The organism is Mesomycoplasma sp. (assembly GCF_056854695.1).
The window spans coordinates 1-55548 of sequence record NZ_JBXGGF010000008.1 but is presented as its reverse complement, the minus strand read 5'-3'; the positions used below and the strand labels follow the sequence as shown (position 1 = coordinate 55548).

Sequence of the window (55548 nt, the reverse complement as noted above, 5' to 3'; positions counted from 1 at the left end):
CAAAAAGAAGAATCAAACAAGGAAAAAGATTCAACTATTTCTGATTCAAAAGAAAAAGTAGAATTAACTCAAGAAAAACCAAATAAAAATCCACAAATTGAACAACAAGAACCTATTAAAAAAGAAGAGACTTTGGAAGAAAAATTGGGGAGAATTGAAACACTTTCTGAAAAAGAAATATTGGAACTCTATGACAATAAGAGTTTAAGTGATGAACAATCCAATAAACTAGATGAAGAATTATTGAAAAGAAAATCAGAATACACAGAAGAAGACAAACAAATGGTTGATGAAAAATTAAAAGTTTTAAACACACTTTGAAACAAACCTTCATCTGAGTTTCTTGAAGATTTGGATAAAAACTTAATAACAACTTCGCAACAAATGGCTTACTTTTTCAAAAATTTACCAGATACTCTAGATCCAAATATTGGTGCTAATTTAGCAACCTTTTACATTCATTCTCAAGAAAAAATTAATCCTCAGTTAACCTCTACTCCAGAAACACGACAAAAATTACTTCAAGAATTACAAGAGCAATTGAAGAAAAAATATCCACAAAATACTCACATTAATGATTATGTAAAAATTATATCTACTGGAGAAAGTGGAACATTAAACTCGCAATAATCTAATAAATTAATTGTTTTAAAAGCCTAAATTTTTTAGGCTTTTTTACATTTTATCTTTATTTTTATAGATTTTTTCAAAACTGATTAATACAAAATTGTTTAAAAAATATAAAAAACATCATTAAATTAAATAATGATGTTTTTGTTAAAAGATATTTGTAAAAATTATTTGATAGTTGCTGTTAAGATTAAAAGACGTACATATTGAGATACAAATGAGAATTCATTGTCATATCAACTAAATACTTTGTATAGTCTTTGTCCTTCAGGGCTAGTAATAATTTTAGTTAAAGTTGCATCAAAAATTGAACCATGACGGTCTCCAACAATATCGGATGATACTAATGGGAAAGTATTATATAGGAATGATTCATTTTCGTATTTTTTCATTGCAGCATTAATTTCTTCAACAGTTGGTTGTTTTTTTAGAACAATGCTTAAGTCAACAAATGAACCAGTTATTACAGGAACACGAAGTGCAAATCCATCCATTTTACCTGAAAGTGAAGGTATAACTAAACCAATAGCTTTTGCAGCTCCAGTTGAAGAAGGAACAATGTTTGCAGCAGCAGCTCTTGCACGACGTAAGTCTGAGTGAGGAGCATCTTGAATTCTTTGATCAGCTGTGTAAGCGTGCACAGTTGTCATATAACCATGGCTAATTCCAAATTCTTTTTCTAGAACATTAACAACAGGTGCAAGCGCATTGGTTGTACATGAAGCCCCTGAAATAATAGTATCTTGAGCAGTTAAAGTATTGTGGTTAACATTGTAAACAATAGTTTTGATGTCATTTCCAGCAGGTGCTGAAATAACAACTTTTTTAGCTCCAGCATCAATGTGTTGTTGAGCAGCTTCTTTTGAAGTAAATCTTCCTGTTGATTCTGCTACAACATCAATTTCTAACTGTTTCCATGGTAATTTTTTAGGGTCTGACTCAGCAAGTGCTAAAATTTTATGTCCGTTAATTACTAAGAAGTTTTTGTTTCCTTCAACTAAGGTTTCAACGCTTCCTTGGAATTGACCATGCGCTGAGTCGAATTTGAATAAGTGAGCTAGAATACTAACATCAGTTAAATCGTTAATAGCAACAATTTGAACATCATTGTTTTTCACTTCTAAAAAACGACGAAGAACTAGTCGACCAATACGACCAAAACCATTTATTGCAATTTTTTTCATCTTTTTCCTTTTTTTCTATAATAATTAAATAATCAAACAAATTTTACCACTTTCCTAAATTTGTTTAAAATAAATAAGTAAAATATTAAACTTAAATTGATAAGGCAGTTTGTTATGGAATATTCAGCAGAAAAATTAAAAGTTTTAAAAGGCCTAGAAGCCGTTAGAAAACGTCCGGGAATGTACATCGGTTCTACAGACTCGCAAGGTTTCCACCATTTGGTTTGAGAAATTTTTGACAACAGTGTTGACGAAGCGCTTGCAGGATTTGCTAATAAAATTTGATTAACCATTAAATTAGATGGTTCAATCGAAGTAGCAGATAATGGTCGGGGAATACCTGTTGACAAACACCAAAGTGGTAAAACTGGAGTTGAATTAGTTTTTAGTGACTTACACGCTGGTGGAAAATTTTCTAGTGATGTTTATAAAAGTGCTGCAGGACTTCACGGAGTCGGTTCTTCAGTTGTAAATGCTCTTAGTTCAAAAGTTGAAGTTTGAGTTTTTCGAGGTCGAAAAAGTTATTTTACAGCTTTTGAAAATGGTGGATATTTAAGTCAACCCACTAAAGAAGTTGACAAAACTCAAAAGCAAGGAACTACTGTTCGTTTTTGGCCTGATTTAAAAATTTTTGGAAAACAGGAATTTGACGCCAATTTAATCGCCCAACGTTTGCGAGAAACTTCTTTTTTGATTTCTAATCTTGAAATTCACTTCAGTGATGAAAGAAGTGGGTTATCTCAAGTTTTTCTAAATAAAAAAGGACTAATTGATTTTATAGAATATTTGGCTCAAGGAAAAAATAAAATTCATGAAAAACCTATATTTTTCAAAGGAAAACAACAAGAAATTGAACTTGAATTTGCATTTTTATATGTTGATGATTCTGATGAAAAAACTTTTAGTTTTGCCAACAATGTTAAGACCAATCAAGGCGGAACTCACATTAATGGTTTAAAAAATGCTTTAATTAGAGCTTTTAATGATTATTCAAGACAAAAAAACTTAGTAAAAAACAAAGTGGAATTTGAATATACTGATATTAAAAATGGGCTTTGCGGAGTTGTGTCATTGCGAATTCCAGAACCAATTTTGGAATTCGTTGGTCAAACTAAAGATAAGCTTAGTACATCAGCGGCCAAAGTTGTTACTGAAGAAGTTATTTATAGTTCATTAATGTTCTACTTGCAACAAAATAAAGAGATTTCAAACAAAATTATTTCACATATAAACCAATCTTATCAAAATAGAATGGAGGAAAAGCAAGCTAAAATTGAAAGCAAAACTAGCAAGTCTGTTTCTAAAGAACAAAAAATTTTATCAGGAAAATTAACACCAGCACAAAGTAAAAAACCTTTTGAAAGAGAATTGTTTTTAGTCGAGGGTGAATCAGCGGGTGGAAGTGCCAAATTAGGTCGCAATCGACTTTATCAAGCTATTTTGCCTTTAAAAGGTAAAATAGTTAATGCTGAAAAAACTAAATTAGTTGATTTGCTTAAAAACGAAGAAATTGTGGCAATCATTAGTGCACTTGGTGCTGGAATTGGAACCAGTTTTAACATTAAAAATTTAAATTATCATAAAATAATCATTATGACGGATGCTGATACAGATGGTGCGCATATTCAAATTCTAATTTTAACTTTCTTTTTCCGTTATTTCAAACCTTTGATTCAAAACGGACATGTCTATATTGCTCAACCTCCTTTATACAAATTAACCTATAAAAATAAAGAAGAAATATACATTTGAGATGAGCAAAAACTTGCTGAATTTTTAAGTCAAAAACCAGGGGCTCAAATTCAAAGATATAAAGGACTTGGGGAAATGAATGCTGCTCAATTATGAGAAACAACTATGGATCCACAAAATCGTTCCTTGATTCGAGTTACAATGGCGGATGAAAATATTATCAAAGATAGAATTTATACTTTAATGGGTGATAGAGCCGACATACGTAAGGAATGAATTGAACAAAATGTAGACTTTTCACTTGAAGATTCTTTTATTAAACAGTTAGGAGAAGAAAAACCAAATTATGAAAAATAATTGACAAGCTGTTATTGATGCATCATTAGAACAGATAGTTGCTGAAAAATTTATTCGATATTCTAAGTATGTTATTCAAAATCGGGCAATTCCAGATGTTCGAGATGGTCTCAAACCTGTGCAACGACGGATTTTATATTCGATGTGAAATTTAGGACTAAAAAAAGACAAACCCTATAAAAAATCTGCTAGAGTTGTTGGGGATGTTATTGGTAAATATCACCCACATGGTGATAGTTCAATTTATGATGCCTTAGTGCGTATGTCTCAAGAGTGAAAAATGAATGTTCCTCTTGTAGACATGCATGGAAATAAAGGTTCAATTGATGATGATCCAGCTGCAGCAATGCGTTATACAGAAACTCGTTTAGAAGAAATTAGTAATGATTTATTAGAACTTATTAGCAAAAATGTTGTTAGTTGGACGCCAAATTTTGATGATAGTGAAAAAGAACCAACTGTTTTACCCACAATTTTTCCTAATTTATTAGTTAATGGTGCTATTGGAATTGCTTCGGGATTTGCAACCGATATTCCGCCACACAACTTAGGCGAAGTTATAGATGGTTGTATAGCAATGCTAAACAATCGTGATATTTCAATTGCAGAACTTGGTTCAATTATTCAAGGACCTGATTTTCCAACAGGTGGAATTATATATGGAAAAGAAGGTATAAAAGATGCTTTTGCAACTGGTAAAGGTCGTCTAACTTTAACAGCAAAATATGAAATTATTGAAGATAAAAATCAAAGAATTATTCAAATTAGTCAAATTCCTTTTGGAATTGCTAAGGCAAATTTAATTCGTCAAATTGATGATATCAAATTTGAACAAAAAGTCTATGGAATCAAGGAAGTTGTTGACCAATCAGATAGAAATGGTATTTTAATTAATGTAGAATTAGAAACTGATGCTAACATTGATTTAATTATTAATTATCTTTTACAAAAAACTGATTTGCAAATTTATTATTCATACAATAGCATCGCAATTTGTGATAATTCACCAAAGTTGCTTTCAATCAAGCAACTAGTTGGTTATTATTTAGACCATCTTGAAAAAATCAAATTCTCAGAATTGGAATTTGATTTTGCTAAAAATGAGAAAAAATTAGAAATTACTAAAGGTTTTTTAAGAGTTGCTGATATTACAGATGAGGTTATTAAAGTTATTCGAGCATCAGATAATTCTAAAGCTGGAGTTATTGCTGATCTTATTAAGTATTTTCAATTTAGTCCTCTTCAAGCTGAAGCAATTGCTCAAATGCGTTTGTATAGATTATCAAAAATTGATCAACAAATGTTTTTAAAAGATAAAGAAGAACTTGAAAACACTCTTAAAAAACTTCAACTTTTAATCAATGATAAAGAAGAATTTAAAAAATATTTAATTGAACTTTTATTGTCTGTTAAAAGTAAACATCAAAGACCACGTTTAACTCAAATTGTTGACAAAAATTTGAATGTTAAAATTAATTATGATGAACTTGTTAAAGAAGAATTTTTCTTTTTTGGTATTTCAAAAAATGGTTTTTATAAAAAAATGTCTATAAAAACTAACATAATTGAAGAAATCAGTAAGTTTCCAGTTGCAGAAAAAGATTTTTTAATTTCGCTTGATGCTGTTAGTTCAAAAGATAAAATTTTTCTCATCACTAACCTAGGAAACCTAATCACACTTTTGCCACATGCACTAGAGGAGAGTCAACTTAAGCAATCAAGTATTGATCTAAAAACTAAATTAGCTTTTGGACATAATGAACACATTATTGCAGCTATTCCTATTTCTAATATTGATAATCAATCATTAATTTTAGTAAGTTTAGCTGGTTTGGCTAAACGTGTTTCATTAGATAATTTTGCAAGTTACAAACATAACAAAATTACAAATATTTTCAAACTAAAAGACAACGATGAATTAATCAGCTGTCATTTAGGTAAAAATAATGCTAATATTGCAATTTTTACTTCTTTAAATCGTGGTTTGAAGGTTAGTGAGATAGATGTGCCAATTTATGGCAAAAACTCAACTGGTGTGCGCTTAATTAATTTGCGAACAAATGAAAGTATTTCTGGAACTACTTTGATTTTTGAAGATGAAAAGATTCTAATTTTTGATCATTGATCAAGATTTGAACAACTTTTACCAGGAAACATTCTTTTTGGTCAACGTGGAAGTGCGCCTAAAAAAATAGAGACTAATCTGGATTTTTCCAAACCAATAATGAGTGTCTCTACTTTTAATTCTAATTTTGGAATTTTTGATTTTAGTAACATAATTAAGATTTATAATATAAATGAAGTCACAAGTCTAAAGGCAAGTTCTAAAAAATGTTATAAAATTTTAAGGTTACCTGCAAAAATTGAATTAAAAAATGAAGTAAAATCTGAACTAAAGGTTGATACAAAAACTAAAACAAATAATAAAACAAAAGAAAAAATAGAACAAAAAGTTCAAAAAGCAACCAAAGGTGATGATGAGCAAAATAAAGTTTTTAATTTTGATGAAGCTCTGCAAAGAGCTAAAACCAAATTGCAACAGGTTAATGAATTAGACATCGATGCATTACTTAAAAAATTTGAAGAGGATGAATAATATGGATAAAAATTTTTATAAAAATTCATTAAATATTTTCACAACCGATTTTTCAATGAAGGCGGAACTAACTAAAAAACAAGAGTTATTTCGTCAATTTTGAAATGAAGAAAAAATTTACAAAAAAGCTTTAGAAAAGAACAAAAAAAACACAAGTTTTATTTTGCATGATGGGCCTCCTTATGCAAATGGTGATATTCATATTGGTCATGCTTTAAACAAAATTTTAAAAGACATTATTGTTCGTTATAAAACTTTGTCAGGATTTTATACACCTTTTGTGCCAGGTTGAGATACTCATGGTTTGCCTATTGAAAACAAAGTAACTAGTGAATTTGGTAAATTATCTGCAATTGAATTGCGTAAGCAAGCAAATGATTTTGCAAACAGTCAAATCCAAAATCAAATGAAGCAATTTAAAGAGTTAGATTTATTTTGTGATTTTGAACATTTTTATCAAACAAATGATAAAAAATACGAAGCTAAACAACTTAAATTATTTAAAAATATGGTTGAAAAAGGCTTGATTTATCGAGGTTTGAAACCTGTTTTTTGGTCCCCAAGTAGTCAAAGTGCGCTTGCTGAAGCTGAAATTGAATATTTCGAACACAAGTCACCTTCAATTTTTGTTGCTTTCGAAGTTAGTCAAAGTAATAATTTTGTTTCTAAGGGTGACAAACTTATTATTTGGACTACAACTCCTTGGACATTGGTGGCAAATTCTGGAGTTGCAGTTGGTGCGGATTTTCAATATCTTCGTTTTGAATATGAAGGTAATTTTTACATAGTAGCTTCTGAACTTTTTGACAAACTAGTTGATTTATTTAAATGAAATAGTGCTAAAATAGTTCAACAATTTATAGGAAAAGATTTGGTTGGCCTTAATTATTTCCAACCAATTTCTAAAGTCGTTTGTCCTGTTGTTTTAGGACATCATGTTACTTTGGAATCAGGGAGCGGACTTGTACATATGGCCCCTCTTTTTGGTGAAGATGATTTTTGAATTGGAAAAGATAACAATTTAGAAATGATTATGCATGTTAACAATGATGGAACTTTCAATGAAATTGCAGGCGAATTTGCTGGTTTGTTTTATGAAAAAGCCAGTGAAAAAATTTGTGAATTTTTAACTAACCAAAATTCACTAATCAAACAAAGTTGAATCACTCACTCTGTGGCTCATGATTGAAGAACTAACAAACCTGTCATTTATCGTGGAACTCCACAATGATTTGTATCAGTAGAAAAACTTAAAAGTGGAATTTTAGAAGCTGTTGAGCAAGTTGAATTCCCTGAAGAATGACTGAAAAAACGTTTGTTTAAAATGATTTCAGGAAGAAAAGATTGAATTATTTCTCGCCAACGTTCTTGAGGTGTCCCAATCATTATTTTTTATGATGAGCAAGGAAATCCTATTTTAGATAAACCAGAAATTTTTGATTATGTAATCAATTTAGTGGCTGAACACGGAAGTAATATTTGATTTAAAAAAGAAGTAGACGAACTATTGCCAACTGAATTTAGAGGTTTGAATTGAACTAAAGAGAACAATATTTTAGATGTTTGGTTTGACTCAGGTTCTAGTTTTATGGCTGCTGATCTACAAGGCCAAAAAGTTCCTTATGACCTTTATTTAGAAGGTTCTGACCAATATAGAGGTTGGTTTAATTCTTCATTAATTAATTCTTATATTTACTATGGAAGTGCCCCTTATAAAAAACTTTTATCTCACGGATTTATTGTTGATGGCAATGGCAATAAAATGTCTAAATCCAAAGGAAATGGAGTTAGTCCACTTGAAATTATTTCCAAATATGGAAGTGATATTTTGAAATTATGAGTAGCTAATAGTGAATATTTTAATGATGTTTTCTATTCAGAAAAAATCTTAGAGCAAAATATTGAGGTTTACCGAAAAATTCGCAATACTATTCGTTTTTTAATTAATAATTTAGTTGATTATAAAGATGATGATTTTGCTCGCGAAGGAATTCATGCATTTATTGCAAATCGCATAAATTTACTTAAGAATAATGTTATTAAATTTTATGAAAGTTATCGGTTTGTCCGTGTTGTTAAAGAAATTAATAATTTTGTTGTCGATTTGTCTAACTTTTATCTTTCAATTACAAAAGATAGTTTGTATGCAGATAGCAAAGATAATTTAAATCGAAGAGCAATTCAAAAAAATCTCTATGAAATTTTAAATGTTTTAGCAATAGCGTTAGCACCAATCTTGCCAATCACAGTTGAAGAAGTTTATAAATTTATTAACAAAGAAAATAAAAAAGAGTCTATATTTTTAGAAGAGTTTTTCAAATCAGCTCATTTTGATGAAAAACTTGAAGAACAATGAAATGAGTTTTTTGTTCTTAAAGATACTGTTTACAAACTTGTTGAATTAGCAATCCATAGTGGCCAAATCAAACGTTCAAATGAAGCTCATGTGGAAATTGAAACAAAATCTGAATTTATCAAATCTCTTGATTTACAAACACTTTTGATGGTTGGGAAAGTAACTTTTGGTTCAGAATTTAAAGTTAGCCAATTTGAGTCATCTAAGTGTCAACGTTGTTGAAACCACTTTGATAATGCAGAAGGCAATTTATGTTTACGTTGTTTGGGTTTTTTGAAGGATTATAGTGAACAAAGTTAATTTAATCAATAAGATCACAAACAAAGTTAAAGTTAAATTTCAAGAGCAAATTAGAAAACTAGGCAAGAAAAGAATTTTTATAAATATAGTTATTTCATTTATAATTGTTTTAGTTTGTCTTTTGATTGATCAATTGAGCAAAAATTTAGTTTTTAGTGACAGTCAATACAAAAATTCAGAATTAGCACAACAGTATGACTGGGGTTTTATAGGTTTTAGACCTTTCTTACACTATGGAGTAACTACTAAAATTAATGATTTAATCGGCTTTGAAGGTATCCATATTTTTGCTTTTGCATTAACGGTTTTTTTGTTAATTTCCATTCCTTTTTCAAAACGTTATGCATATGTATTTTTTTTCTCTATTTTATTGGCGGGTAATTGAGGAAATGAATTAGACCGATTTATTAATAATAATGGAGTTAAAGACTTAATATTTATTCCTTATCGAGATAATGGAACCTTTAATTTTGCAGATGTCTTTATTTTTTTAGGACCATCCGGGTTTGCTTTGAGTTATTTTATTGATTATATTTTGGAGAAATATAAAAATTCAAATAGTAAAAAAAGCACAAACAATTCTAATCAAGTTGATAATTTTAATTTAAATAATTTTGAATCAGACAAAGAATAAAATAGAAATTTTGTTTAGAACATTCTTGTTTTTTTAAAAAATAAATAAATAAATAATTTAATATTAAAATAATTCATTTTTTATTAAAGGATATAAACTATTATAAAAAACTATAATTCATTTAAATTATTTTAAAAGAGGTCAAATGAAAATTATTATTGGACTAGGAAATCCAGGAGATAAGTATAAAAATACACGCCATAATGTTGGTTTTATGGTTGTTGATGCACTTGCAGAAAAACTAAATGTTCAATTTGATCACAAATTAAAAACTGGTGTTTATGCAAAATACCAGGATTTAATCATTGCTAAACCTTTAACATATATGAATAATTCAGGCTTTTTTGTTGCAGAACTTTTAAATTTTTATAAAGAAAATATTAAAAATGTTGTAGTGGTTTATGATGATTTAGATTTTCCAGTAGGACAAGCTGTAATGAGAATAAAAGGTTCATCAGGGGGGCAAAATGGAATGAAGAGTATTATTGAACAAGTCGGCACCACTGAAATTAAAAGATTAAAAATTGGCATAGGACGTGAAGGTGATGCTGCTTCTTATGTTTTATCTCTTTTTAGTCAAGAGCAAAAAAATAAAATAAACAAGGTAATAAATCAAGCTGTTGAAATTTTAATGTTTTATTATAGTAATAATTTTTCATCAGCAATTGAAGTTTTTAATGTCAACAAAAATAAAGCCTAAATTCTTATTAGCTGTTAGCGGTGGGCCAGATTCAATATTTTTATTAAATTTGTATAAAAACAAAAATATTGTTGTTGCTTTTGTTAATTATAATATGCGTGAACAAGCTATTAAAGAACAAAATTATGTATTTGAATTTTGTAAAGAAAATAAAATTCCTTGTGAAATTTTGAGCATTTATATCGATAAAAATAAAGGTAATTTTCAAGATTTAGCCCGAAAAGCTCGTTATAAGTTTTTTGCAAAAATATACAAAAAGTACAATTGTAATTATTTATTAACTGGCCACCACAAGGATGATTTTATTGAAACAGTAATGTTGCAAAAAAATAAACACAAAATAGTTAATTATTGGGGAATTGCACGTAAAAGTAAAAATTTTGGAATGCAAATTTATAGACCTTTAATTAATAAAAAATTTAAAAATCAAATTATCAAATTTTTAAAAAACAATAATATTAAATTTTTTGAAGACCAAACTAATTTTGAACCAATATATGAACGCAACAAAATACGAGCTGATTTTGCAAAAAAATCTATATTTTACAAACAGTTTTTTTTGTGAAAATACCAATTTTTAAACTTTTTTAAAAAAACTCGCTTACTATGGTGGGATTTTCAGTTAATTAAGTGAGAAAAAACTAATTATAAGTGTGTTTTTTTAAATAAAATTAAACAAAAAAACACACTTATCTATTTTTTTATACAAAAGAATTTTGAAAATATAAATTTAACTGAAAATAAAATTCAATCTATCATTGATTTTGCACTTGGGGCTAAACCTAATGGTATTTTTCTTTTAGATTCAAATAATTCAATTATTAAAAAACATAATTTTTTGTTAAAATCTAGTAAAATTTTAGACCTAGAATGTGAAAGCTTAAATAACAAGGAGAACAATGAAACTTAAAAATAAAATGAAGCGACCATCATATGCTTTATTGATCACAATAATTATTGTGGTTGCATTAATTGCATACTTGTTGTATCAATATTTAGCTCCTCGCTTTGAAGTAAAATCTTTATCTTATTTTGAAGAACGACTTATTGCCAATGCTAAAAGCACAAATGATAATAACTTTTTTTGATTTGTAGGTTTAGACTCTACAAACTTTCGAATTAATATTATTGAAGACCAAGGTGGTGTAATTCATAATTACACAGTTATTACTCCGCCATCATATATTAGCAAACTTCAAGGTGTTTCATCATTACCACTCAGTGAAGACATTTTGAATCAATTGGGTGGTCAAAAAATTAATAGTTATCTAGAGTTGCTTCAACTTGGAACAAAAACAGGTGAAGATTCATCATTGAGTTTTTTATCTTCACAAGACGAATCTTCACTTAAATATTTAAGAGATTTAAGAAATGGTTTTGCATTAGCAAAAATTAATTTTGATTTAGAAAAATTAAAATCAGAAATTATCAATTATGCACCTCGAACACCTAGTTTTTTTGATAGCTACATATTTCCGTTGTTACCTTCATTAATTTTTGTTGGTATTTTGTTATGAGGAAGTCTTAAAATTGCTCAAAAAACAGGAAGTGGTGGAAACTTTTTTAATCCAGGAAAAAACCAAGCTATTCGCATTAATAAATCAAACAAAAAATTTTCTGATATTGCAGGTAATGCTGAAGTGAAAGAAGAAATTGTTGAGTTTATTGATTATTTAAAAAATCCTGCCAAATACGCAGCTGCTGGTGCAAAAATTCCAAAAGGAATTTTACTTGGTGGCCCTCCAGGAACAGGAAAAACTTTACTTGCAAAGGCAACAGCTGGGGAAGCTGGTGTACCATTTTTCTTCATTTCAGCTTCTAACTTTGTTGAGTTATATGTTGGTGTTGGAGCAAAAAGAGTACGTGAGTTATTCAAAGATGCACGGGCAGCTGCTCCTGCAATTATTTTTATTGATGAGCTAGATGCAATTGGTCGTTCTCGTGGATCGGGGATTGGTGGTGGAAATGATGAACGTGAACAAACTCTCAACCAAATGCTTGTTGAAATGGATGGAATGGTTGAAAATTCAGGTTTATTAGTTATTGCTGCAACAAACCGTAGTGATGTTTTAGACCCAGCTTTACAACGTCCAGGTCGATTTGACCGTTCAATTACAGTTAACTTACCAGATGTTAAAGAGCGTGAAGAAATTTTAAGACTACATGCAAAAGGTAAAAGAATTTCTAAAACTGTTACTCTTGAAAATGTGGCCCGTAGAACTCCTGGTTTTTCAGGAGCCCAACTTGAAAACATCATTAATGAAGCGACACTTCTTTCAGTTCGTGAACAAACTGAAGTTATTACTAGTCAACAAATTGATGAAGCTATTGATCGTGTAATCGGTGGACCTGCAAAGAAAAATCGTGTAATTACTGAAAAAGAAAGAATTATGGTAGCCTACCACGAAGCTGGTCATGCTGTTGTTGGTATTCGTTTAGGTTCATCTGTTAAAGTTCAAAAAATTACTATTGTACCTCGTGGGCAAACTGGTGGATACAACTTAATGATTCCAGAAGAAGAAAAATACAACTCATCTAAAACAGAATTGTTAACTTCTATTGCCACTTTTATGGGTGGTCGTGCAGCCGAAGAAGTTATTTATGGCCCTGAAGAAATTTCAACAGGAGCGGCTAACGATATTGACAAAGCAACTAAAATTGCACGTCGAATGGTAACTGAATTTGGAATGTCATCACTTGGTCCAATTCAATATGAGCAAGATTCAAGTTCCCCATTTTTAGGTCGTGATTATATGAAAAATACTTCATTTTCTTCAAAAGTTGGTCACGAAATTGATATTGAAGTTCGCAAATTTATTTCAGATGCTTATGAAAAAGCACGTGAAGTTATTAAACAAAATTTAAAACTTCTTGAATTAATTAAAGACACACTATTAGAAAAAGAAACCATAGTTTATGAAGAAATTCAACAACTTGCAACAACTTTAGAACCTCTTCCAAAAGTTGAACAAGCAAGTTTAGAACGTGTTAACGCCAAAGATGTTTTAAATGAACTAATGGGTGAAGATACTCTTGAAACTAATGCACAAGTAGATGGAAATGAGTTAGATGGTTCAGACTCTAATAATAATTAGTTCTTTGAAAGAATAATTTGAATTTTACAAACTAAAGCAAATAGATCTAAAACAACTAGATAATTTAAAAATAAGATGGAAATCTTATTTTTTTATGTATGTAAAAGAGGTTTAATATGGAAAAAGTTAACGATCAACAACAAGTTCGTTTAAATAAATTACAACAATTACAAAAACACAATGTTGCTTATTTACAATCTAAATTTACACATGATGATTGAAATAAAATTTATAACAAATACCAACAAATAGAAGCTCAAGAACTAGTTGATTTAAAAATAATAGCTAGTTTTGCTGGTCGTTTGATTGCGCAAAGAGGTCCGTTTTTAGTAATTTTAAGCAATGGAGAACAAATTCAGCTTTATATTGATAAAACTTCAAATCAAAGCTTACAAAGTCAGTTATTTTTACAAAATTTAGATTTGGGAGATATCATTGAAGCTCAGGGTGTTTTGTTTAAAACAAAAACAGGGCAACTGAGTTTAAAAGTTAAAGAATTTGTTTTGCTCACTAAAGCACTCAAACCTCTACCAGATCAGTATTACGGTTTAAATGATGCAGAGGATAAATATCGTAAGCGCTATTTAGATTTATTAGTTAACCCAAAAACTCGTCAAACTTTTATAACACGTAGTAAAATTATTTCATTAATACGTTCATTTTTCGACAACCAAAATTACCTAGAAGTCGATACCCCTTCTTTGCAATCTATTTTAGGCGGAGCTAGTGCAAAACCTTTTATTACTCACTACAATGCCTTACATAGAGATTTTTATTTAAGAATTGCAACCGAAATTCCACTTAAAAAACTTCTTGTTGGTGGAATTGATAGAGTTTATGAAATTGGTAAAATTTTTCGCAATGAAGGTGTTGATTCAACTCATAATCCAGAATTCACTTCTATTGAATTTTACCAAGCATATGCTAATCTAGAAATTATGATGGATCAAACCGAAAATTTATTTTCTTATTTATTTACCCATTTAGGTATTGAACCTAAATTGCAATTTGGTAAATATGAAATAGATTTTAGTCAAAAATTTGCACGACTAGACATGGCTAGTGCGGTTAGTGAATTAATTGGTCAAAATATTAATGAACTAAACTTTGTTGAAATTAAAAAAATCGCTGATGAAAAAGGTGTAAAAAGTGCCAACTTCTTTAATAAAGGGCACATTATTGCTGAACTTTTTGCTCATTTGGTTGAACCAACTTTAATTCAACCTACTTTTGTAACTGGTCATCCAATTGAAATTTCTCCACTTGCAAAAAAAATAAGTAATGAGTCTTCTTTCACACAACGTGCTGAATTATTTATAGCTGGTAAAGAATTTGCCAATATGTTTAGTGAATTAAATGATCCATTTGATCAACTTGAACGTTTTGAAGCTCAAATAGCTGAGAAAAACTTAGGTAATGACGAAACTAGCGAAGTTGATCATGAGTTTGTCGAAGCTCTAACTTATGGAATGCCACCAGCTGGTGGGTGTGGAATTGGAATTGATAGGTTGGTTATGTTATTAACTAATAATGAATCTATTCGTGAAGTTATTTTATTTCCACAATTAAAAAATAAAAAACAACAAGGATAATTATGAAACTTTTTTTTGCTTTTGATTTGGATGGAACACTACTTGATCATCAAAATTTTATTCATCCAAAAACAATTAGTGCACTTCAAAAAACCAAAGAGCAAGGTCATGTTTTAGCTATTGCAACAGGTCGTGGTTTAAGTGCAACTCTAGAAATAGCAAACTCCTTTCCTTATTTTGATTTCTTAATCGCTAATAATGGAACACTGATTTATGATTATCAAAATAAGCAAGTTTATAACAATGGAGCAATTGAAAGTGAAATTGTTTTAGAAGTTTTAAAAGATTGTCAAACTACTAATTCTATTTGCTCACTTAGTTCTGCTAATCAATTGTACAAATTTGCCCCTGAATCAAATTATGATTGATTAAAAAATCAACATATTATGGATATTAATGCTTATAAAGATATTAATATTTATGAAATTGGCAAAGTGCTTGAATCTGAAAATATTACTCAAATTTCTTTTAGAAATCAAGAAGATAAAATTACCGATTTACACAAAAAATGGTCAGCACAATTACTTAACAAATACAAAACAACAATTACTAATCGCATTTTTTTAGACATAAATCCACTTAAAGTAGACAAGTGAGAAGCCCTTAAATTTGCATTAGTTAAATCAGGGCTAAATAACCAACATTTAGTAACTTTTGGTGACAGTTCCAATGATTATGAGATGATTAAGAATGCTAGATTAGGTTATGCAATGGGTGGATGTACACCAGATATTGCTGAAATTGCCACTAAAGTTATTGGCTCTTGCACTACTGATGCAATTGGAAACCAAGTTGAATACATTTTAGAAAATAAAGAGAAATTATTTTAAAAAATAAACTAAAATAATAAAAAACCTAGACAAAGTTTGTGTCTAGGTTTTTTAATTCATCATTAACTTGCTAATTTACTTTGAACTAGACAAATTAGGATTTAGAATAACCCACTTACCTGTTTTGGCACTACCTACATATTTAATATTTTTATTTTTTGTTAGACTTCTAATATCTCTTTTAATTGTAGCAATTGAAGCACTGGCAATTTGATTTTGTAATTCAGAAATTGTTATATTTGTGTTTTTTGATATTAAATCAATAATCTTACTAAATCTTAAATAAATATCTAATTGTTTGTTTGGAGTTTCAGTATCATTAATGTTTCTTTGAGTATCATTTTTATCACTTTGAGTATCATTACCTAGTTTTTGAGTATCATTTTTATTGATTTCGCTATCATTGCTTAGTTTTTGAGTATCACTTTGAGTATAATTTTTATTGATTTCAGTATCATTAATGTTTCTTTGAGTATCATCAATATTTCTATTAAATAAATCTAATTTAACAAAATTAGAATCAATTATGTACTTGGGTTGTTTATTAAAATTTGAATAACTTTCAAAAATTCTTCTAACTCCAGCTCCATAATTTTCAATTATTCCAATTTTATTTAGTATATCAACAATTATTTGATTTCTTCGACCTGATACTCCATATTTTAAAGATTCAAGCGTCAAACCATTTGGTAAACCACCAGAAGAAAAAATAGATACTCTATCATCAAAAAATTCAATTTTAATTTCTCCATTAAAACTTCAATCACAATGACAAAAACAATTAACAATAGCTTCTCGCAATGCAACTTCTGGAATATCATGAATTTCCTGCCTGCTTGCTTCGCCTGAAATCAAAACTTTTTTGCGATTTGATAATTTCGCAAAATGAATAATTTCTTCTAGTTGCTTTAAAATAGAACCTTTAAATTCTTTTTTATCTAAAAACACATTTACTGTTGTTCCTTGGTAAACAGCAAATTTGCTTATTTTAGGATTTTGATCACTAAAAAGCAAAGCAGCATTATTATAATTTCCATCTATGTCTTTGAGTGATAGTCTAATCAAATCAAATGGAATTTGTTTTGATTTGAAATAATTTTCAAGATAATTAAAAGTTAAATTCTTCTCAGAAATATTAACTTTTTCAAAAGGAATTTGACTATACGAAATAAACATTTGTCTTATTTCTTCACTACTAGCCAATCTTTTTGAACTAGCAACCCTTATGTAAACACCTTTGCCATTAAAGCCATCACCATCTTTAAAATAATAGGGTTTGTTTCGCCCTTCTTGAATTGTTATTCTAAAAGGAATTTTATTAGGAAAAATTTTTATTAAGCTTCGAGTATCTAAGTTAAATCCATCATTAATTCAATTTGTTAGAATTTCATTTCAACTATTAGATTTTTCTTTTATGATTTTCTCATCAATTTTGCCAGAATCATCTACACCTAGAAGAATTTCCCCACCTTTGGTGTTCAAAAAAGCAACAATTTCCGCTTTAAATTGACTTGCTTTTTTAGGTAAATCTAACTTATATTCTGTTCTTGAATCTTCCATAATGTATTCTCTATGTTTTATAAATTATAATTTAAAAAAGCATATTTTGCCTTTAAATTCCTATGTTTTTAGCTGAAAAATGGCTAAAAAATATTATAATTATTAATTTAAAAGTTTGGAGGTTAATAAGATATGATACCAAATGGTTTTGAAGGTAAATATGCCTTTAAAGAAGGTGAAGCTATTGGTTCACTTTTTATTGGTAATTTTGAAGTGCCAATTTATGCTTTTGTTATAGTTTTGGGAATGATAGCTTCAATTATTACCATCGCTTTCTTTTGGAAACGCGAAGGTTATAAACTAGATCATTTTTACACTTTAGTTGCAATTACAATTCCAACTTCTATAATTGGAGCACGTTTAGGATTTATTGTTGAGCGTTTAGTTGTTGGTGACATTGCACATTTAGCCCATTGATATAATCCGCGAGAAGGTGGAATGTCAATTCAAGGTGGTGTGTTCTTGCCAACTATTGCCAATTTAATTTATGCATATTATAGAAGAAAAGATTTTGATTGACGTAAAGCTTTTAGCTTTATTTTACCAGCAGTTTTAATTGGGCAAGCCATTGGTCGTTGAGGAAATTTCACTAACCATGAAGTTTACGGAAAAATGGATGAAACTGGTTCTACAGTAAATTGACTTGGAAGTTTTATTCGTGACAATATGTATATAACAGATAGCAATGGCAGCACTGGTTTAAGAGTCCCTTTATTTTTCTATGAGTTTTTAACATCACTGTTTGGATATATAATCTTAGTTTGAGTGTTTAACCTATTTTCATGATTAAAACCTGGAACAACAGGAGCACTATATATTATTTACTACGGAATTGTTAGAAGTTCTATGGAATTCTTGCGAGAAGAAGCCTATGTATACTATTTTGTTTTATCTGTTTTAATGATTATCATAGGTCTTTTATTGTTTGTGCGCTTCCAATTTTTTGCAAATTACACTTTAGAATGAAAAGATAAGTTTAAATTTAAATTAGTTTACAAGCAAAGATATACAAAATCTATAGAAAAAAAATGGGGCATTAATTGAACTCGTTGAAATAGAATTAAAAATAATAGTGAAAGTAGTGATACAATTCAAACTGCTATTTAGCATAAATAAATAAATTTAAAGGAGTAAATATGAAACAATATGATGTAATTATTATAGGAGCTGGTCCAGCTGGCTTAACAACAGCTCTTTATGCTTCTAGAGGTAATTTGAATGTTTTAATTTTAGAAAAAGGGGCACCAGGCGGTAAGTTACCTAGTCAATCTAAAATTGAAAATTGACCTGGAGATGAAACCATCGAGGGTGCTCAGCTTGCACTTCGAATGTACAAACATGCTTTAAAATTTGGAGCTAGTCACTTATATGGTGAAGTTTCCAATATTGAATCAAAAGGTGAATTTGAACACTATGTTTATACAAGTGATGGTGAAGTTTACCAAGCCAAATCTGTTGTTGTAGCAACAGGGATGGTAGAAAGAAAACCACTAGACATCAAAAACTTTTTAGATTTTGAAGGTCGAGGGGTTTCTTATTGTGTTATTTGTGATGGTCCTTTTTATAGTGGCAAACCATCTGTGATTATTGGTGGTGGAAATTCAGCCGTTGAGGAAGGTTCTTTTTTAGCTTCTATTGCTTCAAAAGTTCATATTTTAGTTCGTGATGGAGCTTTTAATGCTGAGAAAAAATTGATTGAGGAATTAGTTTCTAAAGAAAATGTTGAAGTTCATTTTAACACTAAAGCTTTGGAATTAAAAGGTGATGAAAATGGATTGCAAGAAGTTGTTGTTGAGAAAGAAGGGCAAACATTTTCAATTAAAACTTCATCATTATTCCCATATATTGGTTTTTTACCAGCTACCAAGTTTTTAGTTAATCACAATACCTTAAATAAACAAGGTTTTGTTATTGTTGATCAGTATTGTGAGTCTAAAACTAAGGGTATTTATGCAGTTGGAGATGTTATAGAAAAAGACATTCGTCAAATAGCAACTGCTGTTAATGATGGTGCTATTGTTGGAAAAATTTTAACTAATAGAATTTCATCTTAAATAAGTTTTAATATAATAAAAAGCAACTAATTTATAGTTGCTTTTTATTATTAACTAAATATTGAAAATTAAATAATTTTATTTTATTGTAAAATAATACTATCAAAAAAACAAATAAGTTTTTGATATTAAATTCTTAATTAGAAAAAATAAAAAACACAAATAATACTATTTGTGTTTTTTATTGAATATTAATTTTAATTAATTATTAGTGTGCGTATTTTAAACCTAATGCATTTAAAATAGTTTGAATAATAAAGTTAAATGGTTTGTTGAAGTGTGGTAAGAAGTAAAAGTCTGATAAAGCAATTTCTGGCAATGTCATTCCACGTTGGATTGCAAGTGATAAGAAGTAAATTGCTTCAGTGTGATTGAATGCATGTCCATATGAACCAATTTGCGCTCCTAAAAGTTTAAGAGTTTTACGGTCATAAGTAATTTTAAATCAAACTTTAGATTTGTGTTGCATAAATTCTGGACGGTCAAAGTCTTCTAGGTATTCTGTTGCAATATCACTAATTCCGTTTAATTCACATCCTTTTGAAGTATACCCTGTTGATGCAAAGTTAAATCCGAATACACTAATTGCATTTGTTCCAACATAACCTGGGAATTTAATGTTAGTGTTGCCAGCAGCACTAAATGCTGCAACAATTCCTGATTTAACAGCATTAGTTGCTAGTGCAATGTGAGCATGCTCACCAGTAACATTGTGTTTCATTGAAGCTGAATCACCAATTACATAAACATCTTTGTCAGTTAAACTTCTTTGGTATTCATCAACTTTAACTGCACCATTTCTTGTTTTTTCAAATCCTTCTAGTAGTTTTGTATTTGGAACAAATCCAATTGATAAAATAACAAGATCAGCTTCGTAAAGCCCTTTGTCAGTTTTAACAGCCGCAACTTTTTTACCATCTGCTTGTGCAATAAATTTTTCAACTTTTTCACCAAGAGCTAGTTTGAGCCCATCGTAACGCATTTTTGATTCCATTTTGGAAGTGAATTCTTCATCAAAATAGTTTGAAATAACTCTTTCTTGCATATCAACTAAAGTGGTATTTTTACCATTTAGACAAAACGCTTCAGCTAACTCAACTCCAATGTAACCAGCTCCGATAACAACAACATTTTTGATTTCTGGATCATTTAATTTTGCTCTAATTTCTTTAGCATGAGTAAAAGTTTTAGAAATTAAAATGTTTTGTAAGTCAATCCCTTCAAATGGAGGAATAATAGGTCATGTTCCACCTGCAAACACTAATTTGTCATAAGTATCAGTAAAGGTTTTACCTGTAACAAGATCTTTAACTTCAACTGTTTTTTTAGCACGGTCAATTGAAATTACATCGTGTTGTAATTTGGTTTGAATTCCCATACGTGATAATTGCTCAACATTTGAGTAAAATAAACCATTTGGGTCTTGGAATTCACCACGTACTCAAAGTGCAATTCCACATCCTAAAAATGAAATATCAGTGTTACGATCATAAGCAACAACTTCAGCTTGAGGATGAATTGTTTTAAGAGTTCTTAAAAAAGATGTACCAGCGTGATTGGCACCAATAGATATAATTTTCATGAAATTACGCTCCTTAAATAATAATTAATAATTATACCAAATTATAGTTGTGATAACTATGAAAAATAAGTGAAATTATTCAAAAATAATTATTGTTTTCTTGTAAAATTAAACCTTTATTCTAGAAAGTAAAAAAATTGCAGCGGTTTCTGCTCTTAGTATTGTTTTTGTCAATCTAATTGTTTTGAAATCTGAAATCTTAGCAAGTTGAACTTCATTATCACTAAAGCCACCTTCGGGCCCAACTAAAAAAATGGTATTTGTGGGAAAAAGTGTATTCAAATTCTCTTTTTCTACTTTTTCATGAGCAATAAATTTGTGTTCTATGTGTTGATATTTGTTCAATAAATCCTTGAGTTTTATAGGGTTTTCTATTATTGGCACAATATTTCTAAAAGATTGTTGAGCTGCATGAAGAGCAATTTCTTCTCAGCGTTTTATTTTGCTTTCAATATTATTGATTTTAATCTCACAATGCTCACTTATAAAAGGAATTATTTTTGTAACACCTAGTTCTGTAGCTTTTTGAATTACGAATTCAAAATTTTTAGGTTTAATCAAGGCCATAGCTAGAATTACAGGTTGCTCAAATTCGTGATTTTTCACAATTTCAGATTCAATTTTTGCCAAGTTGGGAGCAACGAAACTACATTTAAAAAATTTAGATTCGTAGACACAAATAAAGTCTTTATTTTCAAGCCGAACAACTTTAAGATGTTTGACAGTTGCTGTTGAAAGAATGAAAAAATCACCTTGTTTTTGATTAACGAAAAAACGAAACATAGCTTTAATTTTATAGTATTTTATTTTTTTTAAGTTTAGAAAATTAAAAAAATAACTAAGTTTAATTTATTTGCTAAAATTTAAATTAAAATCCAGGAAAATATTAATTAAAAAAGGACAATTATGGATAAGAAAATAACTTCAAAGCAAATTAGGCAACTATGATTAGATTTTTTTGCTAACAAAAATCACCTTATTGTTGAAAGTAAGTCGCTTGTTCCTCACAATGACCCATCACTTTTGTGAATCAACTCAGGGGTTGCAACTTTAAAGGATTATTTCACTGGTAAAAAAACACCACCAAGTAAACGAATAACAAACTCACAAAAAGCTATTAGAACTAACGATATTGAAAATGTTGGTGTAACTTCTAGACACCACACAATGTTTGAGATGCTTGGTAATTTTTCAATTGGTGATTATTTTAAAACAGAAGCTGTTGCTTTCGCCTTTGAATTTTTAACAAAACATTTAAAACTTGATAAAGATAGACTTTACATAACTTATTTTGCAGAGGATGAAAAAACTAAAAATCTTTGAAAAGAACAAGGGGTCCAACCCGATCATTTAATTGCTGGAACTAGAAAAACTAACTTTTGAGATATGGGACTTGGACCTTGTGGTCCTTGCACAGAAATTTATTATGACCGAGGTGCAAAATTTGATACTTGTGGTGTAGAATTGATTCAAAACGACATTGAAAATGATCGTTTTATAGAAATTTGAAACATAGTTTTTTCAGAATTTAACAATGATGGTGAAAATAACTACACACCTTTAATCAATAAAAATATTGATACTGGTGCTGGTTTTGAACGAATTGTTTCAATTTTACAAGATGCCCCAACTAATTTTGATACAGACCTGTTTTTGCCAATAATTTTTGAAGTTCAAAAACTAACTAACTTTGTTTACAAACCAGAAAACTATTTTGAAAAAGATGAAAAACAACAAAAAATAAACACCTATTTCAAAATTATTGCCGACCATATTCGAAGTGTGGTTCATGCCATTAATGATGGAGTTGAACCTTCTAACACACATCGTGGATATATAATTCGAAGATTAATTAGAAGAGCATATCACAGTGGGAAAAAATTAGGAATTCAAAAACCTTTTTTACACACTTTAGTAGACACAGTTAAAGAAACATTGATTTATCCGATTGATGTTGAAAAAGTAGCAAAAATTATTGAAAAAGAAGAACAACTTTTTGAAAAAACCATTGAAAATGGTGAAATTTTACTAAATAAGGAAATTGCCAAAAATAAAGGAACTTTTGATGTCCAAGTTGCTTTTAAACTTTATGAAACATATGGTTTTCCTATCGAACTAACCAAGGAAATACTATTTGAAAAAGGTATAAATATTGACTTTAATGAGTTAGAAAATTTGAAAGCTCAGCACATCCAAGTGTCTCGTGGACAACAATTTGTTGGAATGGAAAAAGCTGTTAATTCATTGGCGCTTGTTGAGTCTAAGATTGGTAATTTTATTGGTTATGATACTTTAGAATCGCAAGCCAATATTGTTTTTTTAGCTAATTCAGAACAAGAAATTGAGCAAAGCCAACCAGGTGAGCAAACTTATGTTATTTTTGATCAAACTCCTTTTTATGCTACAGGAGGTGGTCAAAAACACGATCAAGGTTTTGTGATTCAAGGTGAGCAAAAATTAGAAATCATTAAGGTTTTTAAAGATAAATTTTTAAATAATGTTCACATTGTTAGTGGTCAATTAACTAAAAAATTACCAGTTAACTTAGTTGTAAACAAGTCAAATAGAACTAATTTAGAACGCAATCACTCAGCAACTCACTTATTATTTAAGTCACTTCGTGATCAATTTGGTTTACAAATCAAACAACTGGGTTCTGACAATAATGAAAATCGTTTGACATTCGATTTTCCCGCAGATGTAAAACCAACTGAAGAAGAAATTCGTCAAATTGAGACTAGAGTTAATGAGTTCATTTCTAAAGCAGTTGATAGAAAATACTTAGAAACTAGCATCAAAGAAGCTGAAAAACTCAATGCTATTATGACTCTTGAAGAGGCTGAGTACATGGATCCGAAAAATGTTCGTCTTGTTCATTTTGAAGGTTTAACTACTGATTTATGTGGTGGGACTCACATTGCAAATACATCACTAATTGAAAAATTTAAGATTGTTTCTTGTCAAAATAAAGGAACTGGAATTTATAGAATTAGAGCCATCACCACAAATGCAAAATATCTTGAATTTATGCAAGAATTTAATTCTGAAAAAGAGCAAAATTTAGCTAGAATTATTGCCAAAAATAAGGAACTTAGTTCAAATTACAACTTAAATATTTCTTTAACATCTAATCCAGATAAAAATAGCGAAATTCTTGATGAGTTGATTGAAATAGCTAAAAATGACTATAAAAACCTACTAAAAGCACAAAAAAACGATGTTAGTCAACTTGTTTTTGATGTAAATAAAATTGTAAAAATTAACAATTATCAATTTTATTTAGATTTTGAAATTTCAAGCGCATCTTTAAAACAAGCAGCTGCTACATGAAGAGAAGAATACCCACAAGTTTGTTTTGTTTTAGGGGCAAAAGTCAACCAAGACAATTATTTATTAGTCGTAGCTTCTAAGGATTTAAAAGCAAATGAAGTTTTACAAAAAGTTTTACAAACTTTTGATGGTAAAGGTGGCGGAAACCAAATTATTGCACAAGGTAGCTTTATTTTTAAAGAAGAAATTGAAACTATTGATAAACAAATATGCAAAATACTAGCAGAATTTTAGCCATTGATTTTGGCACCAAAGTTTGTGGGTTTGCAGTAAGTGAACCTTTAACTGGCAATATTTTCCCACTTGCTAGTTTTGAATATAAAAATAAAGATTTGATGCAAGTTATTAAAAAAATTAAAAATATCATAGCAGATTATGATGGGAGTTTTCCAATATCTACTTTAGTTTTGGGCTATCCTCTTAAATCAGGGCATCTAAAAACTCAAACTACATTTTTTGTAGAACAATTTCATCAATTGCTTTTAGCAAATTTTACTAACTACAAAATAGAATTAGAAGATGAATCTTATAGTAGTAATGAGGCTAAAGCAATTTTAGACGAGTTAGAATTTAGTCCTACAAAATATAAAGAAAAAATTGACCAATTAGCTGCATATATTATTTTACAAAGATATTTGAGCAAAGCAAATATTTCAAAATTATCTCATTTTGAACAATAAAAATTGTCTTATAGTTTGTTTTTAACATATTTAAACAACACTTGTAACAACCTATAATTACCTATAAAATACCTGTAAAAATTTGTCTTTCCACATTTTCTAGGCGCACCACCCTAGAGAGTACCTAGAAAAAACATAGATAAGCACACTTTCTAGGTGCGCTACCCTAGAGAGTGCCTAGGAAACTTTAAAAAATAAAAAAATAGAAACCAAAAAAATTTCTTAGCAATACATCTTATTAAAAAGAATACTAAAAAATAATTAATAAATTTAAAACTTTTTATTCTTTTAAAAACGTCTTCACTACTTAATTATAGAAACTGATATTTCAAATTTGTATAATAAAAAAAGATTATTAACTGATTTTTTATAAATAAAAAGAAAAACTCAGTTTTTAAAAGACTTACTAAAAAGCAGTTTTTTTAAAGAATACTTGAACTCAATTAGAAAATTAAATTAAAAGTTGAAATTATTGATCAAATCATAAATAATTAAATTATTTTTTTCAATAAACATCTCTTGACTGATAATGCTTGCTAGTGTTGTTTTTAAAAATCTTTCAATAAAATATAATTTTGAAAATAATAGTTGACTAATTTGAACATCATTTTTTATAAGTAAGTTAATATTTTTAAAATTTTTGTTTAAATTTAAGATTTTTATTTTTTTCTTATTTAAATAATAATCATCTTCAGATATTTCTTTTCATAATTCGCCATATTTTTTGAAAAAAATTTTTTTATCAACTTTATTTTGTTAATTATTATTTTAAAAATTTGGTTGTAAAGAATTTTTTATATGTTTTAAAATTTCTTTGTTTAGATTATAACCAGTATTTTCTTTATTATAATTTATAAATAGATCTTTAATAACAACAATGTAATTATAATATCCAAAATACGCAAATTATTTTGAATTTTAATGTTATTTTATTAAAGAAAATAAAAATTAATAAGTATAGGAATTTTTTAATATTTTACTAATTAGCAGTATCTATGAATTTTTCAATTAATTGATTGTATTTTTCAAAAATATCACTCATTAGCTGAGCTAATTTTTTATGCATTTCAACATTTGATTTTCTAAAACTATATTTAATAAGATTAGCAAATTGGCTTGTTTCAGAATCAAAATTACTTTGTCTAAGTGATTTGTTCAAATATTCGATAACTTCTTCTCTATTTACATTAATATTTTCTTTTTTAATAGTATCAAACATTAAAATTAAATCTTTTTTAGCTTCTTCAGTTGAATATTGTGACAACTCATAAGTTGTCATTTTAGAAATTTTACCTTGAATTTTGGTAATAAAATTTCTAATTAATTCTGATTTTTTTCTTGTATCATATGAAGCATTCGCTGATATTTCAGCTTCTCGACTTAATTGATTAATACTAATAGTTGGGTTGTTTTTTGCATTTTTTTGAACAATTTCTAAAACTTGAGCTAAGTCATATCTCATGACTTCTCACATTTCAACTTCGTATTCAAGGTCATCTTCAATACTTTCTTTATCTGCATTAACCATATGTTTGAGTTTGTCTCTAATTTCGTGAAGAGCACTTTTGTAATTATCGAGTTTGGTGCCACTTAAAAGTATTTTATCACCGGTAAATTCAGGAAAGCACTGAAGAATTAAGTCAAGCTTAAGTATTCTAGAAAATGATTTAACAAATTTTTTATAAGTATTTTTATCCTGTATGGTTTGTCAATCAGAATTTTCAATTGGAAACTTTTCAAGTAATCGTTCAACATTTTTTTTGTAACCATCACGATCAAATAATATAAATCGAATATTTTCACTTGCTGGATTTTGGTGACCATAATAGTAATTGTTAAAACTGTCAAAAGAAATAAATGTTTTTACTTCTTTTTCTTCTGCAAAAATTCTAAAAGCTTTTTCCAAATTATATTTTAAATCACGAAATGAAATAATGTTGCCCTTTGGTTTTAAAGCATTAAAAATACGATTGGTTCTTGAAATGGCTTGAATAAGTCCATGATCTCTTAATAATCTATCTATCCAAATAGTGTTAAGTCTTTTGGAGTCAAAACCAGTTAGAAAAATATTAACAACAATTACAATATCTAATTCTACTTTTTTGATTTTATCTGCAACATCGCCATAAAAAGTATAAAATCTATTTTGATCAATGTAGTTATTTCTAATGTATTTATTATCATACATTTGGTAAAAGTCGTCAATTACATTGGCTAAAAAATCTTTATTTGATTTGTCTAGTTGTTCAATTTCTAGATCACTACTTTCTGCTTCACTGGCACTAAAAATTGTAGTTACCTTAATTTTTTTATCTTCATCTAACTTTGCTATTTGTTTTTTAAATTCATCATAATATTTACGAGCAAGTTCGATATTTTGAACAGTAAAAATTCCATTAAAACCAGGATCGTTTGGTCTTAAACTTTTTCTTGTATATATAGGATGGTTTTTCAAAATTGATTCTACAATTTTAGATATTCTTTTTGGCGATGCTAAAGCCGAATCTTCATCAATATCGATAACATCACGGTCATTCATATTCTTTTTTTCTAAAAAATTAGAGTAATGTTCATAGTGAAAACCAAGAACATTACCATCAGCCATGGCATTTCCAAGTGTGTATGTATGTAACTGATTTTTAAAAATATTTTCAGTTGTTAAGTTAATGTTATCTAGTATTTTATCTTCGTTTTTCAAAGCTTTTTTGTCATTGGTTAATTTTTCTAAAGTTTTTAATGCTTGTAAATTGCTATTTTCAGCAAAGATAGGTGTTCCAGTAAATCCAAAAATATAGGATTTTTTAAATTTATTGTGAATATTTTGTTGCATTTGCCCAAATTGCGAACGATGACACTCATCAAATATTAAAACAACATTTTTATTTAAAACCGGGATATTCTTTGAATTGGTATTTTTTGGTGATAAAACCTTATTGAGTTTTTGAATAGTTGTTATAATGATTGAATGATTTTTATCATTTAACTTTTCTTCTAAATTTTTAGAGCTAGAAACACCTTGTGCTGCCCCTTTTTCAAAACTATCATATTCTTGTTGAGTTTGCCGATCAAGATCTTTCCTATCTACAACAAATAAGACTTTTTCAATAAAATTTGTGCCATTTTCTTTTAATCTGGCAGCTAATGTGGCAGCTTTAAATGATGTAAGAGTTTTTCCAGAACCTGTGGTATGCCAAATATAACCTTTAGATTCATCTTGATTTCATTTTTTATTTAAGTAAGCAAGTCTAATTTGATTAAGTATTCTTTCCACAGCTGTTATTTGGTAAGGTCGCATAACAAGCAACTTAGGATTTGCACTATTTTCGCGTTCTAGTACACAATATTTTGTAAGAATATTTCATAAAACAAATTTGCTAAAAAAATAGTATGTAAAATCTACTAAATCAATAATTTTTGTATTTTTCGCATCTGCTCAATGTGAAGTAAATACATAACTTTGTTCTAGTTTCTTTTTATCATTTTTATCGGCTATAGTTGTATTTGAAAAATACTTAGTTTCCCCCCCATTTGAAATAACAAATATTTGGACAAATTCAAATAAACCAGTTTCACCTCAAAAACTTTCGTTTGTATATCTGTTAATTTGACAAAAAGCCTCTTTAATATTTTTACCACGTCTTTTTAGCTCAACATGCACTAATGGTAAGCCATTTATCAAAATTGTTACATCATATCTATTTTGATACTTATCACCTTTGTTTTTGACTTGATTAACAACTTGAAAAGAGTTGTTAAAATAATTTTCTTTATCAATTAATTTAAGGTTTTTGGAACTTCCATCATCTCGTTTGATGCTAAAAATTTCTTCTCTTCTTGATTGAATGAGTTTGGTTTTATCGATATTTGTAAATTTTTTATTAGCTATTTTTTCAGTTCAAATATAATTTCATTCATTTTCACTAAAAATAGTTTTGTTTAATTCTTCAAGTTTTTTTCTTAAATTTTTCTTGAGTTCATCACTATTTTTAATGTGCTCGGCATATTCATAACCAATTTCACCCAACATTTCTATAAATAGATTTTCAAGATCTTCTTCACTTTGGTAATATGATTCATCTTTTTTTTGATGTTTGAATTCTGATACTACAACTCAATCTTCGCTTTGGATAAATGGTTTAAAATATTTTTTCATAAAAAGTCTTTCTCAAATTAATTTTGGATTAGTAATTTAATAATTTTACTAAAATAATATTGATATTGATTAGAAATTAATCTTGCTTGATTTTCTAAATTATCTATTAAATTATTGTTATTTTGCTCTAGTTTTTCTAAAACATTAACTATTGAATTTTGTTTATAAATTGGTGGCAACAAAATTGAAATATTCGAAATGACATCTTTTCCTAAGTTTGGGATTGCCGAATCATTGTTTACATATAGTCTTGCGACATTATCTAAAGCATATTTAATATATTTTATATTATTGTGAGTTTTGGGTATTAGTAGCCCACAATGACTATTCATATTAAATTTCCCATTTCTATAAAAAATCTGACCAGCATAACCGTCTGTAGTTCATGTTAAAAACTCACCATCATAATCATAACTATCAATTTTGCCAATTTCACCATCATTTTCAGTAGAGCCAGAATAAACTGGATAATCGCCAGAATTTTCTAAAATATACTCTGTAGTATATTTGCTATTCCCTCTTTTAATGTCAAATAAATCAGAAATCAAAAACTCTCGTGGCTTATTTGAAACATTTTGCATTCAATAATTAATCAGAATGATTAATTCGTCTCTCTCTCTCTCTCTCTTATCTAGCAGAACATCAATAATACTTTTTTGATAAATACCAAATTGTTTTTTTCTCAATTCTATTTCATTGTCCATAGAGTTGATCAGTGAATTATTATTTTCATCAAAATCAGATAAAAATTCAACAATTTTATTTTGAATATTGATAGGTGGTATGCGAAGTGAGATGTCTTTTAAATTTGTTAGTGGTAGTTTTGGTCGTCCGCCATTTTCATTTCTATGTTTAATGGCTATATGTGAAAGAAAAAAGTAAAAATATTTTATGTTGATTTTATTTGATTTGGTTTGTAATACACAAGAATCAGAGTTTATACTAAATTTCCCATTTCTATAAAAGACATGTCCAGCATCTCCATTTAAAGTTGCAGTTAAAAACTCACCATCATAATCATAAGTGTTGATTTTACCAAGTTCACCATCATTTTTTGTTGCTGAAGAATAAACAGGATAATCTCCAGGATTTTTTAAAATATATTCTTTACTATATTTACTATTTCCTCTTTTAACTTCAAATAGATCAGAAACTAAGAATTCTTGATTTTCATATAATGCATTTTGCATTCAATAATTAATCAAAATGATTAATTCGTCTCTCTCTCTCTCTCTCTCTCTCTTATCTAGTAAAATATTAATAATACCTTTTTGATAAAGGTTAAATTGTTTATCAGTTAAAACAATATTTTCATTTAAACTCTTGTTTAAATTTAAATTTGTTTGTTGAAATTCATCAAGAATTTCAACAATTTGGTTTTGGATGTGAATTGGTGGTATGGGAATTAAGATATTTGAGATTACATTACTACCTAGATTTGGAACAGCACAACTACTATTCACATATTTTTTGGCAACAGCCTCTAAAATATATTTAATATATTTTATATTGTTATTTGTTTTTGCTTTCAATAATCCACAAGCTTGATTCATACTAAATTTGCTATTTCGATAAAAAAAAGTTCCAACATTTTCGCCACATGCTGTTCATGTTAAGAACTCACCATCATAATCATACGTATTGATTCTACCCATTTCTCCATCATTTTTAGTTGCTCCAGAATAAACAGGATAATCTCCAGGATTTTTTAAAATATATTCTTTAGTATATTTACCACTTCCCATTTTAACTTCAAATAAATCACTTAGAAATTTATATTCTATTAATAAACTATTTTGCTTATTAGAATTCTCTTTTAATAATAAATTATGATAGTAGTTATATTGTTGTTTTCGTAATTCTATTTCTTTAGTAATAGATTGAATTAATGAATTTTTGTTTTCACTAAAACTAGACAAAAATTCAACAATTTGGTTTTGGATGTGAATTGGTGGTATTGGAAGTAAGATGTTTGAAATAATATTGCTTGTTAATTTTGGAATAGGACAATCATCATTCACATATTTTTTAGCCATACCTTCTAAAACATACTTAATATATTTTATATTGTTATTTGTTTTTGCTTTCAATAATCCACAAGCCTGATTCATACTAAATTTACCGTTTCTATGAAAAAAAATTCCAGCATATTCTCCATATACTGTTCATGTTAAGAACTCACCATCATAATCATATGTATTGACTCTACCCATTTCACCATCATTTTCAGTAGAGCCAGAATAAACTGGATAATCGCCAGGATTTTCTAAAATATATGTTTTATTATTCTTACCATTTCCTATTTTGATTTCAAACAACTCAGTAACTTTTTCTAACTCAATTTTGTCTATATTTTGTTTGATTAGTTCAATTAATTTATCAAATTGTGACATCTTAAAACTCATTTTCTTCTATTTTTTTGATAAGCAAATCTATAGCATTTCTATGCTCTTGTTCTTTTAGAACAAGTTCGGAAATTTCTTGATTTAGTGCATTAATATCTATTTCTTTTTCAGGTTCTTGTTCAACATATTTAGATACAGATAAGTTATACTCATTTTCAATAATTTCATCAATGCTAACTAACTTGCTGCGATATTGAATTTCTTTTTTCTCTTTAAAAATCGATGTAATAAATTCGATATTTTCCTCATTTATTTTATAAAGTTTAGGTAATTTTAGGTATTGATCTCGAGCATCTATGAATAATATTTTGCCATCAACTCTACCTTTATTTAAAACAATAATACATGTTTCAATACTTGCACCAAAGAAAATATTTCCAGGTAAATGGATCACCGCTTCTAATGCTTGTTCTGTTAAGTATTTTCTAATATTTTGCTCAGCTCCTTTGCGATACAATGTTCCAGGAAAACTAACAATTGCAGCTCTTCCATTATTTTTTAACTGATATAAAATGTGCATAACAAAAGCTAGATCAGCTTTAGATTTGGGAGCCAAAACACCAGCCGGACTAAATCTTTCATCACTGTGTAATTGAGGATTTTCGTCTACATTCCAGTGAATTGAATAGGGCGGATTAGAAACAATAACATCAAATCGTTGCTGAACATGTTGTGGATTTAGTAGAGTATCTCCATGAGCAATTTTAAATTTGTCATAAACAATATTATGTAAAAACATATTCATTCTACAAAGATTGTATGTTGCTATATTGACCTCTTGTCCATAAAAAGCTTCAACATTAATATTTGGATTTGATTGAAACTTTAGAAGTAAAGATCCTGTTCCACAAGCCGGATCGTAAACTTCAATTGATTTTTTCTCTTTATTGGTAGTTGTTAAATTTATAAGTAGTTGAGAAATTTCAGGTGGAGTAAAAAATTCACCCCCACCTTTTTTAACTCCTTTGGCAAATTCTTCCATCAAAAATTGGTATAGTTCACCGAACATATCCATATTGTCTAATTTTATGTCTAGATTATCTATTGCAAATAAAATTTCAACAAACCGACTATTTCTTTCACTTACTGATAAACCAATTTTAGTATTTTCTAAAGATAAACTTGTAAAAAGTTTATCTAAAGGTTTGTCTCCTTTAGAAGTTACACTATCTCTTTCAATTGTTTGAAAAACTTGACTTAGTTGTTCGTTAAGATTTGCATTATTTTTTGCATCTTTTATTAAATTACTAAAAAGATGAGAAGGTTTGATAAAAAAACCAGTAATTTTTATAATATTTTCTTTATATTCTTTAGCATTTTCATCTGCCTCTTGACTATAATCATAGTCATCATTAGGATTGCTTAGCTTATCGTGTTCTTTTAACTTGTAAACTAAGTGTTCGGAAAGAAATCTATAAAATAAAAATGTAAATATATATTCGGAAAACTCAATAGGACTTGCATTTTTGCCTCGCAATTTATTTGCCAGTTTTCAAAAATTATTAAATAATTTATTCCTATCTTGATTATTGTTGCTATTATTGGTTTCCATATTGTTCCTTTTTAAATATTGAAATTTTTCAAAAATATAAAAAAAATCCACTACATAAGTAATGTTTTGTAGTAGATTTAATTATATCAAATTTATTTATTTTGAATTGGATGCAATCCAACAAGGTCAGCAGTTTCAATAAAGGCTATTGATGCACCACCACCTGTTGAGATGTGACTAAAAAATGATTGAAGCCCTTGATTTTCAACAGCAGCGACTGAATCACCACCACCGATAACACTATAACAATTTGGTAATTTAGCAATTATTTTAGCAACTGATAGAGTACCTGTTCTAAAGTTGCTAAATTCAGCAACTCCTAAAGTTCCATTTCAAAGTACAGTTTTAGCACCTTGTAATTGTCTTTCAAATAATCTAATTGATAAGGGTCCAAGATCCATCCCCATAGCTTTTTTGTCAAGGTTTAGTGGATCGTTATGGAAATAAACCGGTTTAGTATCTTCGAATTCATAGCTACAAGCTACATCAATTGGTAAAACAATTTTTTCTTTATATTTATTTATAAGATCGCGCGCTAGCTCTAATTTATCATCTTCAACAATTGATTGACCAATTTCAAAACCTAAGGCTTTTCTAAATGTATAAGACATTCCACCACCAATTAGAACTTTGTCAGCTTTTTGAAGAAGTGATTCTAAAACTCCAATTTTATCAGAAACCTTGGCACCTCCAACAATAGCCATGAAAGGGCTTTCAGGACTTTCAACTACTTTAGAAAGAGCTTTTAGTTCTTCTAAAACCAAATAACCCAGAGCTGATTCGCCAATATAGGTTGCAATTCCAACATTTGAAGCATGAGAACGGTGCATTGTTCCAAAAGCTTCATTAATAAAAACATCACCTAGGGATGCTCAATATTTTCCAAGTTCTTCACTATTTTTGGACTCGGCTTTATTATTTAGATCTTCAAAGCGGGTATTTTCTAATAAAATGATTTCCCCATTTTGCATATTTTTAATAGCTTTTTCAACTTCCACACCTTTTGTGTGTGGCACAAAAGTAACTTTTTTTCCTAAAGTTTGTTCTAATTTTTCTGCAACAATTCGAAGAGATTTTTTAGCAAGATCTTCTTCGGATTTAATCCGTCCAAGGTGAGAAAGTAAAATTAACTTTCCACCTTGATTTATAACTTTGTTAATACTATTAATAGTTGCATCAATTCTTTTAGTTGATGTGATTTGCCCATCTTGAATTGGCACATTGTAATCAACGCGCATTAATACTTTTTTGTTTAAGAAATTAATGTCATCAATAGTTTTTTTATTTGCAAAACTTGAATTATTCATAAATTTGCTCCTTTATGCATAAATTAATTTATAATATTATAAGATAAAAATTACAAGTTGAACTTATTTTAAAATAATTTAACTTCATTTTTAAAATGCTATAAAAGTAAGTGAATTTTATTTAAAAGCTTGCTTTTTATGGTAAAATTTTTAAAATGAATTTTTAATAAATATTACAAAAGAGAATCACTATGGGGAAAAATAAAATTCTTAAATTCTACAGTTCTGAATTATGCTATGAAAACAATGGGCAACGTGTTTGTCAACACACACTTCGTTATGATAAACAAACCATTGGTGTTTTTGCTAATTTTTTTGATTTATTAGTAAAGATTAATAGCCTTAATTTGGTTTCACGTCTATGAGTGCGCCAAAATAAAAAGTTTGCTTTGGTTATTAAGTTTCCATTTAAAAGAAGTCTTGATTCTCTTAATGCTGCAGATGTGCAAATGTTATTAGAAAAAATTGCTGACCCATCTAGCACTGGTGATATTATTGAACAACTTCAATATACAGAAGAAGAATTTGCGCAAGTTTTAGAAGAACAAACAAATAATAAAGATCTTAATGTTTCTAAAACAATTAATAAAATTTTATTTAATGTCGAAAGTGATGAAGAACCTGTTGAGTGTGAGGTTTGTCAAGAAAGACTTAAACAAGATGAATTAGAATGCTGTTGTGATTCAATTGAAATTAATTTAGATTCTTTTGATTTATCTTGTGAATCTGGAGCATGTACTACCAAAGAAGAACCACATAGTGATGAATTAGAGTCAAAAATTGCTGAAGAAGATTTTTATTCATGTGATTGTCCTAAATGTTTAGGTCAAGATGTTGAAGAACCAACAATGGTTGCAGAAATAAAAGAATGTAAGTGTGATAGTTGTGTTGATGGTTTCGATCACATCAAACCTGTTGTTGTAGATGAATTAGTAACCAAAGATTTTTCATGTCATTGTGAAAATACTCAAGAATTTAGCAAATCTAGTTCTAAATTTAGTGATGTTGATTCAGAATTATTATATAGTTGTAATTGTGTAGATTGTGCTAATGAATATAAAGATGTTGTTGAATCAACAGGAGATCAAGTCGACTTGCCTGTTGAAACATTGTTGAGTAATAGTTGCAAAACTAACCATTGTTCATCAATTAGTTCAAATAATTTTGTTAAAGAAGACATTTCTGAACCAATAGCTAAGGAAAAATCCTACGAGTTACCTTATGAATGTTTTTGTCATGAATGCCAAAATCCAAGTTCAGATCTTGATTACATTTTATCATTCAAAGACTCTAAACCACAAACTATAGAGCATGAACTACCTTATGATTGCAAATGTCAATTGTGTACCGGACAAGAAATTGAGCCAACTCTTGATTATATTCTAGAGCAAAATCGTTTAATTAACAATTCACAAGAACAAGTTTCTATTTCTACTGAAGAAATTATTGTTGAGCCAACTAGTTCAAATTTAGAAGAATTATGTGAATGTGATCATTTAGAATGCGATGATCTAGAGTTAAATCCAGTTGTTAACTTGGATCATTTAATTGACCCAACACCTGCCCCTATTATAGCTTCAACAGAATTTGTTTGTCCAGCTTGTCAACACATTGCTACTTGTGACTTTTGTCAAAGATATAAACTATATTTACTTGAAGCTCTTGAATGTCAAGGATGTCAAAAATTATTTGCCGACCGTGGAATTTCAATAGAAGAGTTACTAAAATCTTATTTCCCACATATTAGTTACGATGGAAAATCTCATGGATCTCAATTATGTAGTTTAAGTACTTCTGAGCAAGAATGTCCACTTGCTAAATTAAAAGATCAAACTTTTGTTGACTCACATGATTCAAATCGTGGTATTATCTACACACCTGAGGATGGAGTTGACAGTGATTCTTATGATGAACTTTTAGATGGCAGTGTTAACACCAAACGTGGTTATGGTGGTGGAGTTGGTGGTCCAGCAACTGGTCAAGGTGTAGGTAGATTTGCAGTTGATGATACTTCAGCTATTATTGGTGCTGTTTCTGAAAAAAATAAACCAGATGAAGAGATTGTTTTAGTTACTACTAAAAAATCAGGATTTTGAGGAATTCCAGCTTATGTGCTTTGATTTATTGTATTTGGATTAATTGCAGTTATCATTGTTGTAGTTGTTATGTTCTTTATTTTTAGTGCAAGTTTAGTTTAATTAACTAAAATTTAATAAAATAAAAAAACTAGTTTTTAAGCTAGTTTTTTTATTTGTAAAAAACTAAAAACCCGAAACAAATTCAATATTATCATTGTTTAAAAACAAATAAAAGCAAAGAAATTATAGTATAATTGCTAAATAATTATTGTTTTGAGGAGGAATTATGGAATCAATAGTGCAAATTATCACTTTATTTTTTGTAACAGTGATTTTTATACTTGTGATTGGTAGATTTTTAGTTTGATTATTTTTTCATTATAAAACTACTCATAAAGCTAAAAATCAGTCTAATTATAATGATTTAGGAATTTCGACTCAAAAAAAAATTGTTTATGAATTGCAATATGCAATTAAATATTTTTCTAAAAACAAAATAGGCGCACTCATTACAATTGAGCAACAAGTTAGTCTTGATCAATATCGAACAGATGGAGTTGCAATTGATGCTAAAATATCAGCATCACTTTTAATATCACTTTTTCATAAAAAATCGCCTTTGCACGATGGTGCAGTAATTATTTTTGATGATCGTATTGCTTTTGCTTCAACTTATTTTAGTGTGTCTGAATCTCCAATGTCAGACCACCAATATGGCGCTCGTCACCGAGCTGCTCTTGGTATAGCTGAAGTAACAGATTCAATTACTATTGTTGTTTCTGAAACTACAGGTGAAGTTCTTTTAGCTCGTCACTCACAATTTTTAAAAATTCCTAATTTAGATAAGTTTGTTGAAATTTTAGAACAGGAGATGAGTTGGAAAAATGAATAATCTGTCACACCTAGTTAGCCAAAAAAAGGTTAGCCAAGTTCGTCAATTTTGCAATCAAACCCCATTAACTGAAGTTGTAGAAATTGTTTCTAAATTTGATTCTTACAATCGTGTTTTATTTTTAAGAATGCTAGATACTGAAACGGCAGGTGAAATTTTTAGTTTTTTCCCTGTAGAAATTCAAAAAGATATTATTAATTTACTCCCAGATAATCAAATGACTCAGTTACTGGATGAGTTGTATACAGATGAAATTGCAGAGTTGCTCGAAGAAATGCCTGAGCAAATCACTCAAAAAATTTTGCGTAATATCGATAATGACACTCGTAAAAAAGTTAATCAATTATTAAGTTATAATGATAATCAAATTGGCGCTTTTATGTCAGTTGACATTATTTATTTAAGTGATAGACTAACTTGTAAAGAGGCTTTAGAAAAAATTCGTAAATTTAAAGATCTTGCTGAACTTGTCCATTACTACTATGTTGTTGATGAACAAAAAAAATTAGTAGGGGCAACAACACTTGAAGATATTGTTTTTAGCGAACCAAACCTTCCTATTAGCGAAATTATTTTTGGTGTACCTTCGCTATCAACTTCAGACAATAAAGAAGTTGCAGCTAATATTTTTGCGAAAAATGATTTTTCAGTTTTGCCTGTTGTTAATTCAGCTCAACGACTCATTGGAATGGTAACAAGTGATGATATTATCGAAATTATTCAAGAAGAAACCACTATGGATATGTATAAGTTAGCTGGTATTTCTTCTAAAGAAATTGATGACTCATATATAAAAAGATCTATTCTACAATTAGTAAAATCTAGGATTTTTTGATTAATTATTTTAATGTTTGGTTCAACCTTATCACAATATATTATTGAATCTTTCACTAATTTGATGCAAGGTGAGTCTACTTTTAAAACTTTAGGTTTAAGTGTTTTTGTAAGTACTATAGTTTCGATGATTCCTGTTATTTCAGGTTCTGCAGGAAATGCGGGATCTCAGTCAGCTACAACAGTTGTTCGTGCTTTGTCTTTGAATGAAATAGGAGGTAAATCAGCATTTAAAAAAGTATTTGTCAAAGAATTTTTTGTTGGAACTGTTGTCGGTGCAATTTTAATGCTTTTCAATTTTGTTCGTCTTATTTTATACTTTAGTCTAAAAGGTGAACTATTGGACACCACCAAACCAGAAGGAGCAAGTTTAGCTAACCGTGATTTTGTTTTAATTTTATCAGCTGCTTCATCATTGAGTTTGCTTACAGTAATTATTTTTTCTAAAATTTTAGGAGCGACTATTCCACTTTTTGCTCAAAAATTTAAACGCGATCCTGCAGTTATGTCTGCACCAGTTCTTGCCACCTTAACTGATTCAATATCCACATTTATTTTTTTCGGAATTACTATAATAGTGTTTTTACTAATTTAAAATTAGTAACTTGTGTAAGAAAGGTTAAAATTATGTATATTACTGTCATAGGTTGGTTAGCATCTTTTACTACTGCAATTTTAGGACTACCAATGGTGATAAATGCATACAAAAGCAAAGAAATTAAATCAGCTTCAATAATTAGTTGATGAATTTATTTTTTAGGTGTGCTCATTTATTTAATTTATGGTTCATCATTACAAAAAGCACAAATTATAGTAACTGAATTATTAAATGGTTTAATTACTTTTTTATTTGTAATTTTATTTAGTTTTTATTACAAAACGCGTATTTTACCAACTTGATTTAAATTAATAAATGTGCTTTTCTGTTTGCTGATTATTATAGGTGTTATAGTCATAAGTGTTTTATTTTTTTTGAAAATTTATGTCAATATTGATGAAAATGGACAATATATAATTTCGTTTATAGGAACATCTTTTCTTTCTTTTTCATTTTTACCGCAAACTATTATTGCAATTAGAAAGAAAACTTTAGTGTATGCCCCTTTTTTCTTTATTCATGATTTAATTGTTTTAAATATTTTTTGAATTATTTTTTTAGGCCATGACATTTTGTCACAAAGCAATCTTTGAGTAGCTTTTATTTTGCAAGTTATAGGTTTTGCAATAAGTATTATTCAGGGTGTTTTCTACTATATACAAATTTTTAGCAAAAAAACAAACCCAAGCAGAAAAATTGTTTGAATTTAGTTTTTTAAAAAATAAACAAAAATTATTTAAAATTTTTAGTTCGATATAAATAATCTTTAATAGCCATTACAACACCTTCTTGATCGCAAGCGCAAGTGTTTAGTTTGGCTATTTTTTTGACTTCAGCATGAGCATTTGCCATCGCATATGAATAAGGAGTTAATTGGAGCATTGAAATATCATTTGCAGAATCACCTATTGCCATTGCATTTTCAACTTCAAAATCAAACATTTTACATACAAATTGAAGACCACTTCCTTTTGAAACATTTTTTGGAGTCATTTCAATGTTGATTCCACTAACAGCTACAGCAGAAATATTAGGATTTGTTTGAATTATTTCAAAAGCATGAGCTCTTTGTTCATCAGTACCAAAAAGTTCCATTTTAATAACATCATTTTGAGGTTTATCTACAAAAACAACATCATTTGTGTTTAAAAGCGCATAATTATATGAGTCAGAAAATTGACTTTTTGGATTAAAACTAAAAAAAGTGGTAGTGTTTCAAAAGTTGCATTGCATATTCAAATCACTAGCAATTTTTAAAACAAAATCTTGAACTTCTTTTGAAAAAACTCCATTAGTAATATATTGTTTATTGGTTTTTATATCACTTAATAAGGCCCCATTCGAGGTTAAAACATAACTGATATTTAAATCAGCTGCAACTTTTTTAACCCTCGATGCAAAACTATTGCCTGTATTTAAAATAACAATTGCATTTAAATTTGAAATTTGACTAATAAATTTAATGGTTTCGGAACTTAAAGTAAAATTTTTACCATAAAGTGTTCCATCAATATCTGTAAAAATTAATTTTTGCTTCATTTGGAGATGAAATTATAACATTTTAAATTTTAATTACATTTAAAATTTTTATTATTATGTTTTTTATATTAAAAAAAGTATTTTAAACTAATTTTGCAATTTAAAATAAAAAAATAAATATATATAAAAAAAAAAAAAAAAAGAATTATAATTATTTTGAAATGCAAAAGATTATTCACTTTAATGTTATTTCCAATAAGTTGAAACTACGTCAATTTAAAACACAAAAGATACTTAGTTCCGATAAGCTAAAACAACGCTTAGCTTTTTTTGTGGTTGCTTTCCTTACAATTGCATTCACATTAGGTATTTTGTTTGATTCTTCTAGATCGTTTTTTAATTTAGGATCTAAAGAAGTTTATAACATTTCTATTATATTTAACCCTATAAATCTTGAGTTGAGAGAAGAGATTTCTATTCGAGTAGCTAGATCTATTATTTTAATATTTTTTAGTTTTGTATTTTTATACAAAACCTATACTAGTTTTATTAATTACAAACAAAGTTTATTTTTTAAAATCACTGCACACTTGTTTCTTTCATTAGCGATTACAAATATTATTTTGTACTTTGCATATTTAACTACGAAGTGATTGCCGATTTATTTATTTTCTTTACAAATATTTTTACTTTTAATTTTAAATTTTGTTGATTGATGAATTGTGAGCAAAAGAAATCAACAAATAAACTATGATTTTCGTAAGTTTTTTTGACTTCAAATTACAAGTTATTTATCACAAACTATTTTATTTTTAGTTTTTGCCATTATATTTGGTATTTTAGCAATAAACTATACAACAGTAACTGTAAACAATCCTATTACTGACTGGCTTTATAAATTTGTAGCACAAATAGGAACATCTACTAATTCAGCAATTTTAGTAGCAATTTTATCTATATCATTAATTTTTATAAGTTTAGGTTTTTCTACTCAAATATATTTTTATAAAAATACATATTTAAAACTAACTAAAAAAGTAACATCACTATCATTTATACTTTTACCAATTATAACTACATTGATTTACCATATTTTTGTTGCTATTTATACAACTATAAATTTTGGTATGTTCTCAATATTTAATAGCAGTTTTAATAGTTTTTACGTAAATGTTATTGTTGAGTTAGTTTTCTTTCTAATATTTGCTAGTTTGTATTCCTTTGTATTTTTTTATAAAGGTTTACATAAATTTATAACAAATTATAGTTTGATGATATTTCTAGTAACTAATGCTTTGTTTGCAATAATTTCATCCTTGTTGTTATTTAACTCTGCTAGCGCTAAAGAAAATGTTTGAATTTGACTCATAGCCGCTGTGTTTGTTATTTATAGTTATTCTATTTTTGTTATAAAAAACACAGAGATGGCAAGAATTAATAAAATTATTGTCGGATTAGTATTAGTCTTATATCTTGTATTACAAGTTTTAGGACTTTGAAACTTTTATTTATATTCTAATAGTGTTGTTTTAATAAAAAACACATCTAAGAAATTAAATTTAGTTACTTTTATAGATTATAGTTGACAATTTTTAACAATTTTTAGTATTTTCACTACAATTTTAACAATTTCAAATTTAGCTTATTTAATAGCAAAAAATATTTTTATTCAACAAGCTAAAACAAGGCTTATAAAGGAGAAAAATGCTTAAGTTTATTTCAAATTCAAAAAATAAAAAAAGAACAAACGAATCTATTGATTTTACTAAAGAATATTCAGATTACTATAGTATTGTAGGTGAAGAAAAATTTGTTAGTTTTGATGCAATTGCAAATTTGGCTTTATTAGTTTCATCAGAATCTCATGATTTAAAAGTTGTAACACTTTTTAAAGAAAAAGCACTAAAAGCTTATAAAAGTCATCAAGAATTAATTTTTAAAAATTTTGTAATTTCTTGGTCAAAGACATCTCGTTTTGGAATCACAAAACTAGTTCCTATTGTTACAGAACAAGAATCTTCTAACATAATGGCATCTAATTTTTTTGAAAGTAAAGAAGATGCGATTTTTGATATATTTTTAAAACAATTAAATATTTTAATTTGAAAATACATAACAGACAAACAAGCTTTTGTTGAAGTTGCCGAAGGTATTATTGTTTTTGTATCCAAACAAACACAAAAACTTAAAGTTGTCTTTAGTGAAATTAGTACCGGAGAAAAATAGTAAATTATGAATTTAAATGAGAAAAAGGAAAAACTTGTTAATTTAAGGAAAATTAATGAATTAGTCACACTTAATCGTAACATTTCATTAATCGAGATTAACCAGCTACTTAAAACTATCCGTGAAATATACGACTTTTTTCTCATTGGTCAACTTTTTTTAAATCAAGCTCATCAGCTTAATTTATCCTCAATAGTCTCTCAAACTATTAAAAAAATACAAAGAAAATCAAATAAGACACTTTGAGTATATCCAAGTAGCGAAGAAAAATACACACAAAACTTTTTTGAGCAAATTGAAGAAACTATTAAAACTAATTTTAAAAAAGGTGACCAAATAATTACAATTGGAAGTCGTGCTCTAGAATTTGCTAAGAGAAATGGTTATGAAGTGGTAGCTCAATTTGTACAGGAAAAAAATTTATTTTTAATTGCACAAAAAATTGCTCAATTTGTTGATTTTGGAATAAGAGACAAACAATTTCATGAAGTGAAGTTTGCAATTTACTCAAATAAAATTCACAATTTTTTAGCAACAATTTATCCTTTAAATGAATTTGATTTTAAAGCTGATATTTCAGCTAGTCGTTTTGAAATTGTTAAAAACAAATTAGCTGATTTTAAATTTTTTCCTAATTATGATGAATTTTGACAAGCTCAATTAATTTCATATTTTACATCCGCAGTCCACATCTTGCTTCTAGAATCACAATTTATTGTTTACAAAAACAAATTAATTCATGAAAATTCCTTACTCAAAGAAATTGAAGAAAAAATGCAAAAACTTAAAACAACAATTTTAAAAATTGAGCGTGAACTAGAAATTGAAGAATTAAATCTTATCAAACCAAAAGCGAAAAGGATTTTTTAATTATGAAAGCACCACTTTGAAATTTAAATATCCTAACAAATGAACAAAAACATATTTATCTAAAAGGTTACAATGTATTTTTGAATGTTGACCAAGAAAAACAATTTAGTGAATTGAAAAGATTTAATGCGGTTAACCAAAAATTTTGTCTTATTAAACTAGTTAAAGGTACTAAAACATATTTTATGTTCGCTCACAATAGTTTAATTTATAGTTTAGAAAAAGATGTGATGATTAATTTAAGTTCTCCATTAGTTTTTTACAAAAGTGATATAAAAGCTTTTGCTGCTCAAAAAGAAGAACTTATTAGCAAAAAACAAAGCCTAATTACTCAATTACAAAATAAAGCAATTTTAGATTTTGATAGAAATTATGAACTATTTTCAAAATTTTACATGAGTAAAATTGCAAGTGATGAAATTAAATTAAAAGAATTATTTTCACTTGTAAAAACGGAGGTGGTTTATGACTAAAAAATTTTTATTAGGTTTATCGGTATTACCGATCGCAATTTCCCCAGTAGTTTTTGTTGCCCAGAGCCCCGCACCGGCGAACCCAAGTGATCCAAATGGCAATTCCGAACAAGGGCAAGCTAGTGGTGATGCAAATTCAAGCGATTCCAATACTCCGGCAAATTTAAATAATAAAAAAGCTGAAGAACCAATTACTGAAGAAGATTTAAAAAACAATCAAAAGTGATGAGACGACAATCGTGCTCAACTTATTGGAAACTTTGTTGATCAGGTCAAGAAAGATATTGATAATAAATTGGGTGTTATTTTTTCAAAAACTCGTAACAATCTAGAAGATCGCCTTTCACAAAGTTTCTTTTGATTACAACTCAAACACTATTTTGATGCCAATAAAGAACAAATTGAACAAGATCCTATTGCATTTGGATTAAATTTTTTAACACCTTATATTTATAGTAATAATATTAACTTAAAACAAGGTGATGTTAAATTCGGTAAAGATGATTTTAATGGTATTGAATGGGGTACAGCTGACAAAAGTGATTATAGTCAATTACCAAATGTTAAAGTAGATAATGTAAAGGATACTAAAAACACATTAAAAGGTAAAGATTTTGAAAAAAGAATTAAAGGTTATTTTGCTCAATTAAGTTCAGGTTATCAAAATTACTTATTTAAAGAAGATGAATTTCCTCAATACAAGAAAAACTTTAAACTTAAATTAAATACCACTGGAAAAGAGCAAAATACAATTTTAGAATCAGAACCTTTGAATAAACCGGGAATTTCTAGTTGATCCGATTGAATTCAAAGTTATTTTGAAAAACAATCCTTGCTCTTAGATCTATCACTGAATCAATTGCCAAATCCAAGTAGTTCACAAAGTCCACAAGTTCAAATTGATAGCGCTTTAAAAGACATTGACTTGAATGTTCCTCCGCAAATTGGACAAAAACCTGAATTTGAAATTCGAATTGCACCTGATTTAAGTCCGATTTTACATTGGGATTTAATTAAAAAAACACCACAAGATGTACAGAAAATTTTTAATTCAGCAACTAAGGAACAAAAAGCAACAATGTTCTTTTTCTTAAATCCAATTCATTCTCGTTTTAAATATGAAGTCAAATCATTGAATATTACAAATAATAAATTAGAAGCTCAAGTTCAAATTATCGATAATGTTCAAAAGGCTAAACAAAGTTCTACACCAGAAAAATATCAAAAGTCATACACTATTCCAGTTTACAATGATTTCGAACCCACTGACACACAAGAAACTAAAATTATTTTAACGAAAAATTTATATACTTCGAATTTAGGGGTTTCAAAAGTTGTTGATGATTTTTTTGACACTCTTAATATTAAAGGTGATTTTAAATTTTCAGATATTAAAAATTATTCACAGTTATCACAAAATTTAATTTACAACTTCTTTTACTTGCTTACAAAAGTTTTTTACAACAATCAATTTTTAAGTGCTCAAAAGAAATTAGTTCGTAGTTATATAAATGGTTCGAGTTCACGTTTATTTGTGGCTAGTCAATCTCAATTTATAGATTTTTTTCAAAAATCTATCATTGATAGTAACAAAGCTTTGGATTACTACTATTTAATTTACTATACTCATCTATTAAATATTTATAATCTGTTAAATTCATCAAATATTGATAAAAAAGGTGATAAGGATAAAATAAAACAAGTTGAAACTACTTTACAAAAATTATCTATTTCTAAATCAGATGTTGATAAAATTTTTAACAAAGCTAGGGAACAAAATTTACTTTTGCGTCAAACCATTCACAAAATAAATCCAAACTTAATAGCTCACTACTCTGATGTCATCAACTATGGCCGGAAATTGAATAAAGCTAGTCAACTATTAGGTCAAATTGCATTTTATAGCAAAAATATTCAAGACGCAAATAACAATTCTAACCCATCAACTGATTCAAAATCGGCTAAAAATCAGGTTGCAGTTGATTTTGCTTCTTCATTAGAAAAATATAATCAAGAGCAAAATCAAAGTTACAACACTAACTTAATAATTTATATAAGTGTCGCAATTATAGTTGCTGTGTTGTTGGCTGTTGTAGTGACACAACGTAGTTTTATTTTAAAAAGGAGTAAAAAATAATGATTAAAGTTGCATCAATTCTCGACTATGTTTTGCTTGCCAAAGGTGAATACCAATGACAAGAACAACAATTTTTTAGTATAAAAGGTAAAGAGGAAATTAAAGCTGTAGTAATTCAAGCAAATCAAAATCAAGCTTATTTATTGTTTAATAATCAAAAAGGTAATGTAGAAGTTGGTGATGAGCTTGTTGAAATTAAAAATTTCGACCTTGTTAGAACAGCTAACGAATTTTTTGGCAAAATTGTTGATTTTGCAGGGAATATTATTGAGCCTGCTTTTGAATATCCACTAAGTTTTGGAACAAAGCAATCATCTGCTTTTGCAACAGCGGCTTCAATTTTAGAGCGCGAAAATCTTGACCGCCAACTCTACACTGGAATTTTAGCAATTGACCTATTTACCCCAGTTGGATTTGGTCAACGTGAATTAATCGTTGGTGACCGTCAAACTGGTAAAACTCATATTGGATTAAATGCTATTATTAACCAACGAGGCACTGACACAAAATGTATTTATGTTTCAGTAGGACAAAAAAGACAAAACTTAAATTTTGTTTATAAAACACTAACTGAACATAAAGCTATGGATAACACAATTATTTTCCACGCACCATCAACAAGTCCTTTTGACCAGTATTTAATTCCTTATTTCGCTATGGCACATGCTGAAAATCTTAGTTATGAAAATGATGTGCTAATTGTGTTTGATGATCTTTCGAAACACGCTAGCGTCTATCGTGAGGTTGCACTTCTCACCAATCAACCAATTGGTAAAGAAGCTTTCCCAAGTGACATCTTCTATGCTCACTCTAAGTTATTAGAGCGTTCAGGATGTTTTGTTGGTCGTAAATCAATTACAGCTTTACCAATTTTACAAACTGTTGATGATGACATTACAGCTTTGATTTCTTCAAACGTAATTTCAATTACAGATGGACAGGTTATAACATCTAGTGCTTTATTTGCTGAAGGTAAAATTCCAGCTATAAACATTGGGTTATCTGTTTCTCGTACAGGTTCATCTGTGCAAGCTAAGAATATTCGTAGCATTTCTAAAGAAATCAACTCATTATATTACAACTATCAAAAACAAATTAAACTTTCAAAATTGGATTACGATCTTAATAAAGAAACTTCAGATTTACTATTTAAAGGAAGTCAAATTGAGAAGTTCTTAATCCAAAAAGGACATAGTTTTTATTCACAAAAGATTGTTCTTTTTGGAATTAAAATTATTTCTTGAGGATTACTCAAAAATGTTGTTGAACCTTCAAAAGTTGTTGATTTTATTTACTCTTTTGTTGAAAGTGATCAATTAGCTGCAACAATTTTTAAAAAATATGTTGACAATCAATTTGTTGATGACAAACTTGCACGAAGCTATTTTGTTAATGCCGTAAACACATTCTTAAAAGCTAATGGTGCTAAAGAACAATTAGAAATTGAAATACCTATGCCATTTATTGATGATTTGCCAGAATCAATAACTAGTGCTAAAGGAGATGAATAATGACACTTAATGGAATTGTTACCCAAATTTGAACTAACGTTGTTGAAATTAAATTTAATGATTATAACAACAAAATTCAACTTGATCAGCGTCTTGAAATGCATAATAGACAAACAATATTGGTTGTTAAAAAAATTTTAGACCAAGGTCTTGTGAGAGCAATTGTTATTTATAAAGAAAAAGCAATTTCAGTTGGCGAAGAAGTTGTAAACACTTTAGAATTTCTACAGGTTCCAGTAGGAGGTGCTGCTAAGAATCAAGTGTTCAATATTTTAGGAAAAAGTTTAAATTCACCTGGAATGAGAATTGATACTGTTAATATAAATTCTACAATTAGTTTAAGTAAGACAAAATTTGATCACACACCAAAATTACTTGAAACTGGAATTAAAGCTCTTGACTTTTTTGTACCAATTTTCGAAGGATTTAAAATTGGAATTTTTGGTGGAGCTGGGGTTGGAAAAACCGTTTTAATGAAAGAGGTTATTTTCAACGTTTCTAAACAAAAAGAAAAAGTTACTTCAATTTTTGTTGGTTCAGGTGAGCGTAGTCGTGAAGGACTTGAGCTTTATCAAGAACTTGAAGAATCTAATTTGATGGAAAAATCAACAATGTTTGTTGCTCAAATGAATGAAACTCCTGGAGCTCGTTCAATGATTGTTCCAATGGGTGTAACTTGTGCTGAATATGCTCGTGACCATAACAAAGAAGATGTTTTATTATTTATTGACAATATTTACCGTTTTATTCAAGCAACTAATGAAGTTGCTTCAGCACTTGAAAAAAATATTTCAATTGGTGGTTACCACGCAACTTTAGATAGTGATGTTTCATTTATTCAAGATAGATTGTTCCAAAATCAAAATGGTTCTATTACTTCTTTCCAAACCGTTTTCTTACCAATGGATGACCTTTCTGATCCAGCTGCTATTTCGTTATTTAGTCACTTAGATAGTTCCTTTGTGCTTTCTCGTGACAAAATGGCTCGTAACATTTTCCCAGCTTTTGACCCACTTTTATCAACATCTAATGCTGTTAGTGCAACTATTATTGGTGAAGAGCACTTTAGTGCTATTATTGCAGCCAAAAGTATTATGAAAAAATATAAAGATTTAGAAGATGTTATTTTAATTTTAGGATTTAATGAGCTTGATCAAGAAAGTAAAACTATTGTTCGAAAAGCTCTTCAATTGGAAAACTTCTTTACTCAAAACTTCTTTATGGCTGAAGCTTATACTAAAGAAAAAGGAGTTTATGTTCCACTTGCAAAAACTATTGATTCCGTTAAGAGAATTATTGCTGGTGAATTTTTAGACATTTCTCCTGAAAAATTTGCTTTTATTGGTAGTGTTGATGAACTTGTAGAAGCTAATGAAGAAAATTTAGAATAAAAACATATAAAATTTATAAAAAAAGACTTTTAAAATAGAAAAGTCTTTTTTTATGCAAAATTTTAAATAGATTAGAGTTCAAACTTAATAGATTAAATTTAAATTATTTTAGTCATTTTTATAGCATATGCTATAATTTTTGCTATATCAAGTATATAAATTTTGAAATTTTAGTAAACTATGAATAAATATAGTTTTGTTTAAAATAAATTAAGCTTGCACCTGTTATTTCATACTTGATAGCAAAATTTAATGAAATAGGGAGACAACATGATTTTTGATAAACTTGAAAATTTATATAAATACAAAAGTATTAACAAGTATTTACCAAAATTAATTAATTTTTTAGAAAATACAGAACTTAGCCAACTTCCACTAGGTAGAGTTGAAATTGAAGGTGATAATTTATTTGCTTTAAATATAGATGCTTTATCATTTGATGACAAAAGTGCTATGTATGAATATCATAAGCAATATGCTGACTTACATATACAATTAGAACCAACAGAACACTATTTTTTTGATTTTAAAGAAAATTTAAAAAATGTTATTAATGAATATGATGATGAAAAAGATGTTGCTTTTTACAAAAAAGATAGCATTAGAAATTTAGTAAGACCAATAGTTGGCGAATTTGTATTTTTCTTTCCTTGTGAAGCTCACTTACCAAAATTTACTCATAAAAAAACCAATATCCGTAAGTTAATTTTTAAATTAAAAATTGAAGATTAATAACAAGTTTCACTTATTCTACAAATTAAGTAAAAAAAGTTCAGAATGGAATTAAAGCATTTCTGACTTTTTTATTGTTAAATATTTAAATTAATTAAGCATTTTGTTTAGCTTTTGCATACAAATTGTCAAGTTGTACTTTAGAAGATTTGTCATCTTTAAATTGAAAGAATAAATTAGGATCTAATGCCTAATTTTGAATAAATAAATCATCAATTGAGTTTGTATAATCTCTATTTTTATAGCCTTTAAAATCAGGATCTTCATCTTTAGTTTTAGAACATCTGTATTAACAAGAAAAATTGGTTTGGATGTTGAAACTTGAACTCCTCCAATATTTATTAAATATTTATTTTTAATTTTTTTAGTCAATATTTAAATCTTTTACATCTATTTGAAGAGTGATGATTTTCAAATACCTTAGGTCAAGGTTTTGTGATTACGAGTAATGGCCACCTAAAAATTTCGACTTAGCAAATGTTTTTAAAATGTTCTACCGAGAACTAAAACATCTTCACCAACATGAGTGGAGAAATTAAGGAATTTTGTGTACAAAAAGTTTTAAATTCCTTATATCTTCTAGAAGCCACAAGTAAATTAGCATTTATATTTATATTATTAATACTAAAAAAAGGTATTATTTTTGTTAATTAAATTTGTTTTAAATTAAAATTATTGTCATAAATTATTATATAGAGGTGTTTATGACTACAACTAGACGTTTTTCTGTTCCAATTAAATGTGCAAGCTGTAATGTAACATTTGAAAAACTTTTTTCAAAATATGAAGATTTACAATGATTTGCAAATGTTAGTGAGAAAATTTTAAAAATTGTTGCAGATGAAGAAAAATATTCAGATGAGTTTATTGAAGAACTTCTTAAATCTGTAGGTTACGTAGCTGAAAGAATAGACTAATGAACAAAACTGACGCTTATCAAAAATTTAAGATAATAATTGAAAGCATAATTTTTCTTTTTGTATTTATAGTTTTTATTTTAGAGCAAACTTATTTTAAAATTCATGAAAGTGGCAATGATAATGTCAATAACACATTTTTAGTGCTTATTTCATTATTATTTGTTTTTGCAATTTTAGTTATTTTTTTAGAGCGAAAATACTTTTTTAGCTATAAAAATCTACTAAAAGGCATTTTTACAATGGACTTGCTAATTGCAATCGCTGGTCATTTTTCATTTTTGTATTCAGCAATTGCGTTTATCATTAAAGCTAGTCAAGGTGCAAAAGTTCATATGGAATTTTTTGAGATTTCAATTGTTTTATTTTTGTTTTTCAACGTTGGTAGATACATTGAATCTAAACTTCAAAAAAATTCTAATTCTGGACTTAAAGAATTATTAAAATTAAAAAATAAAAATTCATTTATTATAGTAAATGGTACAAAAACTGAAATTCCGACTTTTAAAATAAAACCAGGAGATCTTGTTTTTGTTGCTAAAGGTGAGTCAATTCCTGTTGATGGAACTCTTAAATCAAACTTGGCAATTTTAGACTATTCTTCAATAAATGGAGAGCCATTACCAATCAGTTTTAATCAAGGCCAAGAAATTCTTTCTGGAAGTATTAACACAGGTGAAGCTATAACAATTTTGGCTACTAAAAATTCAGCCAATTCATTTTTAATGCAAACAATCAATAGATTAGAAACAATTTTTGAACAACCTTCTAAAATTGAGAAAATTTCTTCAAAAATTGTTGCAGTTTTTACTCCCAGTGTTTTATTGTTATCTTTGACAATGTTTGTTGTTTGATTAATAATTGGATATACTTTAGGAACCGACAAAATTTACTCTATATTTACAGGGCCAAAAGATAATCCTTTTGCATCAGCAACTTATGTTGCCACAGCGGTTTTAGTTATTTCTTGCCCTTGTGCTTTTGGAATTGCGGCGCCCATTGCCATTTATTCATCTTCTATTTTGGCTTCCAAAAATAAAATTTTGTTTGGTAATGCTGGTGTTTATGAACAAGTATTACAAACAAAAACTATTATTTTTGACAAAACAGGAACATTGACTAAAGGGAAACCTATGGTTCAAGATTTCCAAGGTGACTTATCTAATTTAACTTTAATCAAACAATTAGCACTCGTTTCACAACACCCAATTTCTAAAGCTATTTCAAATTACATAGATATAAATGTGGAACATTTAAACGATGTTGTTGAAACTCCAGGAGAAGGTTTGTTTGTTGAGTTAAATAATTCTAAATATTCTTTAACCTCACTTGACTATGCTCATAAATCTGATTTTAAATTTGATTCAAAATTAGATTTTAAAAAAGTTGGAAATTATACTGTTTTTGCCAAAGACTCTAAAGTAATTGGTGTATTTTTAATCCATGATCAAATAAAAGATGACACTAAAAATGTTATTAGTAAATTACAAAATTTGGGCTATGAAACTATTATTGCTTCAGGAGACAATGAACAAAATGTTGAAAAAATAGCTACTCAAGCGGGTATTAAAAAATATTATGCAAATCTCAAACCGTTTGACAAAGAAAAATTAATAATAGATTTGAAAAAAAATAATGGTGTAATTTTTGTCGGTGATGGTATTAATGATATTTTAGCAAGCAAACAAGCCACTTTGTCAATGTCTTTTGATAATGGATCGAAATTAAATAGTTCGATTGCTGATGTTGCATTATTAGAAACAGATCTTTCTTTAGTGTACAAAACTATTTCTATTATTAAAAAAACAAATCAATTAATTAAAATCAATTTTCTTTGAGCTATTATTTTTAACTTAATATTTATTCCTTTAGCGGCAGCTGGAATTATTTTGCCAGTTATTGGAATGGTGCTAATGTTTGTTTCTTCAACATTTTTAATTTTAAATACATTATTTTTTAAAAAACGAAACGAAAAATTTTTACAAAAAAGTTTATAAATTTCAATTTAAATAAAAAACAATCTTATGTTGGGTTGTTTTTTATTTTTTTGTGATAATTAAACTACATATTAAATTTTTTATTATGTTTTTAGAGAATAAAAAAACATAATAATTTTTATAAATAATTATGTTTTTTAAATCTATTTCAGGATCGTTTAATCATGAAAGAAAAAAAATATTTATTTTTTGATCTAGAATATGCCAGCTCAAAAGCCGGAGTTCATAGCATTTGTGAATTTGGTTATGTTTTAGTTGACCAAAATTTTCAAATCTTAGATAGGAATAATTTAATTATCAATCCAAATATCTCAAATGCAGAGTGAGATTATAGGGCATTAAGAACATTGTTGAAAAGAACTAAAGTAGAGTATGAAAAGGAAAAGTCTTTTCAATTTTTCTATAAGTCTATTGTTAATTTGATTCAAAGTGCAGATTTGGTTTTAGGACACACATTGGATGGAGATGTAAAAGCGCTAAATGATGATTGTATTAAATATAGTTTAGATAGCATTGATTTTGATTTTTATGATATTAGATATTTTTATCGTGATTTTAAAAATTCAAATAAAGATACTTCACTTACAAACACTTTAGAGGAACTCCAAATTAGTGCAAATCCTAAATACCACGATGCAGAAGCTGATGCTGAAAATACAATGAAAATCACCAAAGTTATGCTAGAAAAGTTAGAAATGAGTTTAGATGAATTAATTTCACTTTCCCCTAGATCTAAAGCTAGAAATGAAAATTTTATTGTTTTAGGCATTGCTGGGAGTAGAAAGCAATGGATGTGAAAATTTAAAAATTTTTTAGAATCTAGCGAAGATATAGATATTAGTGAGCAATGGACTCTTCGTTTGCTAGATGCTTTTATAGAAGCGTGTCAACCACTCGAAGGTAACAACCAGCAAGTTTTAGCAAAACAGTCAATTTATTTATCGATTTATAAAATAAAAACAAAATTAAAACACACACTTAATTTAATTCAATTTATAGTAAATTTAGGTGGTAAAGTTGTGTTAGATAAAAAAGAAAGCAATATTTTTGTTACACAATGCGATTATGAAACCGATGAATGTGCAGATATTGCATCTGTTCAACAACTAAATGAAGAAGAAAAAGATAAATTTATTCAAATTATTCAATATCATGATTTTTTAAAATTATTAAATATTACATCAGAAACCTTAGATAATCTTCCAATGGTTAATTTTGATTGTCTTTGAAAAATTCAAAATCCCTCAATGTTTAGATGATTACAACCGGCTTTTCATATATTAAAACCGAATCAAATTATTGCTTTTGATTTTGCTACATATAGAGCAAATTGTAAAAAAAAAAAAAAAAAACACGAATTAAATTCGTGTTTTTTAATAAATCAAAATTAACTATTTTACTACTTTACCATCAATTTCGAATTTACGACTTAGTGTTTTGCTTCCAGTTTCTGTAACTAAAACAACATCTTCGATTCGAACACCACCTAAACCTTCAATATAAATTCCAGGTTCAACTGTAATTACCATTCCAGGTTCTAAAATAGTTTTAATATCTTTTCCTACAACAGGAAGTTCGTGAATATCAATCCCAACTCCGTGTCCTGTTGAGTGAACAAATTTATCACCATAACCTTTTTCTATAATATAGTCACGGCAAGCTTTGTCTACTAAACCAACTTCAATTCCAGGTTTTACAGTCTGGCGTCCTTTTTGGGCAGCTTCTTGAACAATTTGAAAAATTTCTAATTTTTTTGGGTCAAAATTTTCTTGTTGTTCAAATACAATTGTTCTTGTAATGTCAGCACAATAACCTTTATAAAGAGCACCAAAATCAATTTTTAGTAAATCATTTGAAATGATTTTTGATTCTCCAGCTCTGTGGTGAGGCATTGCTGAATTTGCTCCAGTAGCAATGATGCTATCAAAAGATTCTTTATCAGCACCTAATGATTTCATTGCAGAATTTAAAATAATATCAAATTCTTTTTCTTTCATTCCAACTTTTAAATTAGGTATTGATTTTTCAAAAGCTTCTAGTGAAATATCAACAGCTTTTTGAATTTTTGCAACTTCATCATCAGTTTTTAAAATTCTTCATTGATGAGCGCTTAGTTGCTCAAATTGTGCATCTTTGAATCAATTTTTGATACGCCCAAATTCACCAATAGTTAAATACTCTTTTTCAAGCCCGATTTTTTTGTAAGAATCAACTTTTGATTTTATAAAAGCATCCAAATTTTCTTTATTAAGTAAGTGAATCTCAGCATTTTGTGCATTTTTCCTTGCAGCTTCAATGTACCGACTATCTACAAAAAGGTGGTTTTGATTTTTTTCAATAAACAAAATACCATCTGAAGTATTGATTTTACTTACTCATAATCGTGTTTGATAAGCAAAAGATATAACTACGTCTAATTTGTGTGTAGAAAAATCTTTATCTAAATATTTACGATTCATTATTTTTTCTCTTTATGAGTAGTGTGTTTATTGCACTTTGGACAATGTTTTGACATTTCAATTTTGTCAGGTGTGTTTTTTTTATTTTTTTTGCTAATGTAATTTTCCATTTTACAATCTTCACATCTTAAGGTAAAGCCATCTCTTGCCATAAAATCTCCTTTGAAATAAACTTAAACATTTAAAGTGTAAATTATACTATTTACAGCATAAAAATAATAAGTTTTCTTATTAAAAACTTGTTATTTTCTATAATTTTAATTTAAAACTAATATTTTTTTAAAAAAAAATAAAAAAAAAGAAAAAACAAAGCATATATAACACTTGCTTTGTTTTTGAATGAGGACTTAATATCAAAACATGTA

The 55548-nt window shown here is 28.0% G+C and carries 40 protein-coding genes and 1 pseudogene; 29 read left to right on the top strand and 12 right to left on the bottom strand.

The window, feature by feature from the left end; genetic code table 4:
- Positions 1-630 (top strand): hypothetical protein (locus tag ACJHWB_RS02085; RefSeq protein ID WP_483132853.1); only part of this gene is annotated, 630 nt, incomplete at its 5' end.
- 167 nt (positions 631-797) lie between these two features.
- Here ACJHWB_RS02085 and gap read toward each other — a convergent pair.
- Positions 798-1814 carry a type I glyceraldehyde-3-phosphate dehydrogenase gene (gene gap / locus ACJHWB_RS02080; protein WP_483132852.1) on the bottom strand — a complete coding sequence of 339 codons (1017 nt, stop codon included), beginning with the start codon at positions 1812-1814 and terminating at the stop codon, positions 798-800.
- Positions 1815-1928: 114 nt separating this feature from the next.
- Here gap and ACJHWB_RS02075 point away from each other — a divergent pair, with 114 nt between their 5' ends.
- The 9 genes from ACJHWB_RS02075 to ACJHWB_RS02035 all read left to right on the top strand — a co-directional run bounded on the left by ACJHWB_RS02075 (position 1929) and on the right by ACJHWB_RS02035 (position 15966).
- Positions 1929-3863, top strand: a complete 1935-nt coding sequence (locus tag ACJHWB_RS02075) for a DNA gyrase/topoisomerase IV subunit B (RefSeq protein ID WP_483132851.1) — start codon at positions 1929-1931, stop codon at positions 3861-3863.
- Positions 3853-6459, top strand: coding sequence for a DNA topoisomerase (ATP-hydrolyzing) (locus ACJHWB_RS02070; RefSeq protein ID WP_483132850.1), 2607 nt, complete (start codon positions 3853-3855; stop codon positions 6457-6459). The genes ACJHWB_RS02075 and ACJHWB_RS02070 overlap by 11 nt, the downstream gene beginning before the upstream one ends.
- Before the next feature lies 1 nt (position 6460).
- Positions 6461-9115 carry an isoleucine--tRNA ligase gene (ileS, locus tag ACJHWB_RS02065; RefSeq protein ID WP_483132849.1) on the top strand — a complete coding sequence of 885 codons (2655 nt, stop codon included), beginning with the start codon at positions 6461-6463 and terminating at the stop codon, positions 9113-9115.
- Positions 9102-9749 carry a signal peptidase II gene (locus ACJHWB_RS02060; protein ID WP_483132848.1) on the top strand — a complete coding sequence of 216 codons (648 nt, stop codon included), beginning with the start codon at positions 9102-9104 and terminating at the stop codon, positions 9747-9749. Before ileS ends, ACJHWB_RS02060 begins: the two co-directional genes overlap by 14 nt.
- 145 nt (positions 9750-9894) lie before the next feature.
- Positions 9895-10449 (top strand): aminoacyl-tRNA hydrolase, encoded by a 555-nt coding sequence (gene pth, locus ACJHWB_RS02055; RefSeq protein WP_483132847.1) that lies wholly within the window; start codon positions 9895-9897, stop codon positions 10447-10449.
- Positions 10427-11359, top strand: a complete 933-nt coding sequence (tilS, locus tag ACJHWB_RS02050) for a tRNA lysidine(34) synthetase TilS (protein WP_483132846.1) — start codon at positions 10427-10429, stop codon at positions 11357-11359. The genes pth and tilS overlap by 23 nt, the downstream gene beginning before the upstream one ends.
- Complete coding sequence (ftsH, locus tag ACJHWB_RS02045; protein ID WP_483132845.1) at positions 11349-13544, top strand: ATP-dependent zinc metalloprotease FtsH; 2196 nt, start codon at positions 11349-11351, stop codon at positions 13542-13544. The genes tilS and ftsH overlap by 11 nt, the downstream gene beginning before the upstream one ends.
- Before the next feature lie 116 nt (positions 13545-13660).
- Positions 13661-15136: a lysine--tRNA ligase gene (lysS, locus tag ACJHWB_RS02040; protein ID WP_483132844.1), complete on the top strand. Its 1476-nt coding sequence runs from the start codon at positions 13661-13663 to the stop codon at positions 15134-15136.
- 2 nt (positions 15137-15138) lie between these two features.
- Entirely contained in the window at positions 15139-15966 is an 828-nt protein-coding gene (locus tag ACJHWB_RS02035; RefSeq protein ID WP_483132843.1) for an HAD family hydrolase, read from the top strand.
- Between the two features lie 75 nt (positions 15967-16041).
- On the opposite strand, the gene ACJHWB_RS02030 is transcribed toward ACJHWB_RS02035, so the two are convergent.
- On the bottom strand, positions 16042-17526 hold the full coding sequence (locus tag ACJHWB_RS02030) for an ATP-binding protein (protein ID WP_483132842.1): 1485 nt from the start codon (positions 17524-17526) through the stop codon (positions 16042-16044).
- A gap of 132 nt (positions 17527-17658) precedes the next feature.
- Here ACJHWB_RS02030 and lgt point away from each other — a divergent pair, with 132 nt between their 5' ends.
- Both lgt and ACJHWB_RS02020 read left to right on the top strand, forming a co-directional pair.
- Positions 17659-18633, top strand: a complete 975-nt coding sequence (lgt, locus tag ACJHWB_RS02025) for a prolipoprotein diacylglyceryl transferase (RefSeq protein ID WP_483132841.1) — start codon at positions 17659-17661, stop codon at positions 18631-18633.
- Between the two features lie 29 nt (positions 18634-18662).
- Positions 18663-19580 carry an NAD(P)/FAD-dependent oxidoreductase gene (locus ACJHWB_RS02020; protein WP_483132840.1) on the top strand — a complete coding sequence of 306 codons (918 nt, stop codon included), beginning with the start codon at positions 18663-18665 and terminating at the stop codon, positions 19578-19580.
- Between the two features lie 208 nt (positions 19581-19788).
- Here ACJHWB_RS02020 and ACJHWB_RS02015 read toward each other — a convergent pair whose 3' ends face one another.
- Positions 19789-21162, bottom strand: a complete 1374-nt coding sequence (locus ACJHWB_RS02015) for an FAD-dependent oxidoreductase (protein WP_483132839.1) — start codon at positions 21160-21162, stop codon at positions 19789-19791.
- 108 nt (positions 21163-21270) lie between these two features.
- Entirely contained in the window at positions 21271-21945 is a 675-nt protein-coding gene (locus ACJHWB_RS02010) for a 16S rRNA (uracil(1498)-N(3))-methyltransferase (protein WP_483130925.1), read from the bottom strand.
- Between the two features lie 123 nt (positions 21946-22068).
- Between ACJHWB_RS02010 and alaS the strand changes: the two genes are divergently transcribed.
- Together alaS and ruvX are read left to right on the top strand one after the other, a co-directional pair.
- Positions 22069-24726 (top strand): alanine--tRNA ligase, encoded by a 2658-nt coding sequence (gene alaS / locus ACJHWB_RS02005; protein ID WP_483132838.1) that lies wholly within the window; start codon positions 22069-22071, stop codon positions 24724-24726.
- Complete coding sequence (gene ruvX, locus ACJHWB_RS02000) at positions 24702-25172, top strand: Holliday junction resolvase RuvX (RefSeq protein WP_483132837.1); 471 nt, start codon at positions 24702-24704, stop codon at positions 25170-25172. Before alaS ends, ruvX begins: the two co-directional genes overlap by 25 nt.
- Before the next feature lie 979 nt (positions 25173-26151).
- On the opposite strand, the gene ACJHWB_RS01995 is transcribed toward ruvX, so the two are convergent.
- The 4 genes from ACJHWB_RS01995 to ACJHWB_RS01980 form a co-directional block, all read right to left on the bottom strand.
- Positions 26152-29325 (bottom strand): type I restriction endonuclease subunit R, encoded by a 3174-nt coding sequence (locus ACJHWB_RS01995; RefSeq protein ID WP_483132836.1) that lies wholly within the window; start codon positions 29323-29325, stop codon positions 26152-26154.
- Positions 29326-29342: 17 nt separating this feature from the next.
- On the bottom strand, positions 29343-31718 hold the full coding sequence (locus tag ACJHWB_RS01990; protein WP_483132835.1) for a restriction endonuclease subunit S: 2376 nt from the start codon (positions 31716-31718) through the stop codon (positions 29343-29345).
- Position 31719: 1 nt separating this feature from the next.
- The gene (locus ACJHWB_RS01985; RefSeq protein ID WP_483132834.1) at positions 31720-33282 is read right to left on the bottom strand and encodes a type I restriction-modification system subunit M; all 1563 of its coding nucleotides are present in this window, start codon (positions 33280-33282) and stop codon (positions 31720-31722) included.
- Between the two features lie 92 nt (positions 33283-33374).
- Positions 33375-34589 (bottom strand): phosphoglycerate kinase, encoded by a 1215-nt coding sequence (locus ACJHWB_RS01980; protein WP_483132833.1) that lies wholly within the window; start codon positions 34587-34589, stop codon positions 33375-33377.
- Between the two features lie 191 nt (positions 34590-34780).
- Here ACJHWB_RS01980 and ACJHWB_RS01975 point away from each other — a divergent pair, with 191 nt between their 5' ends.
- From ACJHWB_RS01975 to ACJHWB_RS01960, 4 genes are all read left to right on the top strand, one after another.
- Complete coding sequence (locus ACJHWB_RS01975) at positions 34781-36787, top strand: hypothetical protein (RefSeq protein WP_483132832.1); 2007 nt, start codon at positions 34781-34783, stop codon at positions 36785-36787.
- 166 nt (positions 36788-36953) lie between these two features.
- Positions 36954-37559 (top strand): diadenylate cyclase, encoded by a 606-nt coding sequence (locus ACJHWB_RS01970; protein ID WP_483132831.1) that lies wholly within the window; start codon positions 36954-36956, stop codon positions 37557-37559.
- Positions 37552-38988, top strand: coding sequence for a magnesium transporter (gene mgtE / locus ACJHWB_RS01965; protein WP_483132830.1), 1437 nt, complete (start codon positions 37552-37554; stop codon positions 38986-38988). Before ACJHWB_RS01970 ends, mgtE begins: the two co-directional genes overlap by 8 nt.
- 32 nt (positions 38989-39020) lie before the next feature.
- Positions 39021-39701, top strand: coding sequence for a hypothetical protein (locus ACJHWB_RS01960; protein ID WP_483132829.1), 681 nt, complete (start codon positions 39021-39023; stop codon positions 39699-39701).
- 22 nt (positions 39702-39723) lie between these two features.
- Here the strand turns inward: ACJHWB_RS01960 and ACJHWB_RS01955 are convergent, their stop codons facing one another.
- Positions 39724-40530 carry a Cof-type HAD-IIB family hydrolase gene (locus ACJHWB_RS01955; protein WP_483132828.1) on the bottom strand — a complete coding sequence of 269 codons (807 nt, stop codon included), beginning with the start codon at positions 40528-40530 and terminating at the stop codon, positions 39724-39726.
- Between the two features lie 161 nt (positions 40531-40691).
- Between ACJHWB_RS01955 and ACJHWB_RS01950 the strand changes: the two genes are divergently transcribed.
- The 8 genes from ACJHWB_RS01950 to ACJHWB_RS01915 all read left to right on the top strand — a co-directional run bounded on the left by ACJHWB_RS01950 (position 40692) and on the right by ACJHWB_RS01915 (position 49810).
- Complete coding sequence (locus tag ACJHWB_RS01950) at positions 40692-42182, top strand: MSC_0624 family F1-like ATPase-associated membrane protein (RefSeq protein WP_483132827.1); 1491 nt, start codon at positions 40692-40694, stop codon at positions 42180-42182.
- On the top strand, positions 42175-42696 hold the full coding sequence (locus ACJHWB_RS01945) for a DUF2714 domain-containing protein (protein WP_483132826.1): 522 nt from the start codon (positions 42175-42177) through the stop codon (positions 42694-42696). The genes ACJHWB_RS01950 and ACJHWB_RS01945 overlap by 8 nt, the downstream gene beginning before the upstream one ends.
- Positions 42697-42702: 6 nt before the next feature.
- Positions 42703-43566, top strand: coding sequence for an MSC_0622 family F1-like ATPase gamma subunit (locus ACJHWB_RS01940; protein WP_483132825.1), 864 nt, complete (start codon positions 42703-42705; stop codon positions 43564-43566).
- Between the two features lie 2 nt (positions 43567-43568).
- The gene (locus tag ACJHWB_RS01935) at positions 43569-44039 is read left to right on the top strand and encodes an MSC_0621 family F1-like ATPase epsilon subunit (protein WP_483132824.1); all 471 of its coding nucleotides are present in this window, start codon (positions 43569-43571) and stop codon (positions 44037-44039) included.
- Positions 44032-46176: an MSC_0620 family F1-like ATPase-associated subunit gene (locus ACJHWB_RS01930; RefSeq protein WP_483132823.1), complete on the top strand. Its 2145-nt coding sequence runs from the start codon at positions 44032-44034 to the stop codon at positions 46174-46176. The genes ACJHWB_RS01935 and ACJHWB_RS01930 overlap by 8 nt, the downstream gene beginning before the upstream one ends.
- A complete protein-coding gene (locus ACJHWB_RS01925) occupies positions 46173-47687 on the top strand; it encodes an MSC_0619 family F1-like ATPase alpha subunit (protein WP_483132854.1) in 1515 nt (504 codons plus the stop codon). The genes ACJHWB_RS01930 and ACJHWB_RS01925 overlap by 4 nt, the downstream gene beginning before the upstream one ends.
- Positions 47687-49078: an MSC_0618 family F1-like ATPase beta subunit gene (locus ACJHWB_RS01920; RefSeq protein WP_483132822.1), complete on the top strand. Its 1392-nt coding sequence runs from the start codon at positions 47687-47689 to the stop codon at positions 49076-49078. Before ACJHWB_RS01925 ends, ACJHWB_RS01920 begins: the two co-directional genes overlap by 1 nt.
- Positions 49079-49348: 270 nt before the next feature.
- A complete protein-coding gene (locus ACJHWB_RS01915) occupies positions 49349-49810 on the top strand; it encodes a NanQ anomerase/TabA/YiaL family protein (RefSeq protein ID WP_483132821.1) in 462 nt (153 codons plus the stop codon).
- Positions 49811-49904: 94 nt separating this feature from the next.
- Here ACJHWB_RS01915 and ACJHWB_RS01910 read toward each other — a convergent pair.
- Positions 49905-50167: pseudogene (locus ACJHWB_RS01910) on the bottom strand (MSC_0775 family lipoprotein); the annotation flags it as partial.
- 347 nt (positions 50168-50514) lie between these two features.
- Between ACJHWB_RS01910 and ACJHWB_RS01905 the strand changes: the two are divergent.
- The 3 genes from ACJHWB_RS01905 to ACJHWB_RS01895 all read left to right on the top strand — a co-directional run bounded on the left by ACJHWB_RS01905 (position 50515) and on the right by ACJHWB_RS01895 (position 54115).
- Positions 50515-50727: a hypothetical protein gene (locus ACJHWB_RS01905; protein ID WP_022935598.1), complete on the top strand. Its 213-nt coding sequence runs from the start codon at positions 50515-50517 to the stop codon at positions 50725-50727.
- Positions 50727-52724: a heavy metal translocating P-type ATPase gene (locus ACJHWB_RS01900; protein ID WP_483132820.1), complete on the top strand. Its 1998-nt coding sequence runs from the start codon at positions 50727-50729 to the stop codon at positions 52722-52724. Before ACJHWB_RS01905 ends, ACJHWB_RS01900 begins: the two co-directional genes overlap by 1 nt.
- A gap of 164 nt (positions 52725-52888) precedes the next feature.
- Entirely contained in the window at positions 52889-54115 is a 1227-nt protein-coding gene (locus ACJHWB_RS01895) for an exonuclease domain-containing protein (protein WP_483132819.1), read from the top strand.
- Here ACJHWB_RS01895 and ACJHWB_RS01890 read toward each other — a convergent pair whose 3' ends face one another.
- Both ACJHWB_RS01890 and rpmG read right to left on the bottom strand, forming a co-directional pair.
- A complete protein-coding gene (locus ACJHWB_RS01890; RefSeq protein ID WP_483132818.1) occupies positions 54116-55183 on the bottom strand; it encodes a M24 family metallopeptidase in 1068 nt (355 codons plus the stop codon).
- Positions 55183-55335, bottom strand: coding sequence for a 50S ribosomal protein L33 (gene rpmG / locus ACJHWB_RS01885; RefSeq protein ID WP_022934977.1), 153 nt, complete (start codon positions 55333-55335; stop codon positions 55183-55185). Before rpmG ends, ACJHWB_RS01890 begins: the two co-directional genes overlap by 1 nt.
- Positions 55336-55548 lie beyond the last annotated feature (213 nt).